This window comes from Thermosporothrix hazakensis (assembly GCF_003253565.1).
In the GTDB taxonomy this organism is placed as follows: Bacteria; Chloroflexota; Ktedonobacteria; order Ktedonobacterales; family Ktedonobacteraceae; genus Thermosporothrix; species Thermosporothrix hazakensis.
Genome location: NZ_QKUF01000007.1, coordinates 115344 through 173014, shown reverse-complemented (window position 1 = coordinate 173014; position 57671 = coordinate 115344). Strand labels below are relative to the sequence as shown.

The 57671-nt window shown below is 52.2% G+C and carries 50 protein-coding genes and 1 tRNA gene (2 of these 51 cut by a window edge); 15 read left to right on the top strand and 36 right to left on the bottom strand.

The annotated features are described in order from the left end of the window. The 4 genes from EI42_RS12685 to extP all read right to left on the bottom strand — a co-directional run. Positions 1–433 carry the 5' portion of a hypothetical protein gene (locus tag EI42_RS12685; protein ID WP_111322436.1) on the bottom strand. Its footprint begins 572 nt before the window's first position, so the window shows 433 of its 1005 coding nt (coding positions 1–433); it begins with the start codon at positions 431–433; its stop codon lies beyond the left edge, outside the window. 186 nt (positions 434–619) lie between these two features. After that, complete coding sequence (locus EI42_RS12680; RefSeq protein ID WP_111322434.1) at positions 620–1312, bottom strand: QcrA and Rieske domain-containing protein; 693 nt, start codon at positions 1310–1312, stop codon at positions 620–622. Positions 1313–1360: 48 nt separating this feature from the next. Continuing rightward, positions 1361–1903: a cytochrome b family protein gene (locus tag EI42_RS12675; protein WP_111322433.1), complete on the bottom strand. Its 543-nt coding sequence runs from the start codon at positions 1901–1903 to the stop codon at positions 1361–1363. A 52-nt stretch (positions 1904–1955) separates the two neighbouring features. Further along, positions 1956–2732: a selenite/tellurite reduction operon b-type cytochrome ExtP gene (extP, locus tag EI42_RS12670; RefSeq protein ID WP_249033459.1), complete on the bottom strand. Its 777-nt coding sequence runs from the start codon at positions 2730–2732 to the stop codon at positions 1956–1958. A gap of 515 nt (positions 2733–3247) precedes the next feature. Between extP and EI42_RS12665 the strand changes: the two genes are divergently transcribed. Then, positions 3248–4303, top strand: coding sequence for a sensor histidine kinase (locus EI42_RS12665; protein ID WP_170142579.1), 1056 nt, complete (start codon positions 3248–3250; stop codon positions 4301–4303). Positions 4304–4366: 63 nt separating this feature from the next. Beyond that, a complete protein-coding gene (locus EI42_RS12660; RefSeq protein ID WP_111322429.1) occupies positions 4367–5017 on the top strand; it encodes a response regulator in 651 nt (216 codons plus the stop codon). 24 nt (positions 5018–5041) lie between these two features. On the opposite strand, the gene EI42_RS12655 is transcribed toward EI42_RS12660, so the two are convergent. The 9 genes from EI42_RS12655 to moeB form a co-directional block, all read right to left on the bottom strand. Then, complete coding sequence (locus EI42_RS12655) at positions 5042–5479, bottom strand: hypothetical protein (protein WP_111322427.1); 438 nt, start codon at positions 5477–5479, stop codon at positions 5042–5044. Between the two features lie 248 nt (positions 5480–5727). Then, on the bottom strand, positions 5728–7080 hold the full coding sequence (locus EI42_RS12650) for a hypothetical protein (RefSeq protein WP_246046370.1): 1353 nt from the start codon (positions 7078–7080) through the stop codon (positions 5728–5730). A gap of 322 nt (positions 7081–7402) precedes the next feature. Then, a complete protein-coding gene (locus tag EI42_RS12645; protein WP_111322423.1) occupies positions 7403–8638 on the bottom strand; it encodes an NAD(P)/FAD-dependent oxidoreductase in 1236 nt (411 codons plus the stop codon). 211 nt (positions 8639–8849) lie between these two features. Continuing rightward, entirely contained in the window at positions 8850–9590 is a 741-nt protein-coding gene (locus tag EI42_RS12640) for a metal-dependent transcriptional regulator (protein ID WP_246046369.1), read from the bottom strand. A gap of 613 nt (positions 9591–10203) precedes the next feature. After that, on the bottom strand, positions 10204–12009 hold the full coding sequence (locus EI42_RS12635; RefSeq protein ID WP_111322421.1) for a hypothetical protein: 1806 nt from the start codon (positions 12007–12009) through the stop codon (positions 10204–10206). A gap of 357 nt (positions 12010–12366) precedes the next feature. Next, complete coding sequence (locus EI42_RS12630) at positions 12367–12801, bottom strand: M67 family metallopeptidase (RefSeq protein WP_111322419.1); 435 nt, start codon at positions 12799–12801, stop codon at positions 12367–12369. Beyond that, a complete protein-coding gene (locus EI42_RS12625; RefSeq protein WP_111322417.1) occupies positions 12795–13730 on the bottom strand; it encodes a PLP-dependent cysteine synthase family protein in 936 nt (311 codons plus the stop codon). The genes EI42_RS12630 and EI42_RS12625 overlap by 7 nt, the downstream gene beginning before the upstream one ends. A gap of 33 nt (positions 13731–13763) precedes the next feature. Continuing rightward, positions 13764–14036, bottom strand: coding sequence for a MoaD/ThiS family protein (locus tag EI42_RS12620; protein ID WP_111322415.1), 273 nt, complete (start codon positions 14034–14036; stop codon positions 13764–13766). 37 nt (positions 14037–14073) lie between these two features. Next, the gene (gene moeB, locus EI42_RS12615; protein WP_111322413.1) at positions 14074–15258 is read right to left on the bottom strand and encodes a molybdopterin-synthase adenylyltransferase MoeB; all 1185 of its coding nucleotides are present in this window, start codon (positions 15256–15258) and stop codon (positions 14074–14076) included. 267 nt (positions 15259–15525) lie between these two features. On the opposite strand from moeB, the gene EI42_RS12610 reads away from it, so the two are divergent. Continuing rightward, complete coding sequence (locus EI42_RS12610; RefSeq protein WP_111322411.1) at positions 15526–16707, top strand: NAD(P)/FAD-dependent oxidoreductase; 1182 nt, start codon at positions 15526–15528, stop codon at positions 16705–16707. Between the two features lie 46 nt (positions 16708–16753). On the opposite strand, the gene EI42_RS12605 is transcribed toward EI42_RS12610, so the two are convergent. After that, a complete protein-coding gene (locus tag EI42_RS12605) occupies positions 16754–17800 on the bottom strand; it encodes a HEAT repeat domain-containing protein (RefSeq protein WP_170142578.1) in 1047 nt (348 codons plus the stop codon). A gap of 189 nt (positions 17801–17989) precedes the next feature. After that, positions 17990–20317, bottom strand: coding sequence for a xanthine dehydrogenase family protein molybdopterin-binding subunit (locus EI42_RS12600; RefSeq protein WP_111322407.1), 2328 nt, complete (start codon positions 20315–20317; stop codon positions 17990–17992). Between the two features lie 250 nt (positions 20318–20567). On the opposite strand from EI42_RS12600, the gene EI42_RS12595 reads away from it, so the two are divergent. The 3 genes from EI42_RS12595 to EI42_RS12585 all read left to right on the top strand — a co-directional run bounded on the left by EI42_RS12595 (position 20568) and on the right by EI42_RS12585 (position 23505). Continuing rightward, positions 20568–21917 carry an O-acetylhomoserine aminocarboxypropyltransferase gene (locus tag EI42_RS12595; protein ID WP_111322405.1) on the top strand — a complete coding sequence of 450 codons (1350 nt, stop codon included), beginning with the start codon at positions 20568–20570 and terminating at the stop codon, positions 21915–21917. A 41-nt stretch (positions 21918–21958) separates the two neighbouring features. Beyond that, positions 21959–22423 (top strand): CoA-binding protein, encoded by a 465-nt coding sequence (locus tag EI42_RS12590; RefSeq protein WP_111322659.1) that lies wholly within the window; start codon positions 21959–21961, stop codon positions 22421–22423. 236 nt (positions 22424–22659) lie between these two features. After that, positions 22660–23505, top strand: a complete 846-nt coding sequence (locus tag EI42_RS12585) for a hypothetical protein (protein WP_111322403.1) — start codon at positions 22660–22662, stop codon at positions 23503–23505. Between the two features lie 46 nt (positions 23506–23551). Here the strand turns inward: EI42_RS12585 and EI42_RS12580 are convergent, their stop codons facing one another. The 3 genes from EI42_RS12580 to EI42_RS12570 all read right to left on the bottom strand — a co-directional run bounded on the left by EI42_RS12580 (position 23552) and on the right by EI42_RS12570 (position 25884). Then, positions 23552–23773 (bottom strand): hypothetical protein, encoded by a 222-nt coding sequence (locus EI42_RS12580; protein ID WP_111322401.1) that lies wholly within the window; start codon positions 23771–23773, stop codon positions 23552–23554. Between the two features lie 217 nt (positions 23774–23990). Next, the gene (locus EI42_RS12575; protein WP_170142577.1) at positions 23991–24992 is read right to left on the bottom strand and encodes a Gfo/Idh/MocA family protein; all 1002 of its coding nucleotides are present in this window, start codon (positions 24990–24992) and stop codon (positions 23991–23993) included. A gap of 118 nt (positions 24993–25110) precedes the next feature. Then, positions 25111–25884, bottom strand: coding sequence for a metal ABC transporter ATP-binding protein (locus EI42_RS12570; protein ID WP_111322657.1), 774 nt, complete (start codon positions 25882–25884; stop codon positions 25111–25113). Positions 25885–26072: 188 nt separating this feature from the next. Here EI42_RS12570 and EI42_RS12565 point away from each other — a divergent pair, with 188 nt between their 5' ends. Both EI42_RS12565 and EI42_RS12560 read left to right on the top strand, forming a co-directional pair. Continuing rightward, complete coding sequence (locus EI42_RS12565; protein ID WP_246046367.1) at positions 26073–26876, top strand: LLM class F420-dependent oxidoreductase; 804 nt, start codon at positions 26073–26075, stop codon at positions 26874–26876. A 145-nt stretch (positions 26877–27021) separates the two neighbouring features. Beyond that, entirely contained in the window at positions 27022–28134 is a 1113-nt protein-coding gene (locus tag EI42_RS12560) for a tyrosine-protein phosphatase (RefSeq protein ID WP_111322395.1), read from the top strand. Between the two features lie 173 nt (positions 28135–28307). Here EI42_RS12560 and EI42_RS12555 read toward each other — a convergent pair whose 3' ends face one another. The 5 genes from EI42_RS12555 to EI42_RS12535 all read right to left on the bottom strand — a co-directional run bounded on the left by EI42_RS12555 (position 28308) and on the right by EI42_RS12535 (position 32189). Then, a complete protein-coding gene (locus EI42_RS12555; RefSeq protein WP_137686233.1) occupies positions 28308–28844 on the bottom strand; it encodes a DUF4870 domain-containing protein in 537 nt (178 codons plus the stop codon). Positions 28845–29045: 201 nt separating this feature from the next. Beyond that, positions 29046–29118, bottom strand: a tRNA-His gene (locus EI42_RS12550). 76 nt (positions 29119–29194) lie between these two features. After that, positions 29195–30094, bottom strand: a complete 900-nt coding sequence (locus EI42_RS12545) for a prephenate dehydrogenase (protein WP_111322391.1) — start codon at positions 30092–30094, stop codon at positions 29195–29197. 35 nt (positions 30095–30129) lie between these two features. Further along, positions 30130–30912 (bottom strand): hypothetical protein, encoded by a 783-nt coding sequence (locus tag EI42_RS12540; RefSeq protein WP_111322389.1) that lies wholly within the window; start codon positions 30910–30912, stop codon positions 30130–30132. Positions 30913–30938: 26 nt separating this feature from the next. Beyond that, a complete protein-coding gene (locus EI42_RS12535) occupies positions 30939–32189 on the bottom strand; it encodes a GTPase (protein WP_111322387.1) in 1251 nt (416 codons plus the stop codon). Between the two features lie 480 nt (positions 32190–32669). On the opposite strand from EI42_RS12535, the gene EI42_RS12530 reads away from it, so the two are divergent. Both EI42_RS12530 and nth read left to right on the top strand, forming a co-directional pair. After that, positions 32670–32945: a hypothetical protein gene (locus EI42_RS12530; RefSeq protein ID WP_211326146.1), complete on the top strand. Its 276-nt coding sequence runs from the start codon at positions 32670–32672 to the stop codon at positions 32943–32945. Between the two features lie 35 nt (positions 32946–32980). Then, positions 32981–33652, top strand: coding sequence for an endonuclease III (gene nth, locus EI42_RS12525; protein WP_111322383.1), 672 nt, complete (start codon positions 32981–32983; stop codon positions 33650–33652). On the opposite strand, the gene EI42_RS12520 is transcribed toward nth, so the two are convergent. Further along, complete coding sequence (locus EI42_RS12520) at positions 33649–34563, bottom strand: diacylglycerol/lipid kinase family protein (protein ID WP_111322381.1); 915 nt, start codon at positions 34561–34563, stop codon at positions 33649–33651. The genes nth and EI42_RS12520 overlap by 4 nt on opposite strands. Before the next feature lie 142 nt (positions 34564–34705). Here EI42_RS12520 and EI42_RS32495 point away from each other — a divergent pair, with 142 nt between their 5' ends. Next, positions 34706–34999 (top strand): putative quinol monooxygenase, encoded by a 294-nt coding sequence (locus tag EI42_RS32495; protein WP_170142576.1) that lies wholly within the window; start codon positions 34706–34708, stop codon positions 34997–34999. A gap of 41 nt (positions 35000–35040) precedes the next feature. Here EI42_RS32495 and EI42_RS12510 read toward each other — a convergent pair whose 3' ends face one another. The 7 genes from EI42_RS12510 to EI42_RS12475 form a co-directional block, all read right to left on the bottom strand. Further along, positions 35041–36006, bottom strand: a complete 966-nt coding sequence (locus EI42_RS12510) for an RIO1 family regulatory kinase/ATPase domain-containing protein (RefSeq protein WP_111322377.1) — start codon at positions 36004–36006, stop codon at positions 35041–35043. Positions 36007–36610: 604 nt separating this feature from the next. Then, positions 36611–38776 (bottom strand): DNA helicase RecQ, encoded by a 2166-nt coding sequence (recQ, locus tag EI42_RS12500; protein WP_111322373.1) that lies wholly within the window; start codon positions 38774–38776, stop codon positions 36611–36613. A gap of 28 nt (positions 38777–38804) precedes the next feature. Further along, the gene (locus tag EI42_RS12495; RefSeq protein ID WP_111322371.1) at positions 38805–40334 is read right to left on the bottom strand and encodes a YifB family Mg chelatase-like AAA ATPase; all 1530 of its coding nucleotides are present in this window, start codon (positions 40332–40334) and stop codon (positions 38805–38807) included. Positions 40335–40479: 145 nt separating this feature from the next. Next, positions 40480–41781 (bottom strand): MFS transporter, encoded by a 1302-nt coding sequence (locus EI42_RS12490; RefSeq protein WP_111322369.1) that lies wholly within the window; start codon positions 41779–41781, stop codon positions 40480–40482. Between the two features lie 94 nt (positions 41782–41875). Beyond that, on the bottom strand, positions 41876–42163 hold the full coding sequence (locus EI42_RS12485) for a MoaD/ThiS family protein (RefSeq protein ID WP_170142575.1): 288 nt from the start codon (positions 42161–42163) through the stop codon (positions 41876–41878). Between the two features lie 363 nt (positions 42164–42526). Further along, on the bottom strand, positions 42527–43888 hold the full coding sequence (locus EI42_RS12480; protein WP_111322365.1) for an ABC transporter ATP-binding protein: 1362 nt from the start codon (positions 43886–43888) through the stop codon (positions 42527–42529). Continuing rightward, positions 43882–44877 (bottom strand): FecCD family ABC transporter permease, encoded by a 996-nt coding sequence (locus EI42_RS12475; RefSeq protein WP_218029611.1) that lies wholly within the window; start codon positions 44875–44877, stop codon positions 43882–43884. The genes EI42_RS12480 and EI42_RS12475 overlap by 7 nt, the downstream gene beginning before the upstream one ends. Before the next feature lie 428 nt (positions 44878–45305). Here EI42_RS12475 and EI42_RS12470 point away from each other — a divergent pair, with 428 nt between their 5' ends. Further along, positions 45306–45929 (top strand): flavin reductase family protein, encoded by a 624-nt coding sequence (locus EI42_RS12470; RefSeq protein ID WP_111322361.1) that lies wholly within the window; start codon positions 45306–45308, stop codon positions 45927–45929. Continuing rightward, positions 45913–46545, top strand: a complete 633-nt coding sequence (locus EI42_RS12465; protein WP_111322359.1) for a uracil-DNA glycosylase family protein — start codon at positions 45913–45915, stop codon at positions 46543–46545. The genes EI42_RS12470 and EI42_RS12465 overlap by 17 nt, the downstream gene beginning before the upstream one ends. Positions 46546–46590: 45 nt before the next feature. Here the strand turns inward: EI42_RS12465 and EI42_RS12460 are convergent, their stop codons facing one another. The 3 genes from EI42_RS12460 to recD2 all read right to left on the bottom strand — a co-directional run bounded on the left by EI42_RS12460 (position 46591) and on the right by recD2 (position 50339). After that, positions 46591–46998 carry an iron-sulfur cluster assembly scaffold protein gene (locus EI42_RS12460; RefSeq protein WP_111322357.1) on the bottom strand — a complete coding sequence of 136 codons (408 nt, stop codon included), beginning with the start codon at positions 46996–46998 and terminating at the stop codon, positions 46591–46593. A gap of 81 nt (positions 46999–47079) precedes the next feature. Continuing rightward, positions 47080–47940 carry a sulfurtransferase gene (locus tag EI42_RS12455; RefSeq protein ID WP_111322355.1) on the bottom strand — a complete coding sequence of 287 codons (861 nt, stop codon included), beginning with the start codon at positions 47938–47940 and terminating at the stop codon, positions 47080–47082. 170 nt (positions 47941–48110) lie between these two features. After that, positions 48111–50339: an SF1B family DNA helicase RecD2 gene (gene recD2 / locus EI42_RS12450; protein WP_111322353.1), complete on the bottom strand. Its 2229-nt coding sequence runs from the start codon at positions 50337–50339 to the stop codon at positions 48111–48113. Between the two features lie 248 nt (positions 50340–50587). On the opposite strand from recD2, the gene EI42_RS12445 reads away from it, so the two are divergent. Then, positions 50588–54859 (top strand): DUF6788 family protein, encoded by a 4272-nt coding sequence (locus tag EI42_RS12445; RefSeq protein WP_111322351.1) that lies wholly within the window; start codon positions 50588–50590, stop codon positions 54857–54859. Positions 54860–54935: 76 nt separating this feature from the next. Next, the gene (locus EI42_RS12440; RefSeq protein ID WP_111322349.1) at positions 54936–55604 is read left to right on the top strand and encodes an O-methyltransferase; all 669 of its coding nucleotides are present in this window, start codon (positions 54936–54938) and stop codon (positions 55602–55604) included. Positions 55605–55657: 53 nt separating this feature from the next. Here EI42_RS12440 and EI42_RS12435 read toward each other — a convergent pair whose 3' ends face one another. Together EI42_RS12435 and EI42_RS12430 are read right to left on the bottom strand one after the other, a co-directional pair. Further along, positions 55658–57253: an anti-sigma factor gene (locus EI42_RS12435; protein WP_111322347.1), complete on the bottom strand. Its 1596-nt coding sequence runs from the start codon at positions 57251–57253 to the stop codon at positions 55658–55660. Continuing rightward, positions 57250–57671, bottom strand: the 3' portion of a protein-coding gene (locus EI42_RS12430; protein WP_170142574.1) for an RNA polymerase sigma factor. Its footprint extends 172 nt past the window's final position; the window shows 422 of its 594 coding nt (coding positions 173–594); the start codon falls outside the window, past its right edge; it ends in the stop codon at positions 57250–57252. Before EI42_RS12430 ends, EI42_RS12435 begins: the two co-directional genes overlap by 4 nt.

Below are 57671 nucleotides of genomic sequence, written 5' to 3'. Positions count from 1 at the left end.
CACGGCGAGGCACGGCGTTAAAGTTTGCAGGCTGATGCGGAGCCTTCGGGTTATACGAACCAGCGGAAATAATGCTTTTCAGCTTATCGTCAGCCATCTGATTCAGTTCTTTAATGTCATACCCCAGGTACCGCGTAAAGATCAGCTTGTTATCCTTATCAATGGCATAACACTGATCGGTGCAGACCTTCACATAGGTATTCAGTCCCTGCTCAATCGCATAAGCCTGTAATTTGTGCTGAGCCTCGGCTTGCTTCTGGTTCTGCATAATCCAGAAGACCGGAATCATCATCGAGACGATCGCCAGCATAATCAGCGATCCATAGCCGGTTTTCTGAACCGCATTCGTTCGGGAATATAATATGTACAGCAAGCCACCCGTGACGACCAGTAAGACAATAAAGCCAACAGCAGCTTGTCCTAAAATTGCCATATACACAACCCTTATGATTGATAACCGTCTTGCCTCCTGCGCAGAGAAGGCAGCGGACAAATCAACCTGATAAAACGTATTGAGTTCTACAGCAGGAACGTGCTGTCTCCCTCGCTGCTAGATACAGAGTGCAGAGACAGCACATCGAGCGCTGTAGAGCGCTCATGCTCCAAGCAAACACCCGACTTATGCGCTACAATCCTTGTTTGGCTTGGCAATGATACGCGTTCCCTCATCTGGATGCTGTACATTCGCATTAATGACCCCGGTATTTACCACGATCTCTTCACCCTTTAACGAGAGCGCGAAGCGGTCCAGACTACGAGGAGCCGGGCCATCAAGAAACTCGCCATCCACGTTATAGTGAGAGCCGTGACAGGGACACTTAAAGCTCACACAGTCATTACGGAACGGTACGGTACAGCCCAGATGGACACAACGCTGATACAGAGCAATCCAGTGAGAGCCATCAGAAGCAGGTACAATATTCTGCAAATTGAACAGATTCTTGAGCTTCTCACCTTTCTGCAGGTACTCGGTATCCTTATCGAGATGTACCAGATAGGTTCGTGCAGCAGGAATATAGAAAATGCCTTTAACGTTTAGTTCCATCTGCTCCGGCTTCGCCGCAGGGAAGTCGGCCAGTTTTCCAACAGTCTGCTCTGATCCAAACTGCCCGCCAAGCGTTGGATACAACATATAGAGCGCACCAGCTACAGCCGATGCAGCAGAAATGCCCCAGACAGCCAGCATAGACCTGCGCAGGAAACGGCGGCGTGATAGACGTTGTCTGGCTATTTCCGCCGCCTCAGCGCCACCTCCATGCAGAATTTCATACTGCTGCGGCGTTATAGGTGGTCTATCAATATCACTACTCATGCTCGTCCTCTTGGTTCGTTCTTCTCTGTTACTGTATTTCCCCGACCACTACAGGTCAAAGTACACGCCTTCAACCCAGGGCCAGGTCCAGACCCAACCGGGACCGCGGAAGAAGCTACCGGCCAGAGTAATCACAGCCCAGAAGACCAGGAACATCGTAAAGGTTACAAGCGCCACCTTACGATCTGCGTATGCACGGCTCGGATTGCGGTCAACATACGGCAAGACAGCCAGGGCTGTCAGGGTCAAACCCGGGATCAACACACCCGCAGTCGTTGGCGGGAAGTAGTGCAGCAGTTCCTGCAACCCCAGGAAGTACCAGGGGGCCTTTGCCGGGTTCGGCGTTGTATTCGGATCGGCAGGCTCCAGAAGCGGCGCATCAATCACCAGGGCCAACATCGTAATCATCACTGTCAGCATGGTCGCGGCGAAGAACTCGCGTACCAGGAGGTGAGGCCAGACAAAGACCGAGTCTTCGAGTGGCTTCTCCACACGCGTGATTGCTTCTTGCTTCACCACTGCGAGAGTACGATACCGCCGCTGCGTTGCTGCCGCCTGAGTCTGTACTTTATCTTGTGGTTCAATAGCCATAGAGATAACCCCTCATCAGTACCGTTAAGATACGGATCGGCATGCAATGCCGCTAGCGCACACCAGTCGGTATACGCTCTTTCTCTGCTCCTGCCTTGATCGAGCGGCTTGGAGCTGGCGGAGGACCGGCTGCGCCACCATCTTTACGGATACGCCAGAAGTGAACAGCCATCAGCAGGGCACCTGCCAACGGGAGCAAGATCACGTGACCGACATAGAAGCGAATCAGCGTCTCCTGACCAACGGCACTACCACCCAGCAGCACCTTGTAAACCGTGTCACCCAGCAACGGGGTGTAGGGTGCCAGCGTTGTACCCACGGTAATAGCCCAGATCGCGATCTGGTCCCACGGGAGCAAGTAGCCAGTAAAGCTCAGGAAGAGCGTGACAAAGAACAGCAGGACTCCAACCACCCAGTTGAACTCTCGGGGTGGCTTGTAGGCACCATGATAGAAGACGCGAATCATATGCAGCGTCACCGAGACCACCATCAAGTGGGCAGACCAGCGGTGCATGTTACGCACGAGATTACCGAACGCAACAACGCTATTCAATTGATTGATATTCTGATACGCAACATCAGGGTGAGGAACATAATAGAACATCAAAAAGACGCCGGTAATTGTCAGCAGCAGGAAGAGGAAGAAAGAAATACCTCCCATGCACCAGGTATACGTGATTTTCATTGCCTGGCGGCTGACCTTTACGGGATGGAGATGCAGAAATACGTTACCCATCATCACCAATGACTGGTTCAGCGGGGTGTCGGGATAGCCATGACGGAAAATAGAACGCCATAGCTGGCTCTCGACGATTTTCTGCGTCGCCATATCGAGCAAGCTTTGTTTCTTAGGAGTAGAGCTCACTGTGCCTCCTCAAAAAGATCAAATCTCAGTACTTTAGTGGTAAGATCGCTTCACAAAAGTTCTGAAAGGCTGTGTCGCTGATTATACCATAACCTTTGCTTTTGCGGGTACCCCTTGAGACGAATCGCTAAGCCAACCCCCTTCTATTGAAAAGGGTTCCTCATATTTCTTTCCTTAAAAATTATAATGAAATATTTTCACTCAAGGCAAAGAGGGCCCAGGAAAAGTGTGTAACCCCTTTAAAATTCACTCTTCATCCTGTATGAAATTAAGCTTACTCCCCATAAATTCAGACAAACATCAGGTGCTTACCTGATTTTTCCCGGCCAAACACCTGATTCTCCCTTAGGACAAAATAGCTCACCGAGTTGTTTGACAGTGAATGAGCGAAACCGATACAATTACAGCAGAAAATAAATGAAAATTTCACCACTTACGAGAGTTTCATGATGTCAGAAGTCAGTACAAAAGCCAGAAATATGGCACCCATTCAGACATTACTCAAGCGGCTCCTTCGAGTCCCTGTTCTATACAAGGTACTTATCGCGAATAGCCTGATTATCTTCGTCGGAGCAACCGTGGGCACATGGCTCGCCACACAGCTTCACACCAGCTATGGCCCGACAATCCTGGTGATCTTTGTGGCCGCTGGCTGGTCCGTCAGCGTGTTGCTGAACTTTGTGCTCCTGCAAATCGCGTTCCGTCCCTTGATCCATCTCAATCGAGTCATGGGACGCGTTCAGAGCGGTGAACGAACCCTGCGAGCGCCAATTACCGGCTCCGATCCACTTGCCGATCAGCTTGCTTCAACCTTCAATACTATGCTGAAAGCAATCGACGATGCGGATCGTCAGCGTGCTACTCAGATCATCAATGCAATGGAGGAGGAACGCAAGCGCATCGCACGTGAGCTCCATGACGAGACCTCTCAGGTGCTTACCTCGCTTCTTATCAGTCTCGCTGTGCTGGAAGAATCCATCACCACTGATGAGGCACGCGAGCGCATCGCTGAAACGCGCATGCTGGCCCATCGCACGCTGCGCGCTATTCGGAACCTCAGCATCGACCTGCGACCAAGCGCACTGGATGATCTGGGACTCCTGCCCGCTTTACGCTGGTATATCAAAGAGTATCAGAAGAAATTTCCAATCACGGTCGACTTTCAGGCTGTCGGTTTTAAACAACGCCTGACAGCCAATATGGAAACGGTGCTCTATCGCATTGTGCAGGAATCGCTGACTAACGTTGCCCGACATGCGAACGCAAAACATGTCTCTATTGAGCTGAAAGAAGAGGAGAACACGATCTACGCATGTATCAGCGACGATGGGCGTGGCTTTTCTCCCGAACAGTTACAAAAAGTACCGGGCCCCGGACAGGAAAGAGGATGGGGGCTGGTCGGTATGCATGAACGCGCCAATCTACTGGGTGGCACGCTCACGATCGACTCAAAGCCCGGAGCCGGGACCACAATTCATGTGCGCATTCCACTGGAAACGGAAGGAACACAGGACGCAGTCTTGACCTCCAGGTAAGCCTGAGATAGGCTAATATCTCACCGATAATTTTGATGCAGCAGGAAGGGCTGACGGGGAACTATGAAAATTCGTATCTTACTGGCAGACGACCATACAATCCTACGAGCGGGACTGAAAATGATGCTGAATGCCCAACCCAATATGGAGGTTGTGGGAGAGGCTCAGGACGGGCGGCAGGCACTCAAAGAGGCACAACGCCTCAAACCCGATATTATACTGATGGATATTACCATGCCCGATATGAATGGCATTGAGGCCACCAAGCAGATCAAAAAGCTGCTACCCGACGTCAAAGTGTTGATCCTGACGATGCATGAACACGATGAATATGTGTTTCAGGCGCTCCGGGCAGGTGCTTCAGGCTATATTCTCAAGGAAGCTGCCGATACGGAGCTGATTACCGCGCTCCATGTGATCCAGAGCGGACAGTTTTACCTCTCACCAGCGGCTCAATCGGTCATGGTTGGAGACTATTTACAGCGTGTACGAGCAGGCGAAGAGAAAGACAGTTATAGCTCTCTGACAGAGCGTGAACGCGAGATCTTGAAGTTGGTCGCCGAGGGCTACACCAATAATCAGATTGCAGAACGGCTGGTTATCAGCCCGAAAACGGTCGATACTCACCGCACCCATATTATGGATAAATTGAACTTGCATAGCCGCGCCGAGCTGGTAAAATACGCGATGCGACGCGGCCTGCTGGAAGACTAACAGCCAGGAAGGAACACGGAAGCGCTATTCCGTGTATCCTTCCCCCTCGTTATTCTCATCAGCGAAATACTCATCGCTATAAAAGCCAATATCTTTCCCGACATAGACGCTTACCAGAAAATCATCTCGGGGCATATCTGCCGATAGAACAATATCCTCATCTATTTGTTCTATCAATTTGGTCAGCTCAGCCTCCTCCAATTCTCTTTCAAGAATCAGCGTTCCGTGAACAACGGTTGTAGTAAAGTGAATATCGATGGTGCCCAACCGCCCATTGTTTTGCAGACCACCATCCTCCATGATGTAATATCCCTCAGAATATGGTGTGCGAAAGTGGCGCTCAAAACGAATATCCTCTAGCATGCTTGTTGATACAGCCGTTCTACGCTGCGGCTTCTCCTTTCCCCGGAACTTGCGCTTCCCTTCCACCACAGACAGTAGAAGGGAGACCGCCTGCGTCATACACCTCGCTGGAATGTATCAACCGCTTTTCCTGGCCTCCCGGCACGTGATACATCCCTTTGCCACAATTGTAATGCACATTATATCATACGGTCCAGGCTGGAAAAGCCGCACTTCACTGGCTACAGCCACATAGCTGACAAGCCACCCTGAATATTATGAGAAGAACATACGAGAGGCTTCATCTCCTTTCACGGACTATCATTCATGGAACGAGATGAAGCCTCTCAGCGTTCGTTTATTTACTGCTACTGAAACTTCAGTGACTCACGTATATGAGAGAATTGCAACTTTTCCAGCTCGTCAAAGGTTTTGTCAGGGCCATAAAAGACCAGCGTGTAGACACGCCCATTATGTGCCGTGACATAAATGGAAGCCGTGAAAGCAGCTCCTTCCAGGGTAACAGCCCCTTTCATCTGCTTCCAGGCAGCGCCACCAAAGGTAACCGGAGCCCCAATCTTTCCAGCGGACATCCCTATTTTCGTCGAATAAACCTTCATATACTGTTCCAGGTCATCAGGGGCCTTCTCCTCATAGAGAATATCAACCTGGCCAGTTTTACTGCCGTCCAAAAGCTGTAACGTCTTCCCATCAAGCTTCTTCTCCCATCCCGCTGGATACTCAAGGGTCAGGCCGAATGATTGATCTTGCAATGCCTGCCACGGCTGCGCCTCAGGAGAGCTGTCAAAGGGCTTCATTGAGAAAAACCAGACGATACAGCCAATGGCGAGAAGAGCAAGCAGAAAGATAGCAATCCAGGCAATCTTCTTTCCGCGATCTGATGTGGGTTGTGGCCGCTGCGGACGTGGAGTCTCGGGAATCGGCTCACTGCGCTGAGGCTTCGGTGTCTCCGGGATCTGCGGTTTGGGGCCCAACGACGCGTTCTCCGAGTTTCCCGTCAAAGCGGGGCCCATTCCCGGATTTGAGACAAAGCGTGGCTCACGCTCAGGATACGAATTGGCGGTCTGTTCTCGCTCGGCAGCCGGTTGCGATCCAGGATTCGGCCAGGAAGGGCCTGAGATCTTCATTGGAGTCGTTTCAAGTAACTCAACCTGTCTTCGCTGTTCGGATTCCGGGGAGGATTCCTGCTCCTGGTGGGACTGTACGACTGCTTCTGAGCGCTGCATAATCTCTTCGCGGCTCATTGGTCTGGTCGGGAAATACTCAATATCATCCTTCTCAGGAGCCTTTGTTTCTTTTGGAGTCTCTTCAGGTGTGGGCTCCCATACTTTCACCCGGAAATCGACGCCGGAGGAAGGGCGCGACTCTTTTTTCTCAGATGCAGCTGGCTTCCTGGTATTCTCTCCAGTAGAAACATGGGTTATCGGCGAAGGCCAGGCAATATCCTGTTTCTGCACTTTTTCGCGGCTCGGCCTCTGGCGCTTCAGTTCAGCGGGCCTCCGTTCACCTGGACGGCTCGTTTTCTCCAGCGAGCCAACAACAGGCGTTTCCTTTTGCTGCGGTCGAATCGTCTTTTCTACTGGCCCATTGCCTTCGCTCTGCTCATCACGCGAGCGGGGCGACTGTGTACCCTGAGATTGAACCGGGCGTATGGTGCGCTGAGGGGACTGTTGCTCCGCAGGAGACCGTTTCTCAGGCATAACCTCTTTTTTGCCTACCGGGGAAAGTGACACAGTGTTACCACATTTGCTGCAAAAGCGGGCATCGTCTCTCGGTAGCTCATGCCCGCAATGGTTACATTTTATAGCCACGGATAGTCTCCTACATCCGGCCCATCAGGAGCCTGTGTTTGTTTTGATACTGCTTTTGTAGTATACATCATTTGCAAGAACGCCGTTCAAGTATACACTAATTTTCATAGATACACTTTATTATATGGATAGAAACGGAGAAAGTGTTACCGGCATCGCAACGGATGTCCGGTAACAACCCATGAGATAGAGACACGAACTGATCTATTCTTTATTTTAGCGTAAGCACAGCCTCGCGTTCAGCAGAAGTAGCCAGTAATTGCTGATTCTTGATAAGGTCGACGAGCTTCTTTCGTCCCTTCGGACTACCGATCATTAACGCACCGACCAGGCGATTATCACGAAGATAGAGGCGGCGATAGTTATCGTTCCCCTTCTCACCCGGCTCGCGACGAGCGACCATTTCAAGCTCAGGGTTATTGGCCTCAGCAGTACCAATGACCGCGATGTTCACATCAAATAAGGGGCTGGTATACGTCGGCACATCGATATAGGGTTTACGATCTCCGGCCATATTCGCGCCAGCAATACGCCCATGAGCCATAGCGTTATCCCAGGTGCCCATTGTGTGGTGATGCCCGATGGTTGGATCATAGAACTCTGCAACGTCCCCGGCGGCAAAGACACCCGGAATATTGGTCTCAAGATACTCGTTGACCACAATTCCCTGGCGAATTTCAACGGACGTATCCTTGAGGAACTGTGTATTCAGCGTGATACCCAGACCAACACCGATCATATCAGCCTGAATCTCACGACCCTTCTTGGTCTTGACGTAGTGGGGGACACCATCTTTCGGTAGAACACTCTCGATCTCATCATTGTGGATCACTTCCACGCCAAACTTCTTGGCAATATTGTCGACAACCTCTCCCCCCTCCTCATCAAGCGCGTTGCGCAGCCAGTACGGACCACGCATCAGCCAGGTCGTATGTAGCTTACGCACCGCAAAGCCATCGCACAACTCGTACGCGATAAAGCTACCACCATAGGCAAGAGCTGTTCGGGATTCCAGCATTCGCTCAATAATCGTTTTGGTGTCATCCAGCGTCACAAAGTTGTAGATATGCTTGGTTCCTTCAGCCCCCGGGACCCGGAGCGGGTTCGCCCATCCACCGCTTGCGATCAACAGAGCATCATAGGGCAGGTGCTCACCGGTATCGGTGATGACCACTCGCTCTTCTGTATTCACACCGGTCACCAGAGTCTCGGTCACCAGTTTGATATTACGCTGCTCATGCCAGGCAAAATCACGAATCATCACCTTTTGCTCGGTGATAACCCCTTGCAAGAAACGAGGGAGCGAAACGCGGTTATACAGGGGGTATGGTTCATTCGTTAACAGATGAATAGAGCAATTCGGATCATTCTTGCGCAAGGTATCCGCAGCGGTTGTTCCCGCGATACCGTTCCCGATGATGACATAACGCTTCTCTCTGGTAGCCAAGCTTGCGCTCTCCTTTTCTTAGCAAGTGTAGGCACAAAACATTCGACAAGTTGAGAGCATATTAGCATAGATTCTATGATAACGCTACTTCCCTTACACCATCACCATGCGAGGATTTCCGAGGGAGAAGAGAGCCAGGATCGAAAGAGAAGAGGCTTCCTCTTCTGCCTTTTCATGGGAAGAAGGGACACCGGAGCATTATCGGTGAGCGCTATTTCTGCTCGCCTTTATCTTCTGCTTGTGCTGCCACTTTCTTTTCATCATGAACCGGGGCAGTGACCAATATATGGTCTGCCAGTTCTACGCCTAACATATGCTCAGCTTGCTGCTGGCCCGTTCCTACTCGAATATGCAGAGGCCCGCCAAAGGGAGCGCGGCTTAACACCTCTACACGCGCATCTGGATAGAGCCCGAGCGAGCCAAGATAACACAACTTCTCAGAATTCTGATCGCTTACACGCAGCACCTGTGCAGCCTGTCCCTCCTTCAACTGGGAGAGCTTTTGCCCTTGACGTAGAGCTATTACCCCATCCTTACTCGGAATGGGATCACCATGCGGGTCCACCGTTGGGTATCCAAGCAACTCATCAAGTTTATCCTCAAACTCTTCTGAGATCACGTGCTCCAGACGGTCAGCTTCTTCGTGAACCTTATCCCATGTATATCCCAACTGGCGTGCAAGATATAATTCCAGCAGGCGATGATGACGGATTACCTCCATCGCCTTACGCTCACCGACCGGAGTCAGGCGCACACCATGATAGGGGACATGTTCAACCCATCCGGCTGCCGCGAAGTCTTTGAACATCATCGTCACTGTCGCGTCGCTAACACCCAGTCTCTCGCTAATAGCCGATGTAGAAACTTTTTGCCCATGCTCCTGCATTGAGTAGATAAGCTTCAGGCAATCGCTAATACGCGGTGCCAATTCCTGGATGGGTTTATGCACCATATTCCTCCGGTCAGTTTCAAAAAATTTTATCTTCCTAAAAAATAGGATAGCAAAAAGACGATTTAATTACAAGAAGAGATCTTGAGCGAGTTTATCTCCCTGACAGGAAAATGTCTCACGCTCTCCCCCTTCAGCATAGCTCTCTGTTGTGTTCGTTCTTGCCAGAGAAAGAAACGTTCTTTTCTTCCCTTTTAGCACTTTTCTGCGGAAAGCGATAAATACCTGCACTATATCATAGCATGCAGGTGGCAAGAGAGTTGTAGAAGCAGGACCAACGGCTTACCAGAATGCGCCAGAAGGCCCCGGGCTTGATGTATGGCGCATCTGCATCCTCGGAACGAGAGAACGCGAACAGCGCCTGACAGGAGATCTTGCCTGTGCTCTATCCGTTTTCACGAACACGTTTGACAGACGGGAATTGATAAGCGTATCTCGTCAAACGCTTCTGGACAGCGTGCCGCTATGGGTCGCCGCACCGCGGCGACTCGCAGACATACTGACTGAAAGAAGCATCCCCGGGGAGTGTCAATACAACCTTTCTGACAAAAAAGAACGTAGCCGCTCCATCAGTCGATAGAAGTGGCTACGCTTTCTGAAAGGGATTCACCATGCACTACTTTGGCAAATAAATGATATAGCCAGTGATCGTTTTGCGGACATAGTTCTTGTATTGCTTGTAACGCGGGTCATTCGATTTCATGTATTGCTGAAAAGTCTTATCCTGCGCAGAGCCCGGACGAAACACATACGCGACCCGATCACTCATCTTGACCTTTTGATAGTAGAGGTAATAGCGATTGTGCCCCTCATTCAGCTTCTCATTCAAAACGCTGCATATAACGCGCTCTTTACTCCGGAAGATTATCCGATTGCAGGTCCAGTAATCGGAATAAATACGATCAATATGCCAGCGCCCGAGTTGCCGAATCAGGAAGCCTTCATCCCAGTTGAGCTTCTGTACAAAAGGCACATCATAATGCTGTGTCCCATTCTGGGTGAAATAAGGCTCCTCCCGCGGATTGTACGCCTGGGGCGGGATCCCGGTAAAGGTACTGAAAGTTCCCAGTATATAGATACCAAGCGCAAAGATCAGACAGCAGCGCCGAAAGATCGTGCTTGTTAGCGACATGTTCCACTTCAGCGGGAACGAGCCACGCACAACCAGCCATTGCAGCTTCTCGGCAGGCTTGATCAGCACCCAGAGCAAGGCCGGAGTCGTTACAATCAGACCGGTCAAATAGCGTGAGGTCGCTACCGGATAAATCGCAGGGTTTGCGCTGACCACATACAGTGCCACAGGAATCAAGCTGTTTACCAGTAAGGCCAACCGTGCCCACTGAATAATGCGCTCTTTCCGCAACTCAGGCGTTATCGGCTGCCGATACAGACGACGCAAAGAGACAAGACAGAACATCACCGCAATTGCCCAGAGCAGAATCACCGCAAGCGACCAGCCAGTGTGCATAAAGGTACAGCTCACTTGCGAAAAATCCCCGAAGCGGAAGACAGGAGTTTTCGCGGTTGAGCCATAACAAAGCGGATTGGCCCCTGAGACTGTTGGTAATGCGATCAGAAAAGTGCCCTTTAACTGTCTGACAATCCGCTCTCCTGGCGGTGGCTGTGGCACGCCAGTCGCGGACATGACGTTCAGGAAATAATCAATCGTGCTCTTACCGGGGGGCGCCGTGAAGTTGTACGCGATCAGTGGCCAGGCCCCCAGAATCAGACCGAGCAGAGCGATCAACCCTCCCCAGCGCCTGACTTCAGGCCAGCAGAAGATCACCAACAGCAATCCACTGGTCAAAATAAAAGGCGCGATTAAGAGATGACTCCAGACACCAAAGCCAGCGATTAACCCCCAGAGAGCAAAAAGAAGAAGCCGCTTCCAGCGAAACTTTTGCACAGTCCCGGGTGGGGACGACGTCAACGCCAACCAGGCGGCAAGCAACATCAGAAAGGCTCCACCAAACATGGTCTCAGGCACGCCCCCAACAGCGATCAACTCACGCATCAGCATCGGGTTCGAGCCAAAGCACAGGAATAGAAGGGTAATCAGAGCTACTTTCCGGGAATAGAGCAGACTCGTCAATAAATACATTCCGATCATAAAAATGGTGTAGATCAGAATGAGTCCTAGCCGCAGGTTAACATCAGAAATACCAAAGAGCCGAAAAAAGGCAGCCGCAAGAAACGCTTCGGCTGACCCCATATACCCTTGAGCGTAAAAGAAGACAGGAAGCTCTCCTTTGAAAGCAATGTGAATCCCCATTAGCCCCATTACACCTTCGTCGCTGTCAAGAAGCGGCCATCCCTGATTAATCAGTGCAACACGAATTCCGACAGCTACCGCGATAATGACTGCACTCCATATTGCATAGGGGCTTAGCTTTAGAAAACGTCCTTCTTTCAATTGCGGCATACGAACAATATGCTTTCCTCTTTAATAGTATTCAAGCTTCCGGTTAAGGCGCATTCTATAAACGAGGCCCGGGGAAGAGGTTATGCTAGCAAATCAGCATGGAACACAGACATGCTAAACAACCTGTACTAAGGAGGAAGTATAACATTCTCCAGTGGGTGTGACAAGGAAGAGCTTTATGAGTGGGTACATTTGGTCCAATACTAGAAGGATGCCCAACAAGCGGTACATCCTTCTACAGGCTTAAATAGGCTGTTACCAACATTGCAGGAGTTCCGGTTCGTTGTTCCCTCACCGCATCTCGTTCCGTCATTCTCGCTTTTTCCGCTCGATTCAGACCTACTGTTCCAGGAATCTTCATTCGGGCGAAAAGAGCGCTATCTCCCCCTCTGTCACATCGCCTTCCGGGCTGATCCGAAAGACACGTGCATAGGGTGGCTCGGGGTGATATTGAAGCGAAAAGATGATATAGAGATATCCGCTTCGCCTGGACCACTCAATATCCCGCGCTGAAGGGTATGCCTCAGTGATCGGGTGCGAATGATAATAAATCATATCCCCGTCATAGCTATCAATATCATTGAAGATACGAACAATATCTTGCTCGCTGATAATAGAAAAGTCCTCGGGATGTTCCGCTACATTGGCAGTGGGGTAGTTCTTCACAACCGTGCCATGAACACTCCCGAGTGCACCACAGGCCTCCTGTGGATATCCAGCCAGCACATGGGCAACCATTTCCGCATAGATCGCCTCTGGAATACGCACAACAAAGCCGGGATCAGCTACCATAAGACTTTTGCCTCTAAATTCTCTTCAAGTTGTTCAAGGTTCTGCGTCCACAGGTCCTCACTCAGATATTTCCAGCCGCCATCAGCCAGCAGCGTGACAATCTTCCCGCGCTCCATCTTCTCAGCAATACGGAGCGCCGCATGCAAAGAAGCACCACAGGAAGGACCTGCAAAAATGCCTTCCTGATCTTTCAACTGGCGTGTCCGACGTATGGCATCAATCGAAGAGACCAGTATCCTTCCATCCAGCACCGATTGATCGAGTACCGGCGGTACAAAGCCATCAGCCAGGCTACGCAACCCCTGCACCCCCTCGCCCTGCATCGGTTCAGCAGCGATCACACGAATAGCAGGGTTATGCTCCTTGAGCCGTCGGGCGTTTCCAGTAAGCGTGCCACCTGTTCCCAGGCCTGCAACGAACACATCAATATCCGGGAGATCGTGAATAATCTCAACTGCTGTCCCATAATAGTGGGCCCGGGGATTCGCTTCATTCCCATACTGATAGAGCATCACATAACGATCATCCTGCGCTGCCAGTTCGCACGCCAGTCGGACCGCGCCATTGCTTCCCAGTTTTCCATCTGAGAAGATTATCTTCGCCCCGTAGAGCTCAAGCAACTGACGCCGCTCCCGCGTGACGTTATCCGGCATCACTGCAACAAACCGATAGCCCTTGACTCGGGCGATCATTGCCAGCGAAATGCCGGTATTGCCGCTGGTAGGCTCCAATAAAATAGAGCCGGGAGTCAATTTGCCCTGCTCCTCCGCTTCTTCGATCATCCTTTTGGCGACACGATCTTTTACGCTGCCAGAGGGGTTGAACCCCTCCAGCTTCGCATAAATCTCGACACCAGGACGCGGGCTAAAGCTCTGTAACTCAACCAGAGGAGTATTTCCAATGGTTTCCAGTATGCTCGTATAGCGCATCAGCTTCTCCGCTTCAGTCAGCCACTTGATGAATTACCGTCCCCCGGCCATCGCGGGCAAGAGAATCACGGTATCATTGGCACCAACCACTGTCTCCAGTCCCTGAAGATAACGCACATCCTGATCATTCACATAGATGTTGATAAAGCGGCTCAACTCGTTATCCGGCTGAATCTGTTGCTTTAACGTCGGGTAGCGCTCGAAAAGATCCGCCAGCACTTCCCCGAGCGTATTTCCCTGTGCAGCAACCTGCTTTGATCCGCCAACTGAGGCGCGCAAAATCGGTGCAAAGCGTACGTTTGCCATCCTTCATTTACTCCTTATAGCATTTCTTCTCTATTTTTTAGCCGGTCAAAGCACACACATCTGCATAGGTGGGCAGATCTTCGGGGTGTGCATTCTCTCCACATGCCGGGCACTGAGGATCACGATACAACTTCAGTTCGTTCACTTCAGCAGACAGCGCATCATAGGTCATCAAACGACCCACCAGTGGCTCACCCAGGCCGAGCAATAACTTGATCGTCTCGGTTGCCTGTAAGAGCCCGATTGTGCCGGGTAGCACGCCCAGAACGCCAGCTTCCGCACAGCTTGGAGCCAGTTCCGGTGGGGGTGGAGAAGGATAGAGACAGCGATAGCACGGCCCCTCATGCGGCTTAAAGACCGTTAGCTGACCCTCAAAGCGGAAGACACTGCCATGTACGACTGGCTTATTCTCGATAATGGCTGCATCATTGAGCATATAACGTGTGGGGAAGTTGTCGGTCCCATCCAGAATAACATCATACTCGGCAACCAGCCGCCGCACGTTCGTCTCATCAAGGCGCTCAATATAGGTGACAACATTGATATCCGGGTTGAGCGCTTTGAGTGTCTTCTGAGCCGACTCGGCCTTATACTGACCGATGCGTTCTGTGTTATGCAAAATCTGACGCTGGAGATTCGTTTCGTCGACGACATCGGCATCAATAATACCGATTGTGCCAACGCCTGCCGCCGCCAGATAATAGGCAGCAGGGGAACCAAGACCGCCCGCGCCAATCAACAGCACTTTGGAGTCCAGCAGCTTCAACTGGCCTGCCTCTCCCACCTCCGGGATCAGCAGGTGACGGCTATAGCGCTTTGTCTGCTCCTCGTTCAGCGTGCGGGGAAGGACGTAGTTCAGACCACTTCCTTTCCACTGTCCAAAACCTCCCGCCATTGAAATGACGTTTTCGTATCCCATTTGTTGTAAGGTCGCGCCCGCCATCAAAGAACGAACACCACCCGCACAATACAGGACGACTGTTTTCGATTTATCTGGAACCTTTTCTTCTATCTGCAATTCCAGGAAGCCACGGGGAACATGGAGGGCACCGGGTATATGTCCTTCGTTCCACTCATGCTTCTCCCGGACGTCTACCAGAACAATCGATTGATCGTCCTGTCCCTTCTCCCGCTGTGCCAGTGCCTCATGCACCTGAGCAGGAGACCACTCGGGCACATGTTGCCGGGCACGCTGCAAGATTTCGCGAGAAGCGTCACCCATGTTGTACACCTCATTGTTGACAAAGTAAATCAATTTTGTTTTCTTCAGATACTAACAAAAGCTTACAACCACATGTCGCTCTTGTCAAGGAAAGTCTCGGGCAAAGTCCCGGAAGAGAGGCTTTTTCCTGTTCGGAGATCGGTGTTATCAGTTCAAACATCTTCTTTCGCCGAATTATTCCACAGGCCAGCGCTTGCAATTTGCTCGTTTTGCTGCTACCTTGAGAGTGAAGCACGATGATAGATCAAGGCACGAAAGGAGAGTTGTATGACGCAAACAGCGGACTGCATTATCATTGGCGGGGGAGTCATCGGGACCAGTATTGCCTATCATCTCGCGAAGCAAGGAAGCGGTCGTGTGCTTCTTGTAGAGAGACGCGCAATCTGTAACGGCACCACAGCTCACTCAGGCGCTATTGTGCGGCAGCACTACTCCCATGATTTCACGGTGCGCATGGCAAAAGAAAGCCTGCATCTCTTTCAGCATTTTAACGACCTCGTTGGCGGCGATTGTGGCTTCATTCAGACCGGCGTGTTGATCTTCGCTGATCAGGAGGGAGAGAAGACCCTGCAAGCTAACGTCGCGCTTCAGCAGGCCCAGGGAGTCAATGTTGAGGTGTTGACACCCGCCGATGTCCGTGCGCGGTGCCCGGAATACAGCGGAAACGATATCTCGCTTGCTTGCTACGAACCAGATGCGGGAGTGGCCGATCCAATGGCAACCACCCACTGTTTTGCCCGCAGAGCCCGCGACTATGGCGCGACCATTCTGGAAGGCGCTGCTGTACAACGTATTTTGATCGAGAAGGGACGCGTTATTGGCGTCGAGACCACACAGGGGCGCTTCCTTGCTCCCTCTATCGTTCTTGCCGCCAATGTTTGGAGCGTTGCCCTGGCACATCAGATCAGTATCTCACTACCCATTACCGCCACACGACATCCCATGCTTGCTCTCCGTCAGCCCGATGATATGGGAGGTCGCTATAAAGCACATGCAGTCTGCCTGGATATGTCACGTTCTTTGTATCTTCGACCCGATCCGGGAGGTGTGACATTGGTCGGTTCTTGCAGCGACGTCCATACCCCAAGCGACCCTGACCACTATCAACAAACGCTTACCCGGGAAGAGATATCATTCTTTGCTCACAAAGCCCCGGAGATTATGCCTGCACTGGCACGGGCGGCAATGCGTGGCGGATGGGCCGGGCTCTATGATGACACGCCGGACTATCACCCGATTCTGAGCGCTCTACCCGATTATGAGGGACTCTATTGCGCCGCCGGTTTTAGCGGGCATGGTTTCAAGCTCTCTCCTATTGTCGGGCAATGGATGGCCGCCCTCGTTCGTGGGGATACCCTCCCCGCCGATCTGCTTCATTTTGATATACAGCGCTTTCAACAGGGACGTACGATCCGTCCACAGTATGCCTCATCAGGTGTTCTAGGCTAGCAGTCAGGAGAGGTGAGCATACCCTGTTCGCCTCTCCATTCAGCGCTTAGCCCGCAATGACATGATCCGCGATTAAACAAGAAAGCGCCTTTCTGGCTGCGTACGGCGTTGCGATCCTGCTCGCGACTCCATGAATAGCCTGCTCAACCGGCTCCAGATACGGCTTCAATCTGGTATATCGCATAGAGATCTCATATAAGACATAGGCAGCCGTCTCTGCCAGCCAGGGCGAGGTTTCGACCCGTGTTAGCAGGTTCAAGAGAGGGCCGATGGCATCTTTACCGAAATTCACCAGACCTTTTGCAGCAATCCAGGCAACAGCATGATCGTTGTCGAGCAATGCCTGTACCAGGGTGGGAATAGCCCGCTCATCCTGAATCTCTCCAAGCGCCCGCATACAGTGCCAGCGCATCCAGGAGGATGGGCTTTTGCTTGCCTCTATCAAGGCAGGCGTTGCGCGCGGCCCGATCTGTACCAGCGCGATAAACACCTGACTGTTAAGCGGCTCATCTGCCTCCTTGAGCTCTTTCAACAGAGCCGGTACAGCTTCCGCGCTGCGAATACGCCCGAGCGCTTTTGCCGCCTGCAAACGAATCGTTAATTGAGGATCATGCAACTCCTCTACAAGCGCGGGAACAGCTCGGGTACAACCAAGCAGACCCAGAATATTGATTGCGTTCTCGCGCACGGAAGTATGACGGTCCTTGAGTGCGTCAAGCAATACTCTCTCCGCACGAGCAGAATCGATGCCTGCACCGGGCTGAAACAGCGTTCGCAACTGCATTCGTGCATAGGGAGTGCGCAGCGATTTTGGGACAACGAAGGGTTTCCCTGCCCACGTTCCAAGCGCGATAAACTCAAGAAAGTATTTCGCAAGCCTGTCATCATCCAGCGACGATACTGCCTCCACAGCGCGAGGGTCATTTTCCATAATCCAGTGCATTAATCGCCACGCCGCGCCACGATGCCCATCAGCGGCCTCCTGCGCAAGCACCTGAGGCGGCGTTACGCCAATAGGGGGAACTTCTGTCTGCATTTCCGGGGAGGTGGTTTGTACTTGTCCTTTTTTGGCAGGAGGTTCATTCTGCGCCATAGCTGAAAACTCCTCAATAAAAACACGCTCCATTGCTCTACATACTGTTCTGGTAACAGCACTACAGATACTTCAGCTTCGCAGAAGGACTAATTACAGTATAGCACAAGAAAGATGAGATATTTCAAGGAAGAAAGTAGAAGAAAAAGGGGAGCGTCTATAAAGACACTCCCCGGGTCTGTCTGGCTCTTATTCTGCCTGCATCGCGGTAAACACGCGCTCAGGTGTCATCGGGATTTGCTCCAACCGGGCGCCGACCGCATCGTAAATGGCGTTTGCGACAGCCGCCGCAACCGGAACTACGGGCGGCTCACCAACACCTTTCGCGCCAAACGGTCCCCGACCGGAGGGCACTTCTACCAGCAGCGGCGTAATATTCGGCACGTCCTGGCTATGCGGCAAGGCATAATCCATCAGGGTTGGTGTGAGCAACTGGCCGTTCTCGTCATACTCCATGCCCTCGAACAGAGCCCATCCGAGTCCCTGGGTAATCCCACCACACATCTGACCCTCGACCTCAGCAGGGTTAATGGCATAGCCAACATCCTGAGCAGCAACATAATCCAGCACACGCACTTTGCCCGTCTCTGGATCAACCGCCACCTTCACCAGATGGGCCGTGTACATCGGCGACGCATTAGCGATTGCTGAGCGCCCATTGCCATACACCGGGGCATACGGAGCCCCAAAATTCATCGAAGAATTGGCGATCTGTTCCAGCGAGACGTTCTTGCTCGGGACGCCACGCACCACAACCTTGCCATCTTCGATCTCCAGATCGTCAACCGCAGCCTCCAACATGTCAGCCGCGATCTCCAATACCTGTCTGCGTGCATCCTGAGCTGCCTTAAGTACGGCAGGACCCATCGAATAGATTGTTTTACTGCCACCAGTGCCGCCACTGTACGGCATCGTATCGGTGCCATCATGCGCGACATTCACCGATGCAACTGAGAGCCCAAGCCCCTCAGCCGCAATCAGCGCCATCGAGGTATCAGAGCCCGTCAGATCAACGGTGCCAAGCACTACCGTAAAGGTACCATCCTTCTCAAGACGACAGGCCGCAGCCGCCGACTCGGTGCCACCCGGCCAGCCACCAACGGCAACCCCTATGCCGACTTTCCATCCCTTCAGCTCATCCGGCACGACTGTCTTCTGCTGCTCGCGTTGCTGCCAGAGTGGATGTTGCTGAATACGCTCAATACATTCTACAAGGCCAATACGCGGCAAGCGCTGACGAAAGCCTGACATATCTCCCTCGCGCAACGCGTTCTTGCGCCGGAACTCCAATTTGTCCACGCCAAGCTCATTACAGAGTGCGTCAACGGTTGATTCCAGCGCGAAGGTGCTCTGTGGCGCATTCGGAGCGCGATACGCACCAGTACTCACCTTATTGGTCAACACCTCATAGGCACGAATGTCCACGTTCGGGCAATTATACGTGTTCGCAAGAATCATGCCACCAAACGAGGCAGCGGCACCAGGGAAGACCCCGGCATCAAAGATCACCTTCGCCTGAAGGGCTACCAGGGTTCCATCTCGCTTCGCGCCAAGTTTCAACTTGAAAACAGCCTGCGGAGCGGGATTTCCCGCAAGCAGATCTTCCTGACGCGTGTAGACCAACCGAACCGGTCTGCGCAGCTTATACGCCACCGCACCAGCCAACGGTTCAAGCAGGCCGAATTTACCACCAAAAGCGCCGCCAATGGGGACCGACTCAACATGAATCTGTCGCTCTGGCAGATTGATCGCCTTCGCAATCGAGGAACGTGTTTCGTATAATCCCTGCGCGCTGGCCCAGACTTGCAGTCCCGAGGGGCCGGGGACCACCGTTATCGATTGCGGTTCCAAATACGATTGGTGAACCGGGTGCGTCCGATAGGTGCGTTCAACGACAACGTCGGCCTCACGCAGCCCGACCTCAATATCACCTTTCTTTATATGCGCTTTGTCACTCACATTTTGAGAAAGGGGCTCTTCCTCTTCTTCTTCCTCCGCACCTTCGTCGGAAACCGCAGCATGGGCTCCCCCACCGGCAATCTCTGACACCTCGTCCTCACTCCGCGAACGAGCCAGGGGCGCATCTGGGAGAAGTGCCGCTTCAGGGTCAACGACAACAGGAAGGGGATCGTAGTCTACTTCAACGGCTGCCGCACCATCCTCAGCCGCCGCCTCGGATTCGGCAACCACAACCGCAACGGGATGCCCGCACCAGCATGCTTCATCTAGAGCAAGCGGTGATTGCGAGCGCGAAGAAGTTCCGGCACCCGCCATTTCCAGGGTCTTCGCGGTAAATACAGCAACAACACCTGGAATCGCTTCAGCGGCGGCGGTATCGATACTCACAATACGCGCATGGGCATAAGGGCTCAGGACTAACCGTACATGCAGCATTCCATATGCCGTTATATCACCAGCATAGCGTGTACGCCCGGTCACTTTCTCAAGCCCATCCAGTCGATTCGTAGATCTGCCGACCGCCCTATAGTCGGTATTTGGATCAACTGTTTGCGTCATCTACAGCCTTTCTCCATTCAACAAAAAAACAAAGATAGTATAGGATCGAGAGGTCTGCAAAAATTCAGGACGAGGTATTCTTTCCCGCACTGCCTCCATACCCACAATAACCTGCTTCTTTACTATAACACATTCCCAGGTAATCCATACAGCCTGGCGCAGGCCTTCAAAAAAGAATAGCGTTTTGATCTCGAATAAAATATGATACGATTACTGACAAGGTATCATCACAAAAGGAGCACCAGAAACCATGCCCGAAATTGATGGAGATCATATCTTTGGTTTTGATACACTGGCCGTTCATGCAGGCCAGCGCCCGGATCCGGCAACAGGAGCGCGTGCAGTTCCAATCTATCAGACAACATCATATGTCTTTGATGACACCGATCATGCCGCGCATCTCTTTGCTCTGCAACGCTTCGGCAATATTTACACACGCATCATGAACCCGACAACGGCGGTCTTTGAAGAGCGTATCGCGGCGCTGGAAGGTGGCACCGGAGCAGTCGCAACCGCCTCGGGAATGGCCGCGCAGATGGTCACCATGATGACGCTGCTCCGTCCCGGAGATGAGCTCATCGCTTCCAGCAGCCTCTATGGCGGAACGCACACACAGTTTGATATTATGCTGCGCACCTGGGGCATCAACACTGTCTTCGTCGACAGCACCGATCCGGAAAACTACCGCCGCGCGATCACGCCACGCACTCGCGCCCTCTATGGCGAAACCATCGGCAATCCTCGGGGCGATGTCCTCGATATCGAGGCTGTGGCCACAATCGCCCATGAAGCTGGCGTGCCGCTCATCGTCGACAACACCTTTGCGACCCCCTATCTCTGCCGCCCATTCACCTATGGCGCGGATATCATTGTCCATTCAGCCACCAAGTTTATTGGCGGACATGGCACCTCTATCGCGGGTGTTATCGTCGAAAACGGGCGTTTCCCCTGGGACAATGGGAAATTCCCGCATATCGTTGATCCCTCGCCCGGCTACCACGGCGTGCGCTTCTATGAAACCTTTGGCGATTTCTGCTTTGTGATGAAGGCCCGCTGCGAAACCGTCCGCGATGCAGGCCCAAGCCTGAGCCCATTTAACTCATTTATGCTCCTGCAAGGACTGGAAACCCTTTCCTTGCGCATGGATCGCCACTGCCAGAATGCCTTACAGGTTGCTCAATTCCTGCATGAGCATCCTGCCGTGAGTTGGGTGCGTTACCCGGGCCTACCTGATGATCCATCGTATGAGCTGGCACAACGCTACCTGCCAAAAGGCGCAGGCGCAATCTTCACCTTTGGTGTCAAAGGCGGCTACGAGGCAGGCAAAGAGGTCATCAACAATGTAAAGCTCTTCTCTCACCTGGCAAACGTTGGTGATGCACGCAGCCTGATCATTCACCCGGCCAGCACCACCCATCAGCAGCTCTCCGAGGAGGATCAGCTTGCAGGGGGTGTCACGCCAGACCTGATTCGTCTCTCGATTGGAATCGAAGACATCAGCGACATTCTCTGGGATCTGGACCAGGCGCTTCACAAAGCGACCGGCAAGACACAGCATCCCGTCACCCGAACTATCTCAGACGAAGGAGTACGCGAGTGAGCCAGAATACACAGGCTATATCGGAATCCTCGACGCTCGACATGTATGCACGTCTGAAGCTACTTCAGCAGTACCGCAATATCGCGATTGTTGGCGTCTCGGCTGACCAGTATCGGCCAAGCCACTTTGTAGCCATCTACATGAAGGCCGAGGGCTACAATATTGTGTTGATTAATCCCCGCTATGCCGGGCAAACTATTTTAGGGAAAAAGGTCTATGCGTCGTTAAGCGAAGCCAAAGCGGCAGGCGAAACGATTGAAATCGTCGATGTCTTCAGAAAAGCCGCCGACACACCGCCTATCGCAGAAGAGGCGATCAAGATTGGCGCAAAAGTGCTCTGGCTACAGCTCGGCATCCGCAACGATGAGGTTGGAGCCCGAGCCCGAGAAGCCGGATTGCTCTTTGTACAGGACCGGTGTATCAAAATGGAGCATGCTCGCTTCTTCGGCGGGCTCCATACCGTCGGTCTCAATACAGGTGTCATTCTTTCACGAATGAGGTTGTAAACAACGCTGGTTTTATCTCGAATCACACGGTTTTTGGAAGAGAATGGAGGTTGTGGCGACGACATCACTCAGAGTGAGGAGGGCGCAGCTAAAAAGTGCTGAGAACGCTTCCATACAAGAGGGATGAGGCCCACACTTCCTTTCTGATCCGTCCTGCAACCGTTCAGCAGATCGCAACGAGATAAGCCAGAATGCTCGGACAGTAGCTGGTTTCGTTGGCAAACAGGAAGCAAAAGGTGAACTTCTCAACACACAATCTACCATATGAACAAGAGCTCAACCACGATCAGTTTGAACTCATGTTACGCCGTCAGGGATGGCATCTGATCCGCTATAAGTCGATGTACACTGATTCCAGGGTCATTCGGCTGCGCGGCACCTCCTATGAGAACGGCCATCCATCAGGACGCCAGGCCGCCTTCTATCAGGCATTTGGTGACAATACATTCCGCAAAATTCTGCGCCATGTTTTCTTTCATCGTTCCTGTACGTTGGTAGACCTTAAACGCATCTGTAGCAGCGAGCCCAAGCTGAAGAAATACCTGGATTTTATGACCGAGCATCAACTTCTGCTTTATGACGGGACATGCTGGCATAAAAACCCCTATTATCAGCATATCGATAATCTGGGCCCTACCCTCGAATGGTATGTCGCGGAATGGTTCCGCACATGGTTACAGGTTCCCGCCCGGCACGGCGTTGCTCTGAAAGACGTTGCCGATGGTGGTGATCTGGACGTCGTTGCCTTTGTTGATGGCATTCGCGTAATGGTGGAGTGTAAATCGGGGAGCCCATCCAAAATTACGAGCGCTGACCTGCAATTGTTCCTCCATAGGGCTGCTGATTTCAATCCGGAAATCGCGGTCCTGCTGATCGATACCGAAAGCAAAATCGAGCAGCAGATAGCCATGTTGAACAGGCTCCGAACAGAAGGAGGCGCCCTGACCGCGCAGGACTCTCACCGCAGTCTGTACTGGGGGGCACGCCACATCTATGCGATCAATTCCCGGGTCAGTATTGCTGATTCGCTCTCATCCGTGCTTCGTCTCTACTACTCGAAGATCCGGCATCTCTCATTCTAAAGCCCAAAACATATGGACTGTTAAACAGTCCATATGCCTCCGGGGTTTATTCCTTCTGTGGTTCAAGCCGAATGCGCTTCAGGCGTGGCTCGGTCTCTTTTTTCTGTTTCTCCTGAAGTTCGTAGAGCGTCTGTCGATAGGCACTGAGGAAATCAAGCAGCGCCAGACTCTCTTCAGCAGTCAGATCAAAACTCAGCCCTGACGCATGACGAAGGACCATCCCTCGCTCTTCCACACGCGCTTGATATCGCCCGAGTATAGCATCCATAAGCAGTCTCCCTTGCTTGACATTCAGCAGAATACCTGTTTAAGCAGACACGGCCTTCAGTAACATTCACTATACTACAAAAAGCGACAAATATCTATGTCCCTCAACTGTCATGCAGACAGCTCCAGAGCACATACAAGCAACAGAAATCACAACGGATGAATAAAAAAAGAGGAAAGGAAACAGCAATTGTTCCTATCCTTTGCACACAAAACGCCTAGAGTATCGGCCAATCGTGACCTGCGGCCTCATAGATAGCCTCAATTGTCGCGAGGTTCTCAAGCGATTCACTCAGGCTACGCTCTGGCTCCTTCCCGGTCAACACACATTCAGCAAAGTGCTCAACCTGTAGCTGATACTGATCAACCATCGGGAAATTACGCTCCGCCATTTGCCCGTTTTTCATGGCAAAAACAATGCCTTCCATATTGCGGATCGCGAACGGCACCGGAATAGTCAGTGTCCCGAGATCGCCTACAATTTCGACACTCTGACGTCTTGGCCCTTCAAAACCCGAATCGATCAAGCCGTAGCGCCCTTCACCATAGTCCAGAATGGCCGCCATCGCCAGATCAACACCGCCCGGTTTCACAACGTGCACCCGAGCGCTGACTGAGCGCGGAGCCTGCCCATAGACGGCATGACAGAGGTTCACCGCATAGCACCCGAGATCAACCAGCGAACCACCTGCTAGCTCTGGCTTCAGGCGAATATTCTCTGGCTCATCGCGAATATCAATAGTAAATGAGGCTCGTACCAGCTTGATCTGGCCGATTTCTCCAGCATGGATCTGCTTCAGCGCCCACTGGATCTGTGGATGAAAACGATACATAAACGCTTCCATCAGCAAGACATTGTGCTCCTCGGCCGCCTCTATCATTTCTTTTGCTTCCTCAACCGTGACCGCGAGCGGCTTTTCACAGAGCACATGCTTGCCCGCTTCAGCGGCTTTGATCGCCCACTCGGCGTGCAGGCTGTTCGGCAATGGGATATAGACCGCATCAATGGCGGGATCATCTAACAGTTCCTGATAATCGGCATAGATACGAAGGCCGGGAACAAACGAGTAGAGATCTGCTGCCTTCTGCGGATCTCGGCTTGCAACAGCTACCAGCCGTCCATTCGTCGAGGCCTGGATAGCTGGAGCAACAGCGCGAATGCTGATCTGAGCGGTCCCAAGAATGCCCCAACGAATAAACTCACGCTTCATGCCCTGCATGGGTAGATCCTTTCCCCCGAAAAATAGCCTCACCATGACAAGCGAAATAGCGACTTGTCAGCGAGGCTGAGAGTTTTGTTTTCTTCATTATAGCGCACAGCAGCAGCTTTATTCTTGCTTAAATCTCAGCGCCAACAACAAAGATTCGATCCAGCGCATGCACAACCTCAACAGGCACTCCATACAGCCTGCTCAACTGCTCAGAGGTAATCACTTCGTCTGGCTTCCCAATCATGCTCTGACCATTTGCGATGTAAATAACGCGATCCACCACCGGGAGCAGCGGGTTAATATCATGAGCCACCAGCAGGACGGTGACGTTACGCGCCCGACTGACCTCGGCCACAACCGACACAATTTCCTGTTGATGAGCAATGTCCAGATTGGACAGCGGCTCGTCAAGCAACAATAGCTGTGGATCACTCAAGAGAGCCTGAGCAATGAGCAAACGCTGTTGCTCGCCACCTGAGAGCTGACCGACGGGCGCTTCAGCAAAGCGCAACGCATCAACCTCTTTGAGCGCCTGGTTGACTTTTGCGTCCCGCTGCTTGCTCGGCCAGCCGATTCCCCATCGATGCCCGTCGAGCCCCAACCCAACCAGATCACGCGCCCGCAACGCCAGCTCGACTTCAAGCGTGCGATGCTGGGGAGCATAGCCAATGGCTCGGTTGCCCGTTCGTGGTTGCTGTCCTAGCACACGAACAGTACCACCGGCAGGCTTGATAAGCCCGAGCAACAGCTTCAAGAGCGTACTCTTCCCCGCTCCATTTGGTCCCAGAACAACGACAAACTCCCCGGCATTGATAGTCATACTCATATCACGCAGGATGGAGCGTCCCCCCAGTTCAATGCTCACATTGTCCAGTACAATCGCCGGCTCTTGTGTTGTCACCGTTTTCTTACTCCCTCTCAATTCCATGCCTTCGCTCTTTCCAAATGAGACAATATATCTATAACAGTGTAGCATACCCGCTGCGGGCGGTCAACAAAATGCTACACCTTGCAAGCATACACAGAATGTGCCTACAATCAAGAAGGTGTTTCACACCTGAATTTACAACAGAGAAAGGATGTCGTGGCGTGGCAACACTACAGACCAAGTATCCTTATCCTATTCGTGTAGGGGTTCAGATGCAGCCCCAACATACGACATACCAGGACTATGCTGATGCGGTACGTCGTATCGAAGATCTTGGTGTTGATACTATCTGGAACTGGGATCACTTCTTCCCTCTCTATGGTGATCCCCAGGGCAACCACTTTGAGGGTTGGACACTTCTCACGGCAATGGCAACCCTCACTTCCCGCGCCAAAATTGGTTGTCTTGTCACCTGCAATACCTATCGCAATCCTTCTCTACTGGCAGATATGGCAAAGACAGTCGACCATATCTCAAATGGGCGCCTGATTCTCGGGCTGGGCGCGGGCTGGTTCGAACGAGACTATACAGAATATGGCTATGAGTTCGGAACAGCGGGCAGCCGCCTGCAAGCGCTCGAAGAGGCCATCCCCACCATTCTGCATCGCTGGGAAGTTGACGTGCCCAAACCGATTCAGCAACCACTTCCTATCCTGATTGGCGGCAGTGGTGAGAAAAAGACACTCCGCATAACAGCCAAATATGCCCAGATGTGGCACGGATTTGGCGATGCCGCTACGCTAAAGCATAAAATGGAAGTGCTTGACAACTGGTGCAAAGAGGTTGGGCGAGACCCTGCTGAAATTGAGCGCAGTGCTGGAACCGGAGCAAACGACAGCGACGAAGCCAGAGACGCTCTGGTTGAGGCTGGCGTCACCCATCTCATCCTGGGCATGCAGGCCCCCTGGGACTTCGATGCGATCAAACGACTGGTCCGCTGGCGTGACAGCCGCTCCGGACGCTAACGAAGAAGCATTTTTGTTGGGAGTAGTATAGAAATGCTGCTCCCACTCGCTTATTTTCCTCTCCCTTCAAGAGACATTCCCTCTTTGCAGGGCTTCACCTCTTTCCGCCCGGTTGAGCACGTACATCATCAGTCAAGGAAAAAAGATGAAGAAAAGCACGCTTGCGAAAGGTTCATTCCTGTTCCTTTTTCTCCTGTTAGGAGTTTGTTCCACCAATTCACCTCTTCCGCGCCGCACCTCACGAGAGATGGAAGCAGAGGTAGAGCGCACCGAAGACGGGAAATTACGCATTTCCTGGTGCTCGGCCCCCGAGATGCTCTCCCTCTATTGGAGCACATCCCCTGACAATATCGAGCAACAGGGAACCTTGCTGACACACATTACCGGCAACACATCCATTGTCATTGATGACCCGGACCCGACCACCCGTATCTATTTCCGTCTCGTTCCAGAAAATGGGCAGGGAATCACCATTGCAGAGCGCCGCCTGATGCTTGAAGGCTGCTCGAATTTTCGCGATCTTGGTGGCTATAAGACCCGTGATGGTCGCCGCGTTAAGTGGGGACACATCTTTCGGTCGGAAGAGCTTGCTGAGCTTACGGAAAAGGACAAACAGTTCCTGTTGCGCTCGGGCCTTCAGTTGATTTATGACCACCGTTCCGATATCGAGGTCAGTCGCAAACCAGATCCAGCGCTGAATGGAACCCGCTATGTGCATGTTCCAGTCCTGCAAGACTCACCCGGCATCACATTCGATATGGTGAAATTCATTCAGGCGGCTGAGTCAGGTCAATTCGGTTCCGCAACCGACTTTATGTCGAACCTGACGGTGGAAATGGCAATTACAGAGTCCTGTATTCCGGCCTTTGCCACCTTCTTCAAAACTATACTCGATCAGGCAAACCATCCGCTGGTTCACCACTGTACCGCCGGAAAGGATCGTACCGGCTTTGCCTCGGCCTTGCTGCTTCTGGCACTTGGAGTACCGGAGAGCATTGTTCTGGATGACTATGAGCTCAGTACGGTCTATCGACGCGATGCCAATCAGAAAATGCTGACCATGCTCGGCGCTCTCCTTAACAACCCGCAGACCATTGAATTTATCGGCACGATGCTGGAAGTACGGCGTGAGTATCTTATCATGACGCTCAATGCAATCAAACAGCGCTATGGTACACTGGATACCTACTTTGAGCAATGTATGCAGCTTACCCACAATGACCGTCTCCGGCTTCAGGAGATACTACTAGAAGACTGAGTACTACGCATAACAACTCTCCCATAATATCTAATATCGGGAGAGTTTCTTTTATCCGGAGGGAGAAAAAGAAGAATGCTGTTTCCTGTTGATGGAGGCGCAAAGGGAACAGCATTCTTCACACGTGAACACACCACAAGCGAAAAAGGGTTCTATCTTACTGCTTTATCTGGCTACTTGACGTCTGCTATTGCGCCGTCGGAAGAGGCTTTTGCTGCGATATTTCCGACGACCGGGAACTTATAATACTCGCCTCGGGCAGCCTGAACAATGCCAACAATCCAGCCAATGAAGACAAGCATATTGACGATCAGGAACGTAAAGAATAGAGCTAACGCATAGAATCCACCCAGGAAACCACGCGGGAATAGATCCCAACGATCGAACAAGCCAAACATCGTCACGAAGGCCACATCAAAGAGTGTCGCCAGCCCAAAGAACAACGTGGACTGCAACGCATGGAAACGCACGAATGGGTTTCGGTGACCAAAGAAGAGGCAAACGATCCCGGAGAACCAACCCAGCATATAGCTTCCCACGGCCAGCAGGCGGGTTTCGCTCTCGCCACGAGGGGTAGAGACCGTATAGATAGGTACATAGGTCTGTACTGGCGGCACCACCTGTTGTTGCTGCTGCGCGACATACTGGCGTTCGTACTGTTGTTCCGGTGCCTCGAACCGGTCTCTCCATTCCTGATGATATTGCGTCATCTCTTTCACCTATATCGTTCTTTATAAAAACAGTGCTCGCTTAATTTCTCTCTTTGTTTATCCTGACAGTGATAACTATACTCGTGAGATGTCACAACGATATCGCGAAATTGTCGCAAAACTGTCATCAATGCTCATAGAAATGGAGGAATATCAGAGGATAAAAAAAATCTGACCTCGCAGGTGAGGTCAGATTGTCGGGGTGACCGATGGGGCTCGAACCCACAACCGCTGGAGCCACAATCCAGAGCTCTGCCTATTGAGCTACGGCCACCACACGTCGCATTCGCTTAACGCACCGTCAGTATAGCGGAAGTGTCGCGGCTTGTCAATAGGTTTCGGAAAAAATTTTAGCTTTTCTTTCCATTTCCGCCACAATTGGGCTCAGCCTGATCATGCGATGCTTGCCAGCGCAGGCGTTCCTGTTGAGCTTCAACAAAAACATTCTCAATAGTACGATCGCCCGCAGCAACCATAGAACGTAACGTCTGCAATGTCTCAATATAATCATCCAGGCATTGCACTATAGCTTCACCATTGGTCAGGCAAATATCTCGATACATCTGGGAATTCCCGGCAGCCAGTCGCGTGACATCTCTGAAGCCGCTAGACGCCAGAAGCGCCATCTCTCCCCATGCAGGCGAATTCGCCACGGTCTGGACCAGCGCTGTCGATGCCAGAAACGGCAGATGGCTGATACAGGCAACCTGCTTGTCGTGCTCAGCGGGATCCAGAAAGCGAACGCGGGCACCCAGGGCGTGAATCATGGTAGTGACCATCTCTAACGCGGCGGGGTTCGTCTGTGCGGTTGGCGTCAGACAGTACACCCGTCCACAGAAGAGATCGGGATCTGCCGCCTCAACACCGCTCAGTTCCTTCCCTGCCATCGGATGCCCACCCACAAACGCCACAGAAGAAGGAAGAAACTTTTCAGCCCAGGCGAGAACCTGCCTCTTTGTACTGGCGACATCGGTCACAACCGTCCCGGGAGTCAGAGCCGGGGCAAGGTCCTGTAACAGCGCATGCATCGCCCCAACAGGTGTCGCCAGAACGACCAGATCCGCGCCTCGAACCGCGTCGGGGAGGGCCGTATATGCCTGTTCAATTGCCCCGATTCTGCGAGCATGATCACTGACCCCTTTTCCCAGATCATAGCCCACAACCTCAGATGCCGCTCCTGACCTGCGTAAAGCCAGCCCGATAGATCCCCCGATCAATCCCAGGCCAATAATAGCAACACGAGTAAACATGACTGCTCCCCTTCACTCGTCGATGGTTCGTACAATTAAAAATATGGGAGTTTCTCTACCCATTCTTCACTGTTCGGCCCGAGCGCTGAAACCAGCATAGATGTCACGTCATCGCTCAGCAGGCGTTCACGTTCAACACGATAGAGTGTGAGAAAACGCGGGAGAATCTCCGGACCATAGGCGCTCAACAGGTCGGCGGCAAACTGTTCTAGCATCAACTGAAAGCCAAGATAATCTTCAGGGTCCGTATCTTCATACCAATCGAAGCTACGCAGCGTAGTAGGTGTCTTTCCATCCGGCTCTATTTCGAAAACGTCCTCATACTCTTCAAACAGATCTTTCTGCACCGTTCCCTGAACATGATCGAGTTGTTGTGAAAGCCATAAAGCGGCAAATGTAACCTGCCACTCATCAGCCCAGAGAGGAGTATCCTCCGGCCACGGGCGCGTATCTTCCATCAAAAAGGCCAACGCGACCGCGTGATAGAGCATAAAAGAAAACTTTTCCGCCGTCAGTTCACCGAAAATACGATCGATTTCCAGCGGAATAACGATCGTAGGCGGTGTCGTGCTCTCGGTCCAATATGGATGAGGTAACGACGTTTCATCTATATCGTCGCGTGGAGCGGCCTCAAGGTCTTCTGACGCAACCAGCAGGACCTCGAATTCCGGTACCGGTTGCTGTAACAACCGGCCCAGAAGCGAGGCCGCCTTTTCAAGCTTCAGCACAATCTGCCTGGCTTGCGCCTCCTCCCCGGGCGGATAATAGGCCATAATTGGCTCATTGATGGTATGATACGTCTCGTAGGGGAAGAGCATTCTTTCCTCTCTGCCATCCTTTCATACTAGGCTTCTTCAGCGTGTTTTTCCTGACTGAGGGCTTCATCCATTGCCGCAATCGGGTCTTTCTGGCCATCAAACCGCTCCCGTTCAGCCTCTTTACGCAACTCTTCCGCCTTCTTCTCTTTGCGGAAACGCTGGAAAAAGCTGGTATAGAGCTCACGTAAACGCGTGGGCTTAACCTTCTTGCCACTCTCGTAGTATTCAAGCGCGACCTGACCGATAGACCACGTCGCCGCACCTGCAATTGCCCCGGCCACAAAATCGCCGCCAAACGGTACCAGTTTAGCCGCCTGCTGAGCCAGATAGCGGAATCCCAGACCGCCAGCAATCGTGATAATCAGCTCGCGCGCATGTTTCATCGCATCCTCGGTCTCCATCGGCTCGCCATAGAGTGCTGCCAGACGAAGCACCAGCCGAATCTGTGTTCCGAGCAAGATGGGAATATCCACAAATGGGATCGGCTCAACGCCAGCCGCCAGAGAGATAAGCGCCGAGTTTCTGATAATCCGTTGCGCTGCCGAGCGCCGATACGCCGGTAGCTCGCGCCCAATAGCCAGCGCTGCCTCAGGACTTGCATCAATCACGGCGGGAATCAGTTCCTCGGCCACATTATTGCCATTTTTCGCCGAAATGGGGATAACGCCGGGAACCCCGAGCAGGACCGCAACTTCGGTTGCAAACTGATCACCCGCCTCGGCATTCTTCAAGGCATCAACCTTGTTCACTGCGACAATCGTTGGCTTATTCAGCTTCTTGATAGCATAATAGAGTTCCCGATCATCTTCCTGAAAACCGCGGGAAGCATCAATCAAAAACACGATCACACTGGCCTGCTGCATGCCACTCTCCATTACATCGGGGAGATGACCCGGCGTATCGACCAGCGTAAAGGGGCCAAAGTCCGTCCGCACCAGTGATTTCGTCGTTCCAACCTGCGAAGAGACCGGAGAGAGATTCTGGCCCTTCAGCTTGTTGAACAACGTGCTCTTACCGGTATTCGGCTTTCCAACAATGACAACAGTGTTGTTCAGACCCTGAAGCACCTCTTCCTGTGCGCTCTTCCAGTTTATGGTGCGCATCAGGTTCTGTACCATCGAGATATTCGACGGCAGATTTTTTAATGCGCTTTCTCCAAGCTCTCGGAAGTTCGTCGGACGATTGCTTTTACGAAAAAGACCTTCAGTCAGTTTCTTCTTTGCCTGTTCTTGCTGCTCATCAGGCGTATCAATGTATTTTCTTTTTTTATTAGCCACGTGCTGTATCCTTCCCTCGCACAACGTTTCGTCTATGAGAGAGCGAGCTACCGGGACAACTTACCAGAGATTATAACTGCCCAGCCACACTCGCGTAAACATTACTAAGACGATATATTGATTACACGGATTCTCAGCCGTCTGGGAGACGCGCCTGTCTCCTTTCTCTCAGTATATCCGTATGGCTCGTCCAGTACAACAAAAGCGTAACGCCTTTCCTAAAACATGTACGAATCAACGTTTTTTCAGTTGAAACAAGCTGCCAGCCTCCCTTTATCTCCGCTCTTTGCGGTATATGGACCCTGACATGAACAGTTCCACAGGCAGCATACTACTTTAGCTCTAAAATACTTCTCAATCTGAACTTTATGCTTGACTCCTGAACCATTTTTCTGACATAATCGAGTGGTAACTTTTCTTTATTTCACCTGCCAACATTCTTTAGGGACGAGAGGCACAACCACCATGCGAGACACCCCGATGCGTAATAAAACATCCGATGAGAAAGACTACCGCGCTGGTTTTTCCCGTGTCATGTGGTTCGCAGAGCAGGCCAAACGGCAAGGATGGAAGCTAAGCGATCGCCAGCTAGTCCACGAGATCATGCAGAGGGAACGAGCCGCACGTATCCGTGACAAAAGTACTCTTCCTATTGTCGGACGCGATGTGCGCTCTGCTGCATGGAATCGCGGGCAGGCAGATGCACTCAGGGCGCTTCTTCGAGCGCAACGAGAACATTATGGCAAGGGACTGTAGCATGTGCTACAGCACCTTCCCGGTGGGGATGCTCTATGGAAGTTGTTGAAACAAGACTGGAACCCGGTACACCGGCACAGGTCCGCCAGATTATAGCAGAACTGCGCCGGCTCTACCCCGACGCCCGCTGTTCCCTGAATTACTCGAATCCTCTTGAATTACTGGTTGCGACACAGCTTTCCGCACAATGTACTGATGAACGAGTAAATAAGGTCACAGCTACGCTCTTTCAAAAATACCGTACTGTTGAAGATTACGCGACAGCCAGTCAGGAAGAGCTGGAGCAGGACATCCGCCCGACTGGCTTCTATCGCAATAAAGCGAAAAATATTCGTGCCGCCTGTCAACGCATCATCACCGAGTTTGGCGGTGAGGTCCCCCAAACAATGAGTGGGCTCCTCAGCCTGGCTGGCGTTGCTCGTAAAACAGCAAATGTCGTCCTGGGAAATGCCTTCGGGATCGTTGAAGGCTTTGTCGTCGATACCCATGTAGGGCGGATCTCGCGTCGACTTGGCTGGACGACCAACACTGATCCGATCAAAGTGGAGCGCGAGCTAATGCAGATTATTCCACAGCAGGATTGGCTGGACCTGTCCCATTTACTGATATTTCATGGTCGCGCCATCTGTGAAGCCCGCAAGCCACATTGTGAACAGTGCACGCTAGCACCGCTCTGCCCGAGCAGCCCATACCATCAGGGCACTTAAACGCGTACCTGCAAGGCAGCAGGCAGAATAGACGCCTCTATATGGGCTGCTGAGGAGGTCTCGCCATCTATCTGCAAGTGAACAGGGCCCCGCGCCTCAATCTGTACAGTCCGTGCCCGATAGAACAGGGCCTCTCTCAAGCCCTCATGCCTGCCCTGTTTCACACGCGGTAACAGTCGCAGCGCTCGAAGCAGCGGTGTGTAGAGAATGGCACATACATCAAAATAGCCGTCAGTATGATCCGCCCGCGGATTGATCCGAAAACCAGCCCCATATGTCGGCCCATTTGAGACGGCCAGCAACACATACTGTTGCTCCACGTGTGCAGTCTCAGCATCCAGCGAGAACGTCAACCGAGGGCACCGATGATACGCAAAGAGAAGCTGCTTCAGGGTGGCTGTATAATAGAGCCGTGCCCCGCTCATTAAAGGATACCTCTTCAAAATCTCCGCCGCTCTCGCAATATCAGCATCCAGACCAACACTGAAAGCATTGATAAAATAGCGCCCGTTTACAATCCCGGCATCCACAGCAAGAGGACTTCCGTTCAAAGCTCGCTCTAAAGCGGCCTCAGGATCACGCGGAAGACCAAGCGTATTGCAAGCATAATCATTGCCCGAACCAGCAGGCACAATCCCTAATGGAACCACATGCCCGCTTGTCAGAATACCATTCACCACTTCATTCAGAGAGCCATCACCGCCGACAATCACAATTGGACGTCCTTCTCGTGCTGCCTGCCTGGCCAATTCCCGAGCCTCTCCAACCTTCGCGGTTTCAATATATGCAATATCAGCCTGATCGGCCTCGATACGACGACGCACCAGTGACCGATGATACTCCATCCGCCCTCGATTCGCAGCCGGGTTGAGGATGATAAGAGGTCTGGACGACGAAGCGACTTCCACCATGCGTATGCTCCTCCTTGAGACACATTTCCGCCTGATTGTACCATGTTCGCTCTATCTCTACAATTCATTTTTCCCACAATCCGATAATGAATATGAAAGCTGCTTCGTTCTAGCCCTACCAGAGAAGGAGGATCAAAGCGCGATGTCCTATATCATCACCGCCTACTGGAAAGCGAAAACCGGTCAGGAAGAGGCTATCCTGAATATACTCCGGCAATTCGTGCCACTCTCGCGTAAAGAAGAAGGGTGTCTGGAATATCGAGTTCATCGCTCCGTCCGCGATCCCTGCCTGTTCTTTCTGTATGAGAAATATGTGAGCGCGGATGAGTACGAAGCCCATGTCAACTCATCTCATTTTGAACGCTTTGTCACACAGGAGGCAATGCCGTTACTGGAACATCGAGAACGGGCCTTCTATGAAACGCTGGACATCTAAAAATGAGCAGGGAGGCACGAACAACCTCCCTGCCTCAGATGCTAGCCTATCGGACCGACATACTCTGCCCACATCTGCGTAGCATGAGCATAGGCGTCAGCTTCAACACCATAGCGTGCAAAGAACTGACACACGCGCTCAACATCTCGTAAGAGCAGAGGGAACACTTCCTCCCCATGCCGTGGGTCAACAGCTTGAGCGAAATCAATTACCGAGATCCGGCCATTCCAGTACAAAACATTGTATTCTGAAAGATCACCATGCACCCGGTTGCAGGACAGAAACAGCTCAATGTTCCACAAGAGCCTCTGAAAGAGGGGCCGCACCTCCTCCCGCTCCAGACGTACCTCGCGCAGAAGCGGGGCCTGACGCTCCAGATCGCCAACATACTCCATCAAGACGGCATTACCGATCTGCGAGTAGGGTTTTGGCACATCTGCTCCGGCTTCATAGAGAAGACGCTGTGTTTCATACTCATAGGCGATCCAGCTTGCAACCTGCAATGCTCGCGCCTGTGTGTTCTTTCTGGACATCACTCGCTTGGCCCGAGAGCCATGCATTGCCTGTTTGAACTCATCGACAACCACACGGTTCATACGATAGATAGCGTCATTGCGTAGACTACGGAACATGCGCGGACGATAGACCTTTGCGGCCAGTAATTCGGCCTGTGTCGAGGGATGTGCGGTGCAGCAAAAAACGGTTGCTTCCTTCCCGCTTTTCGCCACATAAAGCACATCTGTGATCAGATCTTCCTCATAGAACTGGGAGAGCGAAGACTGCAACCAGGCACCATCACGCCGCTTATCGAGCCGTGTTGGGTGGAACTCCTTTGCGCTGCTAGCCTCTTTCTCCTGTAACTTCAACCAGTGCTGTACATCCTGGCTGGTTTCATAGCTCTCTTTCTTCTCTGGTTTGGGCTTCGATTTGGTTGCCCGCCGCTTCATGGGTTGAAAGCGAGGTTGCGACTCCTCGAAAAAATCGTCTTCGTAATCGTTATGGAACACGCCATTCTCCTTAAAAACACCATATGTTTTTGTTTTCCACAAGAAAAAGTCAAAAAGGGCATACCTATCCTCCTTTCTTGAGCAGCATGGAGAACTTGCAATCTTTGCTCAGTGGAACAGAACGACGTGCAGTGGGCAGGAAAAGAGTTAATGGATGTGGGAAGATCCTGACCACGGCAACACGAAGCAGCCGAAGAGAGACACGTGGTCAAGAGAAGTGTGCAGTGATAAACACAATTGGGGAAAAGAATCAACGCCTTTTGAAAAGCTCAAAAAAGCGCGTACTCGTTTTATTCACTTTCGACTCAAGGAGCCATGTGTACTCAGGCTGGCATCTCCACGCCGCTCACACCTACAAGCACCAATTTGACAGTTACCATTCATACACCTCCTGTAAAATGAAGTCTATGAAAGAGCATACCATATGCTTCCCGTACTTTCAAGAGTACAACCAGCTTGAATAGAAAAGAAGGGAGCTCGCAAGCCCCCTTCCAAAACGTCGCCAAAGCCACACAACAAAAGAAGTAGTCTTCACTGTTTCATGAGTTGATGGCAAGCAGCCTCTACTCTGGCCCTGCTCAAGTCAAGGACCAGTTCCCGAGCATTAGTCGGGAGACTTCACACAGCGGCTTCGTTCAACCGCCCGCACAAGGCAAATCTCATAATACGAATACTTCTGGCCAAGCACTCTCGAAACCACTTCCAGACGCTCTTCACCAACAAACGCCAGCACTTCCGCAATACGTTCATAGCGTTCTGGTATCACCAGTTTAGAAATGTCAACCGGCTCTCCGGCTTCGATTAATGCTACCAGCCAGAAGATCACACGCGAAACATTAGTGCGTTTATAGGCCGCAATACACTCGGGGCTATACCCCTTTTGATGAAGTAGTAGAACCTGTTGATATATGGGCTGCTTGACCAACTCAACAAGCGCTGCACTAGGATGCCAATCGGTTTCCAGAAAGACATTATGCTTGCGGCAATACATGCGGATCGCTGCAATAAAGCTGCTTGCATATCGCTCTATGCTATAGTCGCTTGCCCCGGGAATGCGCGCAAATGCTTCGGCATGCTGTGGGCGCTGCTGTGCCATCGCCTTCAGACTCACATCCGAGAAAATCTTGTATGGAGCTACCTCATAGGCACTCGCAACCTGTTTACGAAAATGGCGCAGAAACTCGAACAGGCGTGTCTCCTCCTCTTGCAGAGGATCGAGCCGGGCATCCGGGAGCTTTTGCTGCTTTGCGATCAACACAGAAGCATTCCCCCGGAGCACTTCACGTGAGCGCTCATTCAACAAGATGACAGGAAAACCGTCTTCTTTTTCTTCAAGCACGCCCTCAAACAGCAACTCTCGTCCAAGATAGAACCACTCATCAGGAGAAAGCTGCTTGCCAGCGCCATACGAACGAAGCTGATGGTGATTGTAGGCCCGCACTCTCTGATCCTCTACGCCACAGAGAATATGGATCAAATGGGAGAGGCCAAAATGCTCACCGGTTTCCTGTACGCAGGTTAACAGAGTTTGAGCATCGAGAGTGCGGTCTTCCATCTCCACAGGGTGCAGACAGTTATCACAGGCAGCACAGGGCCCCTGAAGCCCGGTCTCACCGAAATAGTGCAGAATAATCTGACGACGGCAAGTGTGACTTTCACAATAGGTAAGCATTTTGCGCAACTGGTAGCGAGCAAACCGACGAGCCTGCATGTCATGAAGCTGTGAAATCCGATACTCAATCTTGTAGCGGTCGCTCTTCGAGAAAAAGATGAGGCAATGGGCTGGGAGGCCATCGCGTCCGGCACGTCCTGACTCCTGATAGTAGCTCTCCAGATTAGCAGGAAGGTCGTAGTGAATCACCATCCGCACATCAGGCTTGGCAATGCCCATGCCAAAAGCAATCGTTGCCACCAGCACCTGCACCTGATCGCTGATAAAGAGTTCCTGATGCTTCTGCCGCACTTCCGCTTCCATACCGGCGTGGTAGGGCAAGGCATTGATCTGATCCTGACGTAAGCGCTGGCTTAGCTCATCCACCGCTTTGCGAGTCGCACAATAGATGATAATGGATTCAGCGGTGTGTTGCCGGAGCAGTTCCAGCATCTCTGGATACACATTCAGCGTCTTCGGGCGAACCTCGTACTGCAAATTTGGGCGATTAAAACTTGCGATATGAATATATGGATGTATCAATCTCAGTTGCTCGACGATATCCTGCCGCACCTGCTTCGTAGCTGAAGCGGTCAGTGCCAGTACAGGGAGACGCGGGTATCGTTCGCGTAAGCGCCAGAGCTGGCGATATTCTGGCCGAAAATCATGTCCCCACTGGCTGATACAGTGCGCTTCGTCCACAGCCAGCAACGAGAGCCCCACACGCTGCTCAATCCGGTCCAGCAATTGAAGAAATTTCTGCATTACCACCCGCTCAGGCGCAAGGTACAGCAGCTTGATCTCACCCCGCAACACGAGTTGTAGCCTCGTCTCACGTCCCTGTTCGTTGAGCAGTCCATTCACACAGGTTGCTGCGATGTGCTGTTCGTTCAGCCGCATCACCTGGTCCTGCATCAAGGCAACCAGAGGAGAAATAACGATGGTAACGCCTGGCAACAACAGAGCCGGTAGCTGATAGGTCAATGACTTCCCGCCCCCGGTTGGCATCACGGCTAATGCGTCACGACCGCACAAAACGTGCTCAATGATATCACGCTGCCCCGGCAGAAAATCCGCATAGGCGAACACAGAGCGCAACGTTTCAAGGACAGTATCCACGGTTCCCCTCCCTCATCAACCAATACTTCTACAGACCAACTTTCGGCCTGTACTGAATTGCCTCCGCCAGATGCTGCGCCGCAATCACATCACTGCCTGCCAGATCAGCAATTGTTAACGCGAGCTTCAAAATGCGGTGAAAGGCCCGCGCTGAAAGGTGAAGCTGCTGCATCGCTCCTTTCAGCAGGCTTTCGCCTGCGGAGTCTACCTGACAAAATCGGCTTACCTCTGAAGGCCCCATCTCTGCGTTGCAGGTAAGTGCAGTGCCCCGAAAACGCTGTTCCTGCCTCTCACGGGCCTTCTGAACACGAGCTCGAATTGCAGCAGAATCCTCAATCTTCCGCTTATCAGCCAGCTTCTCATAATCAACACGTGGCACCTCGATATGAATATCAAAACGATCGAGCAGCGGACCACTGAGGCGTTTCTGATACCGGCCTATTGACGTTTGCGAACAAGTACATTCATGTGCAGGATCGGTTAGAAAGCCACAGGGACAGGGATTCATGGCCGCTACCAGCATAAAGTTTGCTGGATAGGAGAAGGTCCCGTTTGCCCGTGAAATCGTCACAATCTTGTCTTCCAGCGGCTGTCGCAGGGATTCAAGCGCAATTTGTGCAAACTCTGGCAGTTCATCAAGAAAGAGAATTCCACGATGAGCAAGGCTGATCTCACCAGGGCGCGGTATCCGTCCCCCGCCAACAAGTCCCGCATGGCTTACTGTGTGGTGTGGAGCCCGAAACGGACGCTGCATGATTAAAGGTATCCCGGGGGGCAATAACCCACTTACGCTATAAACCCGGGTCACGTCTAACGCCTCCTCGATCCGCATACGAGGGAGAATAGAGGGAAGCGAGCGTGCGAGCAGCGTTTTCCCGGCTCCCGGGGGACCACTCATCAGAATATTATGACCACCACTGGCCGCCACCTCAAGTGCCCGCTTGACATGTTCCTGCCCACGGATCGCGGCCATGTCGATCGAGAAGACCTGTTTTTCCAATACAGAGAAGAGATCGGGATCACGTTTATATTGCTCGATATACTGTTCGCCGTTTAAGTGGGCGACAAGTTCAGCCAGTGTGCGGACAGGAAAGACAGCTACTCCATCGACAAGCGAGGCCTCCATTGCATCTGTTGCAGGGACAAACACTGCCTTAATATTCATCTCGCGGGCCAGCGCCACCATCGGGAGAACCCCGGTTGTATGCTTCACAGACCCATCCAACGAGAGCTCGCCCAGGAATAGACTTTCCTCGATTATCTGGCGCTGCGTGATCTGTCCCGCAGCCAGCAGGATCGCGATCGCGATAGGTAAATCAAAGGATGGCCCTTCTTTGCGCAAATCGGCAGGGGCCAGATTCACGGTGATACGTCTGACAGGAAAGAGACAGCCGCTGTTCTTAATGGCAGCACGAACGCGTTCCTTCGCCTCATTGACCGCGGCGTCTGGAAGCCCAACAATGGAGAAGCCTGCAAGCCCTTGCGCAACGTCAACCTCTACCTCGATAAGGGCGCCATCCAGACCAACAATCGCACAACTACAAACCTTTGCCAGCATAGAACATCTTCTTCCTCCTCATCATCACAAGCATTTATCCTATTTTCCATGATTATGCCACAAATATTAGCACTTTTGCAACTATTGGTCCATAAGTACTTTCTGTCCCTTTTACACAAGAATACAAAGTTACGTGAGTATCCCGTTATTTTGCCTTTATCTTCAAAAGTGAGGGCACAAAAACAGCAACAAGCACCGTTGCAAGCATACACCCGATACCGCCACTGACCACTGAAATTTGAGGAGTAGCCAGCCCGGCCACCATACCGGACTCGAATTGCCCTAACATCGGCCCACCAATCACAAACATTGCATTCACCGCATTGATACGCCCGCGATACTCGTCAGGAGTGGTTAACTGCACAATCAACCCGCGTAGAATCATACTAACCATATCCGCAGCCCCTGCACCCGCTAGAAACAGCACAGAGAGCCAAAGCGGTCCGGGTAACATCCCGAACAGGATAATGCACAGGCCCCAGACAAGCACCGCCAGAAAAACGCCCAGTCCCTGCCGCCGAATGCTTTGAATCAGCCCGGTAAAGGGTGTCAGAACAATCGCGCCAATCGAGGTAGCGGCAACCAGAACCCCCAATCCCTGAGCGCCCACATGCAGAATATCGTTCGCATACACCGGGTACAGAGCCTTTGGAGAGCCCAGAAAGGTAGCGAAGAAGTCAATAGTCAGCACGCCCAGAATGATCGGCTGCTGCCACAGATAGCGCAGACCATCTCGCAACGCAGCAATACTCGATTGCTCCTGGAGCTTGCGCTCGACAGCCGGTACAACCAACAAGAGCAGCGAACCAATTACCACTGCATAGGAGAACACATCAATCCAGTAGGTCGCCACAACGCCAAGCTGTCCAAGCACATAGCCGCCCGCAGCAGAACCAATAACGACCGTCAGTTGCATCACAACCATGCTTAACGAGACAGCGCTAGCTATCTGAGAACGGGGCACCAAAGTGGGAATCATTGCCTGTCTGGCGGGGAACTCAAAGGCCGAGACAAAGGCAGAAATCAGAACCACCGCATACACAATCGAGATATTGATCACTTTGAATGCAGTAGTAACAGCCAGAACAGCGGATAGAAGCGCCATCATCACTTCAATCAGCAACAGCAGTTTTCGGCGGTCAAATCGATCTGCGAAAACGCCTCCAAGCAACGAAAAGAGCAACCTGGGAATAGCCTGTAATAACCCGATCGCTCCAAGCACCACAGCGGAATGAGTCAACTCATAGACCTGCCAGGAGACAGCAATAATCTGCATCTGCGTTCCTGCCGTCGAAATAAGCTGTCCCCAGAAAAGCAGCGCAAAATTACGGTTGCGCAAGACACTCCAATAGCCGGGAGCAGGTTGCACAGCGGACGTCTCAGGTTGACGCTGAAGAGAGACGTTTCCCTTCTCGGCATCCGGCTCCTCGGAGAATCCTGTTTTCATGTATTATTCCTGATAGAGAATTTTTGCCTGTATTCACGCCAGTACGAGGCTGGCGAACACACAACAGGATAAGCCCCGGATCATCTCTTTTTGCTTATGCATTAAACGCCGGGAGCACAATCACCTCTTGCCCGGGTGTGAGTGGGATATGAAGACCCCTGGCCCCACTGATCAATTCATTATTCACGAAGATCTGCACATGCTCGCGCACATGTCCCTGTTCGGTGCAGAGGCACTCCCAGATTGCCGGATGATGCAATCGAAGTTGTTCTAGCAACTGCTGCACCGTCTCGGCTTTGAGAAAAATCTGACTTTTCCCTCCACTATATGCGCTTAGCGTTGAGGGTAAACGGAGCGTTACAAACAATGCATCATTACTCATAATCGGGCCCGATCCTTGCTGTCTCTTTTGCATCTATACATAAGAACGCACGAAAATCGCAAGGTCCATTCTCGCTGCCTCGGTTTTCGATGCTCTCTCATATATGGCAAAGTATAGGGTCTGTCAGCGGCGATTGCAAGCATTTTTCACCAAAATATTGCACCTTGACTGTATTTTTTGCTGGAAAGATTGTACATCATCCTTTGCTGTATCCTATTCTGGCACACACCGTCATCCGGTCGGCACTGCATTGAAGGTCGCACAGACATACTGAAAAGAGAGTACAATAACTTCCTCTATTTTTAATTGAGCCGATACATGCAATCCCTTACAGGGCCTTTTCTATTAAAGTTGCCAGGATTTCTATTGTAGGGAAAGAAAGGTCTCATCAGCAAGCTGTTTCTTCGCACATTCCAGCGCCTCGCTCACTGAAGTAACGACGGTCGCACCGGCCTGGCGCAACAACATCAGTAAACGCGTCCCCTTGCCTTCAGTATAATCGCGAGGAAGAATGGCTTCTAAGCTTTCTTCCTGTCCCTCGGATACCTGCTCTTCCAGCATGATAACAGACAACCCGCGCTGAGCCGCAAACAGCGCTTCACGCAACAACGCGAGATTCCCCGCACCGATGGGAACAGGGCAGAGAATCAACAAGGCAACGCTGCGTAAGCTCGCTCGTACCTGATCCAGCACCGCGGAGGAAATAGGCGCATAAGGTTGTTCGGTGATGACCTCGGTCGCCAGATGCAGCGCCAGCGTGTGATCACTATCGCCGATATTAAGCGCTCCCGCGACAAAGGGAATATGCGCATCAGCCAGAGCTCGCATCATCACCTCGCCGGAACCACCACCTGCGATGACATGCACAACCGGTCGCTCAGGTAGCCCTCTCTTCTCTTCCAGCACGGGCGGCAATACGCTTAAATGAGCGCTTCCCCGCATAATTCCGACCTGCACATCAACACCATACACCCGACGCAATAATGCAGGGTCCAGCACCTCCGCCGGATTGGAATCAGCAACGATTCCACGTTGAAACAGAATCAGGCGCGGGAAGTAGCGGGCCGCGAGGTTCAAATCATGGAGCGCTGCGAGCACTGTCACCTTATGCTCCCTGTTCAGCCTGCGCACCAGTTCAAGGGTCTCTATCTGATACTTGATATCCAGGTGCGCTGTTGGCTCATCAAGAAGCAACACCGACGGCTCCTGCGCAAGCGCCATCGCCACCAGAACCCGCTGACGCTCACCACCGCTCAACTCATTGAAAATCCGCTCAGCCAGATCAGCCACGCCCGCGATCGCCATCGCCTCCTGTACCGCCTCGCGATCCCGGCTCCCCTGAGAGCCAAAAAACGACCGAATAAACGGGGTACGGCCCATTTCAACCATATGTTTGACCGTAAAGGCAAAAGGCATATGCAGTTCCTGCGGCACAACGGCGATACGTTGGGCAACATCGCGCCGTCCCCACTGGCGCAGTTCACGGCCTTCTAGCAGAATCTGCCCTTTCCAGGGTTGAAAAATGCCGCTTAAGAGCCGTAGCAGGGTCGTCTTTCCAGAACCATTCGGGCCAAGCAACCCGACCATTTCGCCCGTCTGAATGGCAAGAGAGACCTCATGCAGTAACTCCTGGCGATTGTAGCCAAAGGTCACATCTCTGGCCTGCAACAACGGAACAGAAGAGGCGACATCCAGACCCTGTCGTGTCTCAGTCTCTGCTACCATCTATACTCTCTCTTACTACGTCGCAATAAAAACAAGAAGAAGGGCGCCCCTACCAGCGCCGTAAAAATGCCGACAGGCAGGACAGCCGGGGCAATAACCGTACGCGACAACAAATCGGCCAGAATCAGGAAAATAGCCCCTCCCAGAGCCGAGGCAGGAAGCAATGAACGATGCTCTGGCCCAAGCAAGAGCCGCATTACATGGGGTGTTACCAGCCCAACGAAACCGATCAGGCCACTAATCGACACAGCTGCCGCGGTCATCAGTGAGGCCACTACCACAATTCCGAACTTCCATGCCTCCACATTGAGTCCTAGAGCAGTTGCGCTCTCTTCCCCTAGCGCCAGCGCATCCAGCACCCGCGTCAGACTCAAAGCAAGCACCAGCCCGAGCAGCACCAACACAGCAGCAATCAGAACCGGATACCAGCTTGTCACAGCAATTTCACCGGATAACCAGTTGAACAGCGCCTGAAAAGGGAAATCCGCCCGAGGGAAAAGCGACAGCAACAGCGTCTGAAGCGCTACCAGCACAGAATTAACTACCACGCCGGCTAACAATAAGGTCACAACTGGTGTCTGCCCCTGGACTCGTGCCAGCGCATATACAAAAAGTACTGTCAGGATTGCCCCCACAAAGGCTAAAACAGCCGTTGCCGGGAACAGCGTTCCCAATGCAGCAACTGGCAAAATAAAGGAAAGCGTCGCACCCAGTGCGGCCCCCGAAGATGTGCCGATCAGAAAGGGATCAGCCAACGGATTACGCAAAATGCCCTGAAAGAGCGCCCCTGCAACCGCTAATGCAGCCCCCACCAGTGCCGATCCAACAACAACAGGCATGCGCACATTCCAGATTATCACTTCAATTGAAGAATCCCATGATGGGACAAAATGAAATAGCCTGGTCCCATTCAACACCACCTTGACAATGGTTGCCAGAGGGATCGCCGTTGAACCAACACTCACTGAGAGTAAAAGGGCTAGCAGCAAGCTTATGCTCAATACACATAAAATGATAGGCAAAGGTATATAGCGCCTCCGCTGCGATTGTTCCAATAATGATCGGGAAAAAGGTGTTTCTGTTTTCATCAGCGTTCTACTTTAATACCTCAAAAACTACAGCTAGTATAGACAGACGACTAAAGATGTGTCAATCAAATACCGATTACAAAGACAGATATGCTGTACGCTCTTCCCCTCATCCTTCGTCTAAAGTCCTACAAGTGGACTGACCTTCTGTACAGTTGACAAGAAGGACGCCAGAGGATGATACTACATACAAAGAATAGCCACCCTGGCAATAAATAGCACAAAGAGCGTGCTTTTGCCCATAAACACAGTGATTTACGCCAACACGAGTTCAAAGGAGAAACAAAGCAGGCGTTCCTACTGTGGAAACAGTTAGAGGTTTTTGATAGATGGCAATAGAAAAAGATTTCTTCCGGCAGGTGATGGGACGCTTTGCAACAGGTGTTACCATCGTTACAACCCAATGTCAGGGAAAGATAAGCGGCCTGACCGTCAATGCGTTTTGCTCTGTTTCGCTCCATCCCCCGCTTGTCCTTGTATGTATTGAGCAGAACAGCCATTCCCTTCCGATTATGCGTGAAGGCAAAAATTTCGCGGTCAATATTCTGACACAGGAACAAAAAAGCCTGTCCACTGGCTTTGCAACACCATCAGTAGAGCGGTTTGAGCATTTCTGCTATGCAGAATACCGGACCGTCGCCACCGGAGCGCCCATTTTAAAAGATACGCTGGCTTTTGTCGATACCCGCATTGTCGCAGAATATCCCGGCGGAGACCATATCATTTTTTTGGGACAGGTAGAAGCTATGGGTATTCAAGACCATATTGTTTTTGCTGATGATAGCCTGCAAGAGAAGGTCTCAACATTGAGTTTTAATCACCATTATACACAAGAAGAAAGCTTACCACTGCTTTTCTATAAAGGCCAGTACCGCCAGATGGCAGAAGCCCTGCAAAAACCAGGCGTGCCGTCAGCGGCCCTCCCAACAACCGCACATGAACAAACAGACTGATCCGGATATCGCAAGAGAAACCGAACTACAGATACTACAAGCCAATATTCTTGCCTGTCGCAAATGTCAACTTCAGGGCTTTATTCCTTGTGCCCAACCCATCGTCAAAGGACGAACAAGCGACCGTATCTTCGTTATTGGGCAGGCTCCGGGGCATCGCTCAGTAGCGAACAAGCTTCCCTGGAGCGGACCAGCAGGGCGTCTCCTTCAAAAATGGCTGGAAAAGGCAGGCTTCCCACCCAATTATCTCTATGAGCACTGTTATTTGAGCTCATTGACACATTGCGATCCAGGCAAAAACCCGCGCGGAAACGGAGATCGCAAACCTTCGCCGCAGGAACTTGCTCTCTGCCGCCCATTTCTGGAAGCCGAGCTTCGTCTGGTACAGCCCCGAATCGTGCTTCTGGTTGGCACGATGGCAATTGAAGCGTTTCTGGGCCAGAAAATCCGGCTTCAAGACGTCGTCGGCACCTACCAAGAGCAACAGGAGATGCTCTTCCTTCCGCTTCCGCACCCATCTGGCGTGAGTCGCTGGTTGAACGCCCCAGAAAATCAGCGGCTGGTTCATCGGGCGCTAGACCTCCTTGCCAGATGGCGGCAGGAATATCAGCTTTAAAAGAAAAAAGCAGCAGCCTTGTTTGATCGCTGCTGCTGCTTTCTTTTATGCGATATCGCTTTGCTTTGCTTTTTGCTTCATCACGAACTCATGCACGCCGCGCTTGAGTGTTCCTAGCGCCAGTGTCGCACAGGTCGGGCGGGTCATGACCAATTCACGCCCGAGTTGATCCATCAGATCTTCAAAGCTCATCGCCTCGATCTCTTCGGGCGTCATTCCCTGCACCAGTTCGGACACATAGGAAGCGGCAGCCTGACTGATTGTGCAGCCTTCACCATGCCAGGCCACCTCTTCCAACTTGCCCTCTGGATTAAAGCGCGCCTGCATAGTAATCACATCAGCACAACCGGGATTCCCACCGCTTAGATTGACATCGGGATGCTCGATCTCACCTTTATTGCGTGGGTTCTCATAGTGATCTACCAGAAATTCGATAGCCTCTTGACGGTCCAAGATATATCCTCCTCACGGGTGAGGGAGAGCGCACAATTAGCGCCCTCCCCCCGGGTCTTTTTCGGGAGCGCACAGACTCCATTACTTCTCTATCGGCGAGCGAACCAGATTTCCCCACTCAGTCCAGGAACCATCATAGTTGCGAACTCGCGGATAACCCAGAAGCTTCGTCAAAACAAACCAGGTATGCGCTGAACGTTCACCAATACGGCAATAGGTCACTACCTCTTTATCTGGCGTGACATCGTTACTACCATAAATCTGACGCAATTCCTCTGCGGATTTAAAGGTGCCATCGGGATTGGCGGCAGTGGCCCAGGGAATATTCTTCGCCCCGGGAATATGGCCACCGCGCTGGGCTCCCTCCTGCGGATAATTGACCATATGTATCAATTCGCCGCTGTATTCCTGGGGAGAACGCACATCGATCAAGCGTCGTCCGGGATTCTTCAGGCCAAGCAAGACTTCATCCCGAAATGCCCGCGCAGATTCATCCATAGGCTGCGCTTTATACCGGGTGGGCTCATAGTGCGGCACTTCCCGCGTCATCGGGCGATGCTCCGCTTCCCACTTTGCCCGTCCGCCATTCATTATCTTCATCCGTGCATGGCCATACATTGAAAAGAGCCAGAAGGCATAGCAGGCATACCAGTTATTTTTGTCCCCATAAAGAACAATGGTGGTGTCATTGGTTATTCCCCAGCGACTCATCAATTGTTCAAAGCCCTGCTGATCAATGAAATCGCGAGAATATTTATCCTGTACGTCAACGTGCCAATCCAGCTTCACTGCACCCGGAATATGACCCAGCTCATAGAGCAACACATCTTCATCGGCCTCAATCAAACGAATATCAGCATCATGAAGATGGTCCGCAACCCAATCGGTTTCAACCAGCACTTCAGGATGAGCATAACCGGTTGATGTCTCTGATCCAGCCATAATACAAAACCCCTTCTTCAATCAAAATACTACGGGATCTACGAAACAATATACTGACAGATCTGCTTATTCGCTTTTCGCATAAGGGAAAGGCAGAACGTGCTAGTGTTTCCTCAATTATATTCTACCTTCCGACTCTATTCTACTGCTACCGCATAGAGCCTCAGCATTTACTGGACATGTTCGACACCCTGACGGAGCCTCCGGAGCCGTTCCATCAGTGCCGTATTTCGCTGAATAACACGATCATTTTGAACAGCCAGTTCCAGAGCCGTTGGTTGACCGACCAGCACACAGAAACGCTTTGCTCTGGTAATAGCCGTATAGAGTAGATTGCGTTGCAGCAACATCCGATGCTCTCGGAAAAGTGGCACGATAATCGCTGGATATTCGCTTCCCTGGCTCTTATGAACGGTAACAGCATAGGCCAGCACCAGTTCTTCCAGTTCATGAAACGCATAACTGACAAAGAGCGGGCCCGCCTCTTCCACAAATTCAACTTTCACAGTTGAGGTATCTCTATTAATACTACGAATCCAGCCAACATCTCCGTTGAAGACGCCCTTATCATAGTTGTTTCGCGTCTGCATCACTTTGTCACCAACGCGAAAAAGTTTTTCCCCCCACCCCACCTCGGCCAAAGCGGAGGTATTTAAGCGCTCTTGCAGCTTCTCGTTCAGTAGATGCACCCCAACCGCACCCCGATACATCGGGGAAAGCACCTGAATGTCCGTCAGTGGATGAAAGCCATAACGCGCGGGCAGACGACGCTGTACAAGATCAAGAATCAATTTTTGCGCCCGCACCGGATCCTCTTCTGCCATAAAGAAGAAATCGCTCCGGGCCTCGATGCGCGTTGAAGGCAGCAGCCCCCCATTGATCCGGTGCGCATTCACGATAATCTTGCTTTGTTGCGCCTGTCGAAACAGCTCGGTCAGGCGGATAGAGGGCACATCCTCGCTCCTCAGCAGATCGCGCAACACATTGCCCGGACCCACCGAAGGTAACTGATCGGCGTCACCCACGAGCAACAAATGCGCGGTACGGGGCAAGGCCTTGAGCAGGTGATAAAAAAGGAGAATATCCACCATCGAGAACTCATCGACGATCACAAACTGATAGGGCAGAGGATGTTCTTCATTGCGCTGATAGCTATTATCATGGGGTGTATACTCCAGCAACCTGTGCAGCGTCTTCGCGGCATATGGTGTTCCCTGCATGCCGGTCGCCTCTGAAAGCCGCTTAGCCGCACGTCCGGTTGGAGCCGCAAGCGCGAAATCAACCCGTCGACTGCGCAGGAACATCAACAACGCACGAATAGAGGTTGTCTTACCTGTTCCGGGGCCGCCTGTGAGGATCGAGACCTTTTGCGTATAGGCCGTTTGAACCGCAAGCCGCTGCTTTTCCGTCAGGAGAATCCGCCGCTCTTTCAGGCGCTCAAAGACCCGCTCCCAGAGCGTTTCAGGAGCGGGAGGCAGAGTATCAGGAGATTGTTGCAGGATTCGTAGCAAACGGGCAGCACCACTTTCCGCATACCAGAAAGGAGCATAATAAATACAGGGCTCGCCCTCGCTATCAACCTCAGTGAAAATATCCGGGTCATGCCGCATCTGCTCAAGCACAGCCATAATGGCCTCGGCTGAAACATGGAGCATCTCAGCACCCCGCGTGACCAGCTCGCGTTCATGCAAGAAACAGTGCCCATCCTCGTTCGCGGCCTGCGTTAACACATATTTCAACCCGACGGCAAGGCGTGGCTCACTATCAACAGGCATACCAAGTTTTAACGCAATCTCATCGGCCATACGAAAGCCGATGCCCTCCACCTCCTGTACCAACTGGTAAGGGTTCTCGCGAATAACTCTGATCGAATCCTGCCCATAATGCTTGTAGATACGTGTTGCGACATTGATCGAAACATCATGCGATTGCAAAAAAAGATGCAGTTCCTTGATCTCGCCCTGCTCTATCCATGTTTTGACGATCTGCTGTCGGTCTTTTACACCTAATCCCCTGACTTCGCTCAGGCGCTCGGGCATTTGCTCCAGAATCGCCAGCGTCTGCTCGCCAAAATGCTCTACAATCAGTTTCGCCTTCTTGGGCCCGATACCCTTAATCAGCCCTGAGCTTAAATAGCGAATCATCCCTTCAGTGGTTGAGGGCAAACGCTGCACAAAACTGACCACACGCAACTGCTTGCCATAGCGCGGGTCATGCTCCCACTCCCCCTCAACCGTTAATAGTTCACCGGGATGGACGCCCGGGAGCGTCCCGACAATCGTGGTAAGATCGTCACGAAAGAGCCGCCCACTGCTATTCAAGCGAAAACGCGCGACAGTATAGTGATTATCCTCATTGCGAAAAACGATATTTTCAACAGATCCATCAAGCTTTGGCATGGTAATGTATTCTCGACTGACATGCTGAGATCGGAAAAATCAGTACCTTGTGGTTATCTTAGCACACCTCCAGTTTCTACGCATCAGAACGCGTTTCTCTGCCAGCTTTCAGGGTTGCAACATCGGCTATCACATTGTTATGGCAATCTATTCTAGGTTATAATGCTATCGTATTCTTCTACCTCTTGTCATGATGTATACGAACAACCTTTATTTCCCTGTTCCTGCACAGCAGATAGGCACACAAAATGAACGGAAAAGTTACCTATCGTCAACAATTTACCCGCTGTGGCAAGCCCCGCTGTCGCAAATGCCGGGATGGCGGCTCAGGTCATGGGCCTTATTGGTATGCTTATTGGAGCGAGAACGGCAAGACAATCAGTAAGTACATTGGCACCCGCTTACCTGAACATATAGAAGCGACCCAACTGCTGCGAAAGGCCGAAGGGAAAGAGCTGTCCCACCATACCAGCAGACCTGCTCTCCGCATTTACCTTCTTGGCCAATTCCGGATTGAACGTAAAATAGGCGATGAATGGGTTGCGGTTGATAGTCGTACCTGGCACCGTCGACGTGCCCGAGCACTGCTCGGTTGTCTGCTCAGCAATCCGGGACGCCGCCTGGGTCGAGAACAGGTGATGGAATATCTCTGGCCCGAACTCGATATCACTGTTGCCGCGAACCGTCTGAACGGAGCCGTGCATGAGCTTCGCCTGATCCTCGAACCTGATATCGCACGTCCCGCCGCCTCACGGATGTTGCGTCTTGAACGTGATATCCTCGAACTGGCAGATAGCACCTACATCTGGGTTGATGCCGAGGCGTTTGAGAGCCTGATTAAAGAGGCCAGCGCGAGCAGCGACCCTCGACAGGCAAGACATCTTCTGGAACAAGCAGCCGAACTTTACCAGGGCCACTATCTTCTGGAAGAGCTCTATTCTGAATGGGCTGCGCACCGGCGCGATGCCCTGCAACGCGCCTGGATCGGGCTGTTGCTCAAGCTTACCGACCTCTACATTGAACAAGAAGCATACGTCAATGCAATGGAGACGCTCGACCGCCTGCGAACTGCCGAGCCAACCAATGAAACGGCACTGCAACGGCTGATGCTCCTGCTAACGCACCTGGATCGGCGCGGTGAAGCACTTCAGGTGTATCGTCGTCATGTTCTCATGCTCCAACGCGAGTACGAAAGCGACCCCTTGCCGGAAACAGTCGCGCTCTATGAGGCGCTACGCAAGGGACATATTCCGCCTATGCCTGGTAGCAAAACAGCGCAGCAACCGACTTCCACTGCAAAAACGCCGCCTGCCGGGCACCCAGAGGGCACACGAAAGCCTTTTCACTTTCTCCGTCCAGCCTTCCAGCTTGGACGCCATAACCAGAGTCCCTTAATCGGGCGCGAGCAGGAGTTTCACCGCTTGCGCCAACTACTCCGCACGCTTGAAGCAACTGAGGCACAGCGTCCCCATCCTGACGGCGGCGAACAGCTTCTCACCCCACAAACAGGCCCGTCGGTGCCGCGCCGCAAAACAATCCATTTCGCGCTGCTTCAAGGAGAAACAGGTATCGGAAAAACCCGCCTCGCCGAAGAGCTCAGCATGGAAGCATACGCGCGTGGATGGGCCATTGCATGGAGCCGCTCTTTTGAGCAGGAAACCTCGATTCCCTACCGTCCGTGGACCGAGCTACTTCGTGCGTTGCTCAGCGCAAGCCCCTCTTTCTATGAGTTGCTTTCACAGGATCAGCAGGGGCTCACGACCCTGCCCTTTCATATCGAACGACTCAGCGGCTTATTGCCTGAGCTGGCCCGCTATAACACACAATTTCAGCGGTCTGTGCCAGCCGTTTTTCATGAACAGGAACGGCTCTTACTCTGGGAAGCAACTCTCGGCTTGCTTGGAATGATCGGACAGACTCAACCACTGCTGCTGGTTCTTGATGACCTGCACTGGACCGATGCAAGCAGCATTGACCTGCTCACCTATCTGGTACATCATCTCCAGGATCAGCGCGTCCTGATCCTCGCAACCTGTCGGGACGGAGAGCTTCCAGCGCAGCATAAGCTTCGCACGCTGATTGCAGATCTTTGCCGAGAACAGGCAATCGTCGCGATCACGGTCCAACCGCTCACACATGCCCAGATTGGCTCACTGGTCTCTCATCTGCCTCAGGAGGTGGTTGAAAACATCCAGCAGCAGGCCGCCGGGAACCCCTTCTTTGCCGAAGAGCTGGCGCGGGCGATTGTCCTGCCTACCAGTACCGAGGAAAGACAGGGCCAGAGAGAGACAACCACTGGCATGCTACCTGAGGCGATCTCATCTGTGCTGGAACGTCGCCTCGGACGTTTAAGCGCTGAATGTCAGAACTTGCTCAGCAAGGCGGCTGTCCTGGGAGGCTCCTTTGAGCTACGCCACCTGCTTCCCATGACACGTGAGCAGAGCGAGGATGCTGTACTCGACTTGCTGGAAGAGGCGCTCTATGCGGGTTTGTTGACCGAGGAGGGAACAGGAGCGCACATCACCTATCACTTCTGGCACCCATTGATTATCAGTCATCTATATGAGCGGCTTTCGGCGGCCCGCCGGGCGCAATTGCATCGCAAAGCAGCAGAAGCGATTCAGGTTGCCCATAGCGATACCATGCAAGAGAAAATCGCGTCCGAGATCGTCTATCACCTCTGTAAAGGGGGAGGTGATACAGCTCAGCTCATTCACTATGCAGAGCTGGCCGGACATCGCGCCTATAACCTGGGATCCTATTCCGAGGCCCTGCGCTATTATGTGTTGGCGCTTCAGGCGCTATCAGGACAACAGCCGTCCCCGCTTTCAATCCAGGAAAATACCGAGCTACAAAGTCAGCTTCAACAACAACTGGCACTCCTTGCCCAACAGGACAGAGTTGAGCACCTGCACCATACCAGTCTGCTTGTCGAATACATCGCGGAATGCTGCTCGATCCTGGGTCTCTTTACAGTGGCGCAAGCTGCCTACCATTGCACGCTTGCGCTTCGTACCCGCCCCGATTTTCTGCATCAGGCCTACCCTGCCGAGATGGACGAGGCAGAAAAGGAACGGTTAGATACGCAGATACAGGGCCTTCTGCTCCGGGAGTTAGGACACCTCTATCATATGCGTGGCGATGGCATTCAGGCTCACCATTACTACGAAGAGGCTCGGCGCACTCTGATGCTTCCCAACAGCACCAAAGGTATCGGCTGGGTCTGCGTCCAGATCAGCATTGCTTCCCTGTTTCGTATTGAAGGTCATTTCAAGCGGGCGCAGCAGTATCTCCAGGAGGCTCTGGCAACATTCAGCGATTGTACCGAGAATCAGATCTGCCCCTTTTACGAGATGCTTCCAACCGCCTCACAACGCCCTCAGACCCGTATTGAACGCATCTTAACGGGAAACTCTCTTGAGGTTGCGCGTGGACACGAGGTGCTCGGACTGGTTGAAAGCAGCCTGGGAAATCAGGATGCCGCCCTGAAACACCTTCATCTAGCAGCCCAGTTCTTTGAACAGGTCAATCATATCCTGGATACTGCCAGAATCTACAATAACCTGAGCACCGTCTATATCACGCTTGGCGAGCTGCAAAAGGCATATACTTATCTACAACAGGCGCTCTCACTGGCAGAACGCAGCGGTGACTTGCCCTTAAAATCGACTATTATCGGGAATTTCGCCAACATCTACTTCTTTCATGGGAATCTGCAAGAAGCTGAAAACTACGCGCTGCAATGCCTTGCCCTGAAGGAAGAATACAACGGGCGAGAAGGCGTACAGTGGTTCTGTGTGCGTATGGCATACATTCAACTGGAAAAAGGCGATCTGCAACAGGCTGGCACCTACATCCTGCGAGCCCTCAAACTTGGACGGCTGATGAAGAACAGGCACTCCATTAGCTTTGCACGGCTCAGCCTGAATACCCTTCGTATCTATCGTGCAATTATGCAGGAAGAACTGTATCTTCCTGAAAAGCGAGCATCTCGGCAGCTCTCCGTATATAGCCTCCAGTTACTCCGACGCGCACAATATAGCCTGCACCATATTCTAACAACAGATGATGTGGAGATTGAGCCTATCTGCATCTATGAGGCGCAGCATCTGCTTGCGTATATCGCCTATCTGTTACACGATCTGGAGCAGGCCAGACAACTGGCCGAGCACGTTGTGAACGAGATCAATCGCACCAAAGCCTGGACAAGCGCCAGCTTCCCGCTCTGCTTGATGGGTTTGATCGCAAACGAGCAAAGGGACTATCAGCAGGCAGACAGCTTCTTTATGCGAGCCCTGAATCTCGGGCATAAATTCTACTTTCGGCTTGACTATGCGAATACCCTATATTATTATGCATCCGCATTGCTGGCCCGTCAGACGGAGGAAGGACAGCGACAGGCGCTCTCTTATCTCTATAAAGCCCGTCAGATCCTTGTCAAAGCACACGCACATCAGCCGTTGAGCTACGTTCAAAAACTCATCAAGAACTACGAAAAGCGAAGCGAGGATGTGTCGTAAGAAGCATACGCTAACTTGCTTCACGCTGAATACGCCGAAGCCGGTTAGAAGAAAACAAGAAAGGTATGAAATCATTATGAGTGATACCGAAAAGATTACAGGCGCTTTGGAGCAGCTCTTTGCTCCCGAAGATGCCGCGCTACAACAAGCGCTTGTGGCAGCAAAGGAGGCGGGACTACCCGAGATCCAGATATCACCGCTTCAGGGAAAGTTGCTTCAGGTGCTGGCCGCAGCCTGTAACGCACAAAAGATCCTGGAAATTGGTGCACTCGCGGGCTATAGTGGCATCTGGCTGGCGCGATCCCTGCCAGCACACGGCACCTTTATTACGCTAGAAGTCAGCGCCAAACATGCAGAGGTCGTTCGCCAATCGCTGGACAGAGCGCAGATCACCGCCAGAACGAAAGTCCGGGTCGGGGCGGCTCTCGATCTCTTGCCGACGCTTCAGGATGAAGCGCCTTTCGACCTCATCTTTATCGACGCGGACAAGCCATCCTACCCGCAGTATCTGGATTGGGCACTGAAGCTGAGTCGCCCGGGAAGCATTATCGTCGCTGACAACTGTATCAGAAATGGGCAAGCCCTGGTTGAGCCAGCAGCCGGTGACACGGGAAGCACGGCTGCGCTCTATACCTACAACAAGCAAACGGCCACACACCCTCGTTTACGCTCCATCTCGCTTCCAATGAGTGATGGTAACCACACTGATGGCTACAATATCTCGGTTGTTCTGCCTGAAGCCTGACCACACGCCCGCATGGTGGGGATGATCTCTATCCATGCGGGCTTTTTCTCTGATTACTCATCCGGGCTTGCCAGCAACATGCTCCATCCAATCCATTGCAAGGAGTGTACAGGATCAGTTTTCGCGTTCGTTGACTGAAAGATCATTTTGGGCTCCTGCGTCCCTGTCAAGCTGCGATACCAGTATCGCACTGTGCCATCAGGATATCTGCCCGCTGTGATCAGCATTGTATTCTCTTCAGGCGACAGCAGCGCAACATCAGTTAAAACCTCACTCGATCCCGGAGCGACATCTCTTGCCAGCGTCTTGATCACTGAACCATCAGTAGCATCAATCTCGATCAGATCAGCCAGCCCGTTTGTCTGCAATACGATAGGGTTAAAAGTGTAGCTGTCGAAACCAGCCAGCGTCTGCGCCTTGCCGATAAGTCTGGGCGTCTCTCCCATCAGTTGCAACCGGAAGAAACCTTGCATATTCTTAAAGGAGCCGGAAAAGTAGAGCGCATCACCCAGAGGGCTCATGACCAGCTCACCCTGTATCTTTACCCCCGTCAGGAGCACATCCATCTCTTTGGTTTCGAGATTAAACCGCCTGAGCTCTAATCCCGGCTCGCCCTCTACCCGCACGGTATAATATAGCGTGTTTTTATAGGCGAAGTGTAGATGTTGCGCATTCAGCGTATAAGGGATATCCCGTCTTGTACCATCACCAGGATGAAAGACGATAATGGCAGTATCTGTATAGGTAAAGATAGATTTATCATCAGTATTCCAGACGGCATTATAGTCTCTATCACTGTGTGTGTGGGCCCCACTGACGCTAAAGCTCTTCTGCCCTCTTAACAAATAATAGGTCATGCGATCAGCTTCTGTGCATTGATACAGCACCTCATCAGCAGGTTTGTGCGAGATCTTGGATGTGTTCGGCTTCTGCGGACAGATTGATGATACAATTACCGCTTTCTGTCCATTTGCCGGGTTGTACAGAACCAGGTTTTCCTGCTGTTGCACCTTCTCCACAGCAAGCAGGGAAGACCATGTGCTTGCAGGGACAACCTTTTGTTGTTGCACAGCAGTTGTTTTCAGTTCCGTACTCCCCTGTGTGGGCTGCTGCTGCGTTCCATGCTGCAAGAATTGCAGTGAAAAGATGCCAAGCAGCCCGACAGCAGCAATCAGAAGCGCCGCAAGCGCCGAAAAAGTCACAAAAGCCTTCTTCAGGACCGACTGACGTGGCGCGATCACTTTCCTGTTCGCGGGCTGCCATTCGGGTGAGAGCAACCGACCGTTACGCGCCGGTTTCTCCTGTAATGCAATCGGTTGTCTGGACGCCTCCTCGCGAAGCGCGGCCAGAATACGATCAGTCGTTGCAGGAACACGTCGTTCTGCTTGAGCGAGCCACGCCTGCAACTGGGTCCGCTGCTGCTCGCGTACATGCCGTGCCTGTTCTAGAGCGTCCTGGCAAGCAGGGCAGGTCGGAATATGATCGCGCAGACGACGCAACAACAGTTCATCATCTAGATCTAATTCAGAAGCAAGGAGATCTAACTGCTCATCGCTACGGACCAATTCATCAACCAAACGTAAACAGTGTCTACTGAGCGGGCAGGTGGGGAGGTCCCGCTTAGACGACTCTGGTGTAGTATCCTTCATCTTCTTCCTTCCTGATCAAGGCCGGAGTAGATGCGTTGAAAAGCCTGGCGAGCGCGAGATAAACGGCTTCTTACTGCTGAGAGCGTATCTTGCATTATTTCTGCAATCTCATTATAGGAAAAACCCTCTGCATCCAGCAGCAAGCACATCACCGAGTTCTGTGGCAAGCGTGACAGGACACGCTTTACCAGATCACGCTCTGCAACGCCTTCTTCAAATGGGTTGTCCAGCAGCGCACCATCTTCTACCTGTTCTTCAAACGAGGTATCATTGTCACCAACCGCTGAAGAGCCAAACGGAACAATCGTTACATGTTTTCGTTTACGCCACTCACTGCGCAACTGGTTCAACGCAATGCGATAGAGCCAGGGAGCGAAGCGCAAATCATGCCCGTTCATACGGGGCAGCGCTCGATATG

Coding starts and splice junctions, on each gene's coding strand:
- EI42_RS12630 (WP_111322419.1), bottom strand. CDS start 12,801: ATGGTAGCTGATCCCGGCTTTGTTGTGCGTATTCCAGAGGCGATCTAT.
- EI42_RS12650 (WP_246046370.1), bottom strand. CDS start 7,080: ATGCCTGAGAAACGGTCTCCTGCGGAGCAACAGTCCCCTCAGCGCACC.
- EI42_RS12625 (WP_111322417.1), bottom strand. CDS start 13,730: ATGCGCTATACGAGCATACTGGAAACCATTGGAAATACTCCTCTGGTT.
- EI42_RS32495 (WP_170142576.1), top strand. CDS start 34,706: ATGTCCTATATCATCACCGCCTACTGGAAAGCGAAAACCGGTCAGGAA.
- EI42_RS12660 (WP_111322429.1), top strand. CDS start 4,367: ATGAAAATTCGTATCTTACTGGCAGACGACCATACAATCCTACGAGCG.
- EI42_RS12580 (WP_111322401.1), bottom strand. CDS start 23,773: ATGGATGCTATACTCGGGCGATATCAAGCGCGTGTGGAAGAGCGAGGG.
- EI42_RS12520 (WP_111322381.1), bottom strand. CDS start 34,563: ATGGTGGAAGTCGCTTCGTCGTCCAGACCTCTTATCATCCTCAACCCG.
- EI42_RS12485 (WP_170142575.1), bottom strand. CDS start 42,163: ATGAGTAATGATGCATTGTTTGTAACGCTCCGTTTACCCTCAACGCTA.
- EI42_RS12675 (WP_111322433.1), bottom strand. CDS start 1,903: ATGGCTATTGAACCACAAGATAAAGTACAGACTCAGGCGGCAGCAACG.
- EI42_RS12620 (WP_111322415.1), bottom strand. CDS start 14,036: ATGGCAAACGTACGCTTTGCACCGATTTTGCGCGCCTCAGTTGGCGGA.
- EI42_RS12490 (WP_111322369.1), bottom strand. CDS start 41,781: ATGAAAACAGGATTCTCCGAGGAGCCGGATGCCGAGAAGGGAAACGTC.
- EI42_RS12575 (WP_170142577.1), bottom strand. CDS start 24,992: ATGCAGGGCATGAAGCGTGAGTTTATTCGTTGGGGCATTCTTGGGACC.
- EI42_RS12655 (WP_111322427.1), bottom strand. CDS start 5,479: ATGACGCAGGCGGTCTCCCTTCTACTGTCTGTGGTGGAAGGGAAGCGC.
- EI42_RS12635 (WP_111322421.1), bottom strand. CDS start 12,009: ATGCCGCAATTGAAAGAAGGACGTTTTCTAAAGCTAAGCCCCTATGCA.
- EI42_RS12545 (WP_111322391.1), bottom strand. CDS start 30,094: ATGTTTACTCGTGTTGCTATTATTGGCCTGGGATTGATCGGGGGATCT.
- EI42_RS12595 (WP_111322405.1), top strand. CDS start 20,568: ATGCCCGAAATTGATGGAGATCATATCTTTGGTTTTGATACACTGGCC.
- EI42_RS12560 (WP_111322395.1), top strand. CDS start 27,022: ATGAAGAAAAGCACGCTTGCGAAAGGTTCATTCCTGTTCCTTTTTCTC.
- EI42_RS12455 (WP_111322355.1), bottom strand. CDS start 47,940: ATGGCTGGATCAGAGACATCAACCGGTTATGCTCATCCTGAAGTGCTG.
- EI42_RS12480 (WP_111322365.1), bottom strand. CDS start 43,888: ATGGTAGCAGAGACTGAGACACGACAGGGTCTGGATGTCGCCTCTTCT.
- EI42_RS12665 (WP_170142579.1), top strand. CDS start 3,248: ATGGCACCCATTCAGACATTACTCAAGCGGCTCCTTCGAGTCCCTGTT.
- EI42_RS12590 (WP_111322659.1), top strand. CDS start 21,959: ATGTATGCACGTCTGAAGCTACTTCAGCAGTACCGCAATATCGCGATT.
- EI42_RS12435 (WP_111322347.1), bottom strand. CDS start 57,253: ATGAAGGATACTACACCAGAGTCGTCTAAGCGGGACCTCCCCACCTGC.
- EI42_RS12495 (WP_111322371.1), bottom strand. CDS start 40,334: ATGCTGGCAAAGGTTTGTAGTTGTGCGATTGTTGGTCTGGATGGCGCC.
- extP (WP_249033459.1), bottom strand. CDS start 2,732: ATGGCGACGCAGAAAATCGTCGAGAGCCAGCTATGGCGTTCTATTTTC.
- EI42_RS12600 (WP_111322407.1), bottom strand. CDS start 20,317: ATGACGCAAACAGTTGATCCAAATACCGACTATAGGGCGGTCGGCAGA.
- moeB (WP_111322413.1), bottom strand. CDS start 15,258: ATGGGTGACGCTTCTCGCGAAATCTTGCAGCGTGCCCGGCAACATGTG.
- EI42_RS12680 (WP_111322434.1), bottom strand. CDS start 1,312: ATGAGTAGTGATATTGATAGACCACCTATAACGCCGCAGCAGTATGAA.
- EI42_RS12465 (WP_111322359.1), top strand. CDS start 45,913: ATGAACAAACAGACTGATCCGGATATCGCAAGAGAAACCGAACTACAG.
- EI42_RS12610 (WP_111322411.1), top strand. CDS start 15,526: ATGACGCAAACAGCGGACTGCATTATCATTGGCGGGGGAGTCATCGGG.
- EI42_RS12445 (WP_111322351.1), top strand. CDS start 50,588: ATGAACGGAAAAGTTACCTATCGTCAACAATTTACCCGCTGTGGCAAG.
- EI42_RS12440 (WP_111322349.1), top strand. CDS start 54,936: ATGAGTGATACCGAAAAGATTACAGGCGCTTTGGAGCAGCTCTTTGCT.
- EI42_RS12540 (WP_111322389.1), bottom strand. CDS start 30,912: ATGCTCTTCCCCTACGAGACGTATCATACCATCAATGAGCCAATTATG.
- EI42_RS12530 (WP_211326146.1), top strand. CDS start 32,670: ATGCGTAATAAAACATCCGATGAGAAAGACTACCGCGCTGGTTTTTCC.
- EI42_RS12605 (WP_170142578.1), bottom strand. CDS start 17,800: ATGGCGCAGAATGAACCTCCTGCCAAAAAAGGACAAGTACAAACCACC.
- EI42_RS12640 (WP_246046369.1), bottom strand. CDS start 9,590: ATGGTGCATAAACCCATCCAGGAATTGGCACCGCGTATTAGCGATTGC.
- EI42_RS12470 (WP_111322361.1), top strand. CDS start 45,306: ATGGCAATAGAAAAAGATTTCTTCCGGCAGGTGATGGGACGCTTTGCA.
- EI42_RS12555 (WP_137686233.1), bottom strand. CDS start 28,844: ATGACGCAATATCATCAGGAATGGAGAGACCGGTTCGAGGCACCGGAA.
- nth (WP_111322383.1), top strand. CDS start 32,981: ATGGAAGTTGTTGAAACAAGACTGGAACCCGGTACACCGGCACAGGTC.
- recD2 (WP_111322353.1), bottom strand. CDS start 50,339: ATGCCAAAGCTTGATGGATCTGTTGAAAATATCGTTTTTCGCAATGAG.